Consider the following 56,436-nt stretch of genomic DNA (forward strand, 5'->3'; position numbering starts at 1 on the left):
ACCTCGCCGGTCGCGGCGTCGAAGTGGACGAAGTAGCCGCCCCCGCCGATGCCGGCGCTGTACGGCTCGGTGACGCCGAGCGCGGCGGCCGTCGCGACCGCCGCGTCCGCGGCGTTGCCGCCCCGCCGCAGCACATCGATGCCGACCTGGCTGGCCGAGGCATCCACCGAGGTCACGGCGCCGCCGGTGCCGACGGAGGTCGCCACCGGGGTCGCGTCGGGCCGCCCGCCGCCACCGCCTCGGCCGTGCCCCTCGCCGTCGGCGAAGGCCGGCGCGACCGGCGCGAGGAGCCCGACGGCGAGCGGTGCCGCGAGGGCGAGCACGGCGCGCCGGAGCGCGAGCCTGCGGGTGCGGTGCTGGACGACGTCGACCATGAGATCCCCCCGAACTGGGTACAACGTGCGGTGCCTGACACGGTAGACCCCGACGCGGCGGGCGGCAACGGGTGAGCGCCGAGACTCAGTGCAGGCCGGCCCGGTTCACGCTGGGCGGCAGCTTGCAGTAGTCGTAGAAGTACCGCGTCGGGGCGTCCTCGTCGGTCGCGTCGACGATGACGTTCGCGCCCGAGTCGGGCAGCTCGTCACCCGAGAGGACCCAAACCGAGAAGTGCCAGACGCCCCGGACGGCGTCGCCGAGCACGCCGTGCCCGTCGACGACGAGGATCACGTCGTCGCCGTCGGCGCCCGCGAGGGTGCCGGCGCGGAACGGCTCGACCGTGTCGCGGCGGAGCGTCGCCTCGTCGACGACGCCGACCGACCGGCGTACGACCGGCTGTTCCCGGGCGGTCAGCACGGTCGCGAGGTCGTCGGCGAACCGCGACGCCTGCTCGGCGGAGGCGGCGTCGACCGCGACGAGGCGCCGGCCGTGCCGGGCGTTGTGCAGGAACTCCGCGGCGATGCCGTCGATGAGGGTCCGGCGGGCGTCGGTCAGGTCGGCCATACGTCCACGCTACGCCTCGACGCTCGCGACCGCGACGAGCGGCCGCCCGGTGATCGGGTGCTCGATGACCTCGGCGCGGACGCCGTACACGGCGTGCACGAGCTCGGCCGTCAGCACCTCGCCGGGCGCACCGGCCGCGACCACCCGGCCTGCGGAGAGCACGACGACGTGGTCGGCGTACGCGGCCGCGAGGCTGAGGTCGTGCAGCGCGGCCACGACGGTCAGGCCGCCGCGCGCGAGCCCGGCGAGCAGGTCGAGCGCGACGAGCTGCGCCGAGAGGTCGAGGTGGTTCGTGGGCTCGTCGGCGAGCAGCAGCGAGGGCTCCTGCGCGATGGCACGGGCGAGCGTGGCGCGCTGGCGCTCGCCGCCGGAGAGCGAGCCGAGGGGGCGGCCGGCGAGCTCGGCGGCGCCGACCGCCTCCAGCGAGCGCCATGCGAGGTCGAGGTCGTGCGGTCCGGGCGCCGAGAACGCGCCGAGGTGCGGGGTGCGGCCGAGCAGCACGGATGCCTCGACCGTCAGCTGCGGGTCGACCTCGGCCTGCTGCTCGGCGAGGGCGACGACGCGGGCGCGCTCGCGCCGAGGCATCCGACCGAGCGACGTGCCGGCGAACGCGAGCTCCCCGTCGTCGGCGCGTTCGATCGCCGCGACGAGGTGCAGCAGGGTCGTCTTGCCGGCGCCGTTCGGTCCGACGAGGGCGGTGAGCGCGCCGGACGGCATCGTCGCGTCGACGCCGTCGATGATGGTGCGGCCGCCGCGGGTGAAGCGGACGCGGTCGAGGTCGAGGCCGGGCGTCATGCGAGACGCCTCGTGCGCAGCAGCAGCCAGGCGAAGACCGGTCCGCCGACGAGGGCCGTGATGATGCCGACAGGAAGCTCGCGGGGGTCGAACAGGGTGCGCGCCGCGGTGTCCGCCCAGACGAGGAAGACGGCGCCGGCCAGCGCCGACAGCGGCAGCAGCGCGCGGTGGCCGGGGCCGGTGACGAGCCGGACCGCGTGCGGCAGCACCAGCCCGACGAAGCCGATCGACCCGCTCACGGCGACGAGCGCGCCGGTGAGCAGCGCGGTGCCTGCGAGCAGCAGGGCGCGGGCACGTCCGACGTGCACGCCGAGGGCGGCCGCGCCGGTCTCGCCGACGGCGAAGGCGTCGAGGGTGCGCGCGCTCGCGAGCAGGGGAACGCCGATCACGACGAGCGCGCCGCCCGCGATCGCGACCGAGGTCCAGTCGGTGCCGGCGAGGGACCCGAGCAGCCAGTTCAGGATCTCGCGGTAGCTGTCGCCCGTCGCGCTCCAGAAGATGACGAGGCTCGTGACCGCGCCGAAGACGCTCGAGACCGCGACGCCCGCGAGCACGGTGGTCGTGGGGCTCAGGCGCCCCGCGCGCCCCACGCCTCCGGCGCTGCGACCGGCCGCGAGCGCCAGGCCGAGGGTCGCCGCGAGCGCCGCGAGCGCACCGGCGAACGCCGCGAGCGGCAGCACCACGGCGAGCCCGAGCACGATGACCACGACCGCGCCGACCGAGGCGCCGGAGGAGAGGCCGAGGAGGTACGGGTCGGCGAGCGGATTGCGGGTGACGGCCTGCATCACGGCGCCGCACAGCGCGAGCCCCGCGCCCACCGCCGCGGCCGCGAGCACCCGAGGCACCCGGAGCTCCCACACGATCGCGTCGCGGAGCGGCGGCAGCGACGACTCGCCGAGGCCGAGGTGGGCGGCGACGCTCGAGAGCACGTCGGCGGGCGTGAGCGCGGCCGGGCCGATGGTGATCGCGATCACGAGGGATGCCGCGAGCAGGACGAGCCCGAGGCCTCCGGCGAGCCAGGGCCACGCGCGGCGCGAGGCCCGCCGGGCCGGCGGGCGTCGGGCGGTCGGGCGGTCGGGGCCGCCCGGCCGCTCCGCCCCGATCGAGGCGACCGGTCGATCCGACGCGGTGGCGGAGCGGGTCATCCGGCCGCCAGGGCGTCGAGCTGTTCCACGATCGACGCGACCGCGTCGACGTTCCGCACCCCGGCCTCGGTCGCCGGGAAGTCGACGACCACGTAGCGCCGCTCCCGTACCGCGGGCAGTGCGGCCGTCGCGGGGTTCTGCTCGAGCAGGGCGATCTTCTGCTCGGCGGTGTTCCAGGCCGCGTCGACGAGCACGATGACGTCGGGCTCGGCGTCGACGATGGCCTCCCAGCTGAGCGAGGTCCACGTGTCGTGCACATCGGCCGCGACGTTGGCGAGCCCGGCGGCTTCCATGATCATCTGGGGTGCCCCGATGCCCGCTCCGACGTACGGCGTGTCGCTGCCGGAGGAGTACCAGAGCGCCGTGAGGCCTTCGGCGTTCGGCTCGATCGCGGCGAGGGCGTCGCGCTGGGCGGCGACGAGGTCGGCGGCGGCCTCCGGCACGCCGAAGATCGCGCCTGCCTCCTCGAACTCGCGGAACACCTCGTCGAAGTCGAGCGGGTCGGGCATGTACCCCTCGGCCTTGCAGGCGGCCGGGGCCACGTAGGTGCGCACGCCGAGCTCCTCGAGCGCGGCGCGATCGCCGACCCCCTCCGCCGAGAAGTTCGACTCCCACCCCGCGAAGACGAGGTCGGGCTCGAGGGCGAGCGTGGCCTCCTGCGAGGGCACCTTGTCGGAGGCGACCGGGAGACCGGATGCGTCGTCGGCGTACGCCTCCGGCACGGGACCGTCACTGAACGCGGTGCCGACGATCCGGTCGCCGAGCCCGAGTGCGAGCATGAGCTCGAGCGTGGAGCTCTTGACCGTGAGCACCCGCTCGGGCGGGGCTTCGAAGGTCACCTCGGTGCCGCAGTTGTCGACCGTGAGCGGGTAACCGGATGACCCGGTGTCGGCCTCCGCCGCCGGGTCGTGGTCGCCCGCGGCCGGTGCGGCGCAGCCGGCGAGGAGCGCGGTCGCGGAGAGCGCGACGAGGAGTGAGCGCCGACGGGGGCGGCGACGGACGGGGATCGGCATGCGGGACTCCGGGCAGGCGAGGAGACGGCTCGACGTGAACGAGGACTCGCGGCCCAATCCCGGGCGCACGGCACCGGTCAAACCCGACCGGTGGTCTGCCTCGATCCTAGTCCGCGGCGCCCGCCGCGAGGCCCGTGGCGAGATCGGCGGCGAGGTCGAGCGCGTCGCCCGCCAGACGGGCGGACGCATCCAAGTCGCGCATCCACAGCGGCACGGCGCGGGTCGCGAAGCCCGCTTCGGCGAGCGACGCCGCGGCCGGGGCATCCGTCTCGTCGACGAGCCACCCGTCGAGGATGCCGCCCCGGGCACGCGACCCGTAGTGACGGGCGACGGCGGCGGCATCGGTGTCGACGCCGATGGCGGTAAGGCACGCGTCGGCCATGCCGCGCACGACTCGGCCGCCGATGATTGGGGAGACGCCGACGACGGGCGCGTGCGTTTCGGCGAGCGTCTCGCGGATGCCCGGGATCGCGAGGATCGTGCCGATGGAGACGACCGGGTTCGAGGGGGCGAGGAGCACGGCGTCGGCACCGAGCAGCGCTTCCACGACGCCCGGCGCCGGCCGCGCGTGCTCGATATTCCGTTGACGGAATGCGAGCGCCGGGAGTGCGGCGCGGTACCGCGTCCACCACTCCTGGAAGTGCAGGCTGCGGACGCCGTCGAGCTCGTCGGGGTCGGCCACCTCGACGTGGGTGTCGACCTCCGTGTCCGTCGCCGGCCGCAGCCGCACCCCGAGTTCCCACCGGCGCTGCAGCCGCTCGCCGACCTCGGTCGGCGTGAGGCCCTCGCGGAGCCACGCGGTGCGCGCGAGGTGCGTGCCGAGATCGAGATCGCCGAGCGTGAACCAGGGCCAGCCGACGCCCCACTCGCGGAGCTCGGCGGCCACTCGCTCGGTCTCGCCGGCCCGGCCCCACCCGCGTTCGGTGTCGTTCACGCCCGCGAGCGCGTAGAGCAGCGAGTCGAAGTCGGGCATGAGCCGCACGCCCGCGAGCCAGAGGTCGTCGCCGGTGTTCACGACGACGTCGATCGAGGCCGGCTCGCCGCCCGCCTCCGCGCGGCGGCGCACCTCCTCCCGGAGGCCGCCCACGAACCGCGACCCGCCGACACCTCCCGCCAGCACCGTGATCCGCATCCCACCAGCCTACGAGCGGCGGCAGGCCCGAGGCGCCCGGTCAGTACCCGCCGGCGACCCGGTGCTGCGCGGCCGTGGCGAGCGCATCCGCGAGCGGGTCGGCGCCGTCGCGGACCATGCCGACGGTGACCCGCACGTAGTCGGGGGTGTCGCGCGAGCGCGGGGTGCCGCGACCGTGGGCGGCCGACTCCGCGCCGCCGTTCGCGGCCGCGAGGAACGGCGTGCCGCCCGCGACCCGGATGCCGGAGGCCGCGAGCTGCACGAGCGTCGAGCGTTCGCTGAGCACCGGCATCCAGAGGTTGATGCCGTCGGCGGGCGCGACCGCGACGTCGCGGGCCCTGAGCGCGTCGCCGAGCGCCCGCTGCCTGGCGGCGTAGGCGCGGCGCGCGTCGGCGACCGTCTCGATCGCCGACCGGTCGGTCAGCAGGTCGACGAGGATCGACTGCAGCATCCGGCTGGTCCAGCCGGGGCCGAGCATGCGCCGCGCGACGACGCGCTCGACGAGGTCGCGCGGTCCGCCGACGGCGGCGATGCGGAGGTCGGGCCCGTGCGACTTCGAGAAGCTGCGCACGTGCACGACGCGGTCGGGCAGGCTCGTCGCGAGCGTCGCATCGCCCTCGCTCGAGATGAGCCCCGAGTGGTCGTCCTCGATGATGACGAGCCCGGCCGCGTCGTCGCCCGCCGACCGGATGACCCGCGCCAGCTCGTCGGCACGGGCGGGCGTCATCGACGCCCCGGTCGGGTTCTGCGCGCGCGGCTGGAGGAGCAGCGCCGCGGGCTTCAGCGTCAGCGCCTCCGCCAGCGCGCCGGGCAGGACGCCGTGCTCGTCGAGCGCGACCGGCACGGCCTCGGCGCCCAGCACGTCGAGCAGGTCGAGGAAGGGCGGGAAGCCCGGATGCTCGACGACGACGCGGTCGCCGAAGCGCACGACCTGCTCGAGCGTGCGCGAGATCGCGTCGAGTGCGCCGTCGACCACGACGATCTGCTCGGCGTCGCCGGGCCACGAGTCGCGGAGGATCGCGGCGAGCGCCGGGATCACGGGTTCGGCCTGGTAGCTGCCGGTCGCCGCGTTCGCCGAGACGCGCGAGAGCGCCGGGCCGAGCGCCGGCAGGAGGAGCGGGTCGGGCGTGCCGCGGGAGAGGTCGAGGCGGACGGGATCGTCGGGGGCGGCCATGCCGCGCATGCGTGCGGCAGGGCCGCCGGGCCCCTGGCCCTGCACGAAGCTGCCGGCGCGGCCCCGGGAGGCGATGAGCCCCGCCCGCGCCAGCGCCTGCCAGGCCTGCGACACCGTGGCGGGGCTCACGTCGAGGGCGGCGCCGAGGTCGCGCACGGTCGGCAGCCGGTCACCGCGCCGCAGCTCGCCGGCGTTGATGAGCCGGGCGAGGTCTCCCGCAATGCCCTTCGGCGTCGGGTCGTCGAAGCCCGCGAGTGCGAGCAGCTCGGAGATGTCCACACGAATACCTGACATCACCATTGCCTCCGATCGCAGGGAGGGACAGGATGAGTAACCACAACGTCACACTGGGTAACAAAAGGGAAATGTTCAAGCCGAACAATAACAGAACGGGATCGCACGACCCGTTCGGCACCAGACTTCGGCACCACCTCTCGGCGTCACCCGACGCCCGGTAGGCACAGAGCACCACCGCCTGCCGGCGGACGGCAACGACGCCGACCGACCGGGAAGAGGCACCATGACGATCGTCCGCGCGGCCATCACGCAGACCACCTGGACCGGCGACAAGGACTCGATGCTCGACAAGCACGAGCAGTTCGCCCGCGACGCCAAGGCGCAGGGAGCCGAGGTCATCTGCTTCCAGGAGCTGTTCTACGGGCCGTACTTCGGCATCACGCAGGAGCAGAAGTACTACCGCTTCGCGGAACAGGCCGACGGGCCCATCGTGCAGCGCTTCGCCGCCCTCGCGAAGGAGCTCGGGATGGTCACCGTGCTGCCGATCTACGAGGAGGCCGAGACGGGCGTGTACTACAACACGTCGGTGCTCGTCGACGCCGACGGCACCATCCTCGGCAAGTACCGCAAGCACCACCTGCCCCACCTCGACCGGTTCTGGGAGAAGTTCTACTTCCGCCCCGGCAACCTCGGCTACCCGGTCTTCGACACCGCCGTCGGCCGGGTCGGCATGTACATCTGCTACGACCGCCACTTCCCCGAGGGCTGGCGCGAGCTCGGCCTGAACGACGCGCACCTGGTGTTCAACCCGAACGCCACCAAGCCCGGCCTCTCGAACCGGCTCTGGGAGGTCGAAGGCCCCGCCGCGGCCGTCGCGAACGGCTACTTCGTGCTGCAGCCCAACCGCGTCGGCCGCGAGGACAACGAGTACGGCGAGCTCGCCGTCGACTTCTACGGCACGAGCCAGGTCATCGACCCCCGCGGCAACTTCGTCGGCGAGCGCGGCTCGAGCGAGCACGAGGAGCTGCTCGTGCGCGACCTCGACCTCGACATGGTGCGCCAGATGCGCGACGACTGGCAGTTCTACCGCGACCGCCGGCCCGACTCCTACGCCCGGATCGCGAAGCCCTGACCCGCCGACGACCACAGAGGAGCCACGCATGACCACCACCCTCATCTCCGGCGGCACCGTCGTGAGCGCCACCGGCCGGACGGAGGCCGACGTCCTGGTCGACGGCGAGCGCATCGTCGCGCTGCTCGAGCCCGGGAGCCGGCTGCTGGGCACGGATGTCTCGGCCGGGGTCGACCGCGTCATCGACGCGACCGGCAAGTACGTCATCCCCGGCGGTATCGACGCCCACACGCACATGCAGCTGCCGTTCGGCGGGACCGAGGCATCCGACACCTTCGAGACGGGCACGCGCGCCGCCGCGCACGGCGGGACGACGTCGATCATCGACTTCGCGGTGCAGCGGTACGGCGAGCGCGTCCAGGACGGCCTCGCAGCCTGGCACGAGAAGGCCGCGGGCAACTGCGCGATCGACTACGGCTTCCACCAGATCATCGGCGGAGTCGACGCGGACTCCCTCGCCGCGATGCGCGCCCTGCCCGACGAGGGCATCACGAGCTTCAAGCTCTTCATGGCCTATCCGGGCGTCTTCTACTCCGACGACGCGCAGATCCTGAAGGCGATGCAGGTCTCGCGCGACACCGGCATGCTCACGATGATGCACGCCGAGAACGGCCCCGCGATCGACGTGCTCGCCGAGCAGCTCGCGGAGGCGGGCAAGACCGACCCGTACTACCACGGCATCGCGCGCGCCTGGGAGATGGAGGAGGAAGCGACCCACCGGGCGATCATGCTCGCGAAGCTCACGGGCGCTCCGCTCTACGTCGTCCACGTGTCGGCGAAGCAGGCCGTCGAGCAGCTCGCCTGGGCGCGCGACAAGGGACAGAACGTCTACGGCGAGACCTGTCCGCAGTACCTCTACCTCTCGCTCGAGGAACAGCTCGGGGCATCCAGCGACGAATGGGGTGCGTTCGAAGGGGCGAAATGGGTGTGCTCGACGCCGCTGCGCTCCCGCGAGGAACGCCACCAGGACGCGATGTGGCAGGCCCTCCGCACGAACGACCTGCAGATGGTCTCCACCGACCACTGCCCGTTCTGCATGAAGGACCAGAAGGAGCTCGGCCTCGGCGACTTCCGGAAGATCCCGAACGGCATCGGCTCGGTCGAGCACCGCATGGACCTCATGTACCAGGGCGTCGTGACCGGCGAGATCACCCTCGAGCGCTGGGTCGAGCTCACGAGTACGACCCCAGCGCGGATGTTCGGCCTCTACGGCCGCAAGGGGGTCATCCAGCCGGGCGCCGACGCCGACGTCGTCGTCTACGACCCGAACGGCCACACGTCGATCGGCGTCGGCAAGACCCACCACATGAACATGGACCACTCCGCGTGGGAGGGCTACGAGATCGACGGGCACGTCGACACCGTGCTCAGCCGCGGCAAGGTCATCGTCGACGGCGACCAGTACCTCGGCGCCAAGGGCGACGGCCGGTTCCTGAAGCGCGGCCTCTCGCAGTACCTCATCTGAACGCAGCCCCCAGCCGCAGCCACGAAGGAGCCCCATGGAATTCGGAGCGGTCCTGCAGACCAACCCCCCGGCGTCGCGCACCGTGCAGCTCGCCAAGCTCGCCGAGGTGCACGGCTTCAGCCACGTGTGGACGTTCGACTCGCACATCCTGTGGCAGGAGCCGTACGTCATCTACAGCCGCATCCTCGCCGAGACGCAGCGCATCAAGGTCGGCCCGTTCGTCACGAACCCGGCGACGCGCGACTGGACGGTCACGGCGTCGGTGTTCGCGACGCTCAACGAGATGTACGGCAACCGCACGGTGTGCGGCATCGGCCGCGGCGATTCGGCGGTGCGCGTGACCAACGGGAAGCCGACGACGATCGCCGAGCTGCGTGAGTCGATCCGGGTCATCCGCGAGCTCGGCAACTCGCGTGCGGTCGACTACCACGGCTCCACGATCCGCTTCCCGTGGAGCCGGGGATCCGAGCTCGAGGTGTGGGTCGCGGCCTACGGCCCGATGGCGCTGAAGCTCGCCGGCGAGGTGGGCGACGGGTTCATCCTGCAGCTCGCCGACCTCGACATCGCCGAGTGGATGATCCGCTCGGTGCGCGAGGCCGCCGAGGCGGCCGGACGCGACCCGGGGTCCGTGAAGTTCTGCGTCGCCGCGCCCATGTACATCGGCGACGACGTCGCCCACATGCGCGACCAGTGCCGCTGGTTCGGCGGCATGGTCGGCAATCACGTCGCCGACATCGTCGCGAAGTACGGCTCGCACGGCACCGTGCCCGATGCGCTCACCGACTACATCGCGGGCCGCGAGGGGTACGACTACAACGAGCACGGCCGCGCCGGCAACACGCACGCCGAGTTCGTGCCCGACGAGATCGTCGACCGCTTCTGCCTGATCGGCACCGCCGACGAGCACATCGAGAAGCTGCGCCGGCTCGCCGACCTCGGCGTCGACCAGTTCGCCGGCTACCTGCAGCACGACAACAAGGAGGAGACGCTCCGGGTGTACGGCGAGACCGTCATCCCGGCGCTCTCCGAGCACGTGACGGCGAAGGCATGACGCAGGTCGGCGAGCGCGAGACGCGGGCGGCGGATGCCCCGGCGGTGACGGATGCCGCGGCGACGGGCCGAGGCATCCGTACCGCCCGCCGGCCCGGCCGCGCACGCCGTGAGCTCGCGAGATGGGCGTGGGGGCTCGCCGGCCTCCTGGTGGTCGCGCTGATCTGGGAGGGCTACAAGCTGCTCGGCCCCGCCGACGGCGTCGTCATCGGAGACGCCCGCGTGCTGCCGCGCACCACGGACCTCGCGATGCCGCACGTGTGGGATATGTTCGGCCGGCTCGCCGAGCCGGTCACGCGCTCGCCGTCGGCGCAGCCGCTCTTGGCGGTGATCGCGCTCGCGGCGCTCACCACGCTCGGCATCGCGGCGGCGGGATGGCTCGTCGGCGTCGTCGTGGGCATCGGGCTCGCGCTGGTCATGCAGCGGTGGCGGCTGGCCGAGTGGGGGCTGCTGCCCTGGATCGTGATCAGCCAGACCGTGCCGCTCATCGCGTTCGCCCCCGTCGTGAAGAGCTGGGGGTCGCGGGTCGAGATCGGCTCGTTCGAGTGGCAGGACTGGATGTCGGTCGCGCTGATCGCGAGCTACCTCGCGTTCTTCCCGATCGCGATCGGGGCGCTGAAGGGCCTGCAGTCGCCCGACCGCATCCACGAGGAGCTCATGCAGACCTACGCGGCCGGCTACTGGCGGACCCTCGTGAAGCTCCGCTTCCCCGCGGCCGTGCCCTACCTGCTGCCGGCGCTCCGCCTCGGTGCCGCGAACGCCGTGGTCGGCGCGGTCGTCGCGGAGGTGTCGACCGGGCTGCAGGGCGGCATCGGCCGCATCCTCATCCAGTTCGCCGGCCAGGCCTCCGGCGACCCCGCGAAGGCCTGGGCCCCCATCTTCGGCGCCATCGTGCTCGGGCTCGTGGCCGCCGGGTCGATCGCCCTGCTCGGCGTGATCTTGAAGAACTACCGACGAACGGAGGAGGCCGCATGAGCGAGCCCCGAGACCCCATGCCGGGCACGGCGACCGCCGTCGAGGTGCGCGGCGTCGACAAGGTGTTCGACACCCGGAGCGGCCAGGTGCAGGCGCTCGACGCCATCGACCTCACCGTGGCCGCGGGCGAGTTCGTCTCGCTGATCGGGCCGAGCGGCTGCGGCAAATCGACGCTCATGCGCCTCATCGCCGACCTCGACGATCCGACCGGCGGCACCGTCTCGGTCTTCGGCAAGACGGCCCGGCAGGCCCGGCTCGACCAGGAGTACGGCATCGCGTTCCAGTCGGCGGGGCTGCTGCCCTGGCGAACGGTCGCCGCGAACGTCGCGCTGCCGCTCGAGCTGCACGGCGTCGGCTCCGCCGCCCGCGCCGCGCGGGTCGCCGAACTGCTCGACCTCGTGGGACTCGCCGAGTTCGCCGACCGCTACCCCGACCAGCTCTCCGGCGGCATGCAGCAGCGTGTCGCGATCGCACGCTCCCTCGCCGAGCAGCCGCGGCTGCTGCTCATGGACGAGCCGTTCGGTGCGCTCGACGAGATGACGCGGGAGAAGATGCAGACCGAGCTCGTGCGGATCTCCGCCGAGACCGGGGCCGCGGTCGTCTTCGTCACCCACTCCATCCCCGAGGCCGTGTTCCTCTCCGACCGCGTGGTGGTGATGTCGCCCCGCCCCGGACGCATCCGCGAGATCGTGACGATGCGGCTCGGTTCCGACGCGGCGCGAGCGGCCCGCACCGAGGAGCTGCGCGAGGAGCGCGCCTTCTTCGAGATGGTCACGGCGGTCCGCGAGGCGCTGCACGGCGGTGCACCCGTCGCGGCCGGGCCCCGCGGGGTGGAGACCCGCTGATGACCGCCACCGGAGCCTCCGCGGTCGGCACGCCGGCGGGCACGCCGATGCGCGGGACGAGGCGGCGGCGGGGCGCACGGGCCGAGACCACGCTGCGGATCGTCGCGCCCATCGCCGTCGGGCTCATCGTGCTCGGCGTCTGGCAATTCCTCGTCAGCGTCGTCGGCGTCTCCGACTACCTCCTGCCGAGCCCCGCCGCGATCGTCGAGGAGTTCGTCGCCTCCTGGCCGTCGATCGTGCAGGCCACCCTCATCACGGGCACCAACGCGCTGCTCGGGCTCATCGTCGGCTCCCTCCTCGGGATGCTCCTCGCCGCGCTCGCCGCGAGATGGCGGGCCATCGACCGGATGAGCGCCCCCGTCGTCGCCTCCCTCGCGGTCATCCCGATCGTGGCGCTCGCGCCCGTGCTGAACTCCATGTTCGGCGCCGACAGTCAGTTCGGCCGGCAGGCGATCGCGGCCCTGGCCTCCTTCGTGCCCGTCTTCCTCAACACCCTCCGCGGGTTCCGGCAGACCTCGCCGGTCCACCGCGACCTCATGCTCGCCTACGCTGCCAGCCCGGGGCAGGTGCTGCGGACGCTGACCCTGCCCACCGCGCGGCCATTCATCCTCACCGGCATCCGGATCGCGAGCTCCCTCGCGGTGATCTCCGCGCTCGTCGCCGAGTACTTCGGCGGCCCCCGAGGCGGGCTCGGCGGCCTCATCTCGACCTCGGCGGCGTCGAGTGCCTACGCACGCGCCTGGGCGTACGTGCTCGCCTCCATCGCGCTCGGGCTCCTCTTCTACCTCGCGACGCTCGCGCTCGAGCGACTCCTGCAACGCCAGACCCCGCAGGCGCGAGGACGCCCCTGACGACAGCCACCGCGGCCCGGCCACGGAGGAGGCACCACCCGCACCACGGCACCACCCGCACCACCCGCACCACCCGCACCACCCGCACCATCCGCACCATCCGCACCGAGGCAGTACCCAGGGAACCCCGAAAGGACTGACATGAACCACAGCAGACGTCGCCTCGCGACGATCGGCGGGCTCGCCCTCGCGGCGACGCTCGCCCTCACCGCATGCTCGGGATCCGGTGACGCGACGGAGGAGACCGGCGACGGCGGCGGCGGCGACCTCACGCCCGTGAAGCTGCAGCTGCAATGGCTGCCGCAGGGGCAGTTCGCCGGGTACTTCGCCGCCGTCGACCAGGGCTTCTTCGAGGAGGAGGGCCTGGAGGTCGAGATCATCCCCTCGGGCGGCGACATCGTGCCGCAGGACGCGCTCGCCAACGGCGACGTCGACTACGCGATCGCCTGGGTGCCGAAGGTGCTCGGCTCGATCGAGCAGGGCGCGAATCTCACCGACATCGCCCAGATCTTCCAGCGCTCCGGCACCCTCCAGGTGGCCTGGGCAGATTCCGGCATCGACTCCGTCGCCGACTTCGAGGGCAAGAAGATCGGCTCGTGGGGCTTCGGCAACGAGTGGGAGATCTTCGCGGCCATGGCCGCCGAGGGCCTCGACTCCACCACCGTCGAGATCATCACGCAGGACTTCAACATGAACGCGTTCCTGCAGGGCGACATCGACGCGGCGCAGGCGATGACCTACAACGAGTACGCGCAGCTGCTCGAGACCGTGAACCCCGACACCGGTGAGCTCTACCAGCCCGAGGACTTCACCGTCATCGACTACAACGACACCGAGGGCGCCATGCTGCAGGACGCGATCTGGGCCGACACCGAACGGCTCGAGAGCGATGAGGCGTACCAGGAGACGACGGTCGCGTTCCTGAAGGCCGTCATCAAGGGATGGGTCTACGCGGCGGAGAACCCGCAGGAGGCGTCGGAGATCACCCTCGCCGCCGGCTCCGGCTGGGGCCCCAGCCACGAGCTCTGGATGGTCAACGAGACGAACAAGCTCATCTGGCCCTCGCCGAACGGCATCGGGATCATCGACGAGGCCGCGTGGCAGCAGACCGTCGACGGCGCGCTCGCCGCGGTGAACGAATCGGGTGCCCGTCTCATCACCGAGGAGCCGCCCGCCACCGCGTACACGAACGACTGGATCCAGCAGGCGCTCGATGAGCTCGAGGGCGAGGGGCTCGACCTCACGGGCGAGAGCTTCGAGCCCATCGACGTCACCCTCGAAGAGGGCGGCAACTAGCGAGGATGCCGCGCCGCCGGTGCGTCCCGGCCGGCGGCGCGGCATCCCTCCCGACGAAAGGCAGACAGCAGCCATGACCGACCGATCGACCGACAGCACCGACGAGCTCGCGCGCGAGCTCGATCGCGCCCACGTGTTCCATTCCTGGTCGGCGCAGTCGCAGGCGTCCTCCCTCGTCATCGCGAGCGGCAAGGGATGCCGCGTGTGGGACCACGCCGGCACCGAGTACCTCGACTTCTCCAGCCAGCTCGTGAACGTCAACATCGGCCACCAGCACCCCGCCGTGGTCTCCGCGATCCGCGAGCAGGCGGAGCTGCTCACCACCATCGCCCCGGCGACCGTGAACCTCGCCCGGGGCGAGGCGGCCGCGCGCATCGTCTCGCACGCGCCCGACGGATTCCGACGGGTCTTCTTCACCAACGGCGGCGCCGATGCGAACGAGAACGCGATCCGGCTCGCGCGCCTCGCGACCGGGCGCGACAAGGTGCTCTCGACCTACCGCTCGTACCACGGCAACACCGGCGCCGCGATCGTCTCGACCGGCGACTGGCGCCGCATCCCGAACGAGTTCGCGCGCGGGCACGTCCACTTCTTCGGTCCTTACCTGTACCGTTCCGAGTTCTGGGCGACGACGCCCGAGGAGGAGGCCGAGCGAGCGCTTCGGCACCTGCGGCGGGTGATCGAATCGGAGGGCCCGTCGTCGATCGCGGCCGTGCTGCTCGAGACGGTGCCCGGCACTGCAGGCGTCCTCGTGCCGCCGCCCGGGTATCTCGCCGGCGTCCGCGAGCTCTGCGACCGGTACGGCATCCTGCTCATCCTCGACGAGGTGATGGCGGGGTTCGGCCGCACGGGCCGATGGTTCGCCTTCGACGGCTACGACGTCCGCCCCGATCTGATCACGTTCGCGAAGGGCGTGAACTCGGGGTACGTGCCTGCCGGCGGCGTCATCATCGACGAGCCGATCGCCGAGCTCTTCGACGAGCGGGTCTTCCCGGGCGGGCTCACGTACTCGGGGCATCCGCTGGCGATGGCCTCCATCGTCGCCACGCTCGACGCCATGGCGTCGGAGGGCATCGTCGAGCACGCGCGCGCCATCGGCGAGACGGCCATCGGTCCGGCGCTCGCCGACTTCGCCGAACGGCTGCCGGTCGTCGGCGAGGTCCGCGGCGAGGGCGTCTTCTGGGCGGTGGAGCTCGTCGCCGACCGGTCCACCCGGGAGCCGCTGCCGGCGCGGGCGATGGGCCGTATCAAGGCGAGGCTCGTCGAGCGCGGGCTGCTGCCGTTCATCCAGGACAATCGCATCCACGTGGTGCCGCCGTGCGTCGTCACGGAGGAGGAGGTCGCCGAGGCGATGTCCATCTACGACGACGTCCTGACCACCGCACTCGAAGGAGAGGGCTGACCATGAGCCAGACGCAGACGAACCAGGCCGACCGGGCCGCCGACGTCGCGACCATCGACCACTGGATCGGCGGGGCCGCCGTCGCCGGCGACGGCGACCGTACCGGGCCGGTCTACAACCCCGCCCTCGGCACCGTGTCGAAGCACGTGCGCTTCGCCGACGCGGCAGACGTCGACGCCGCCGTGCAGGCCGCCGCGCAGGCGTTCCCCGCCTGGCGCGACACCTCGATCGCGAAGCGCCAGCAGGTGATGTTCGCCTTCCGCGAGCTGCTGAACGCCCGCGCAGACGAGCTGGCGGCGATCCTCACCAGCGAGCACGGCAAGGTGCTGGCCGACGCGCACGGCGAGATCGCGCGCGGGCTCGAGGTGGTCGAGCTCGCGTGCGCGATGCCCGGCTACACGAAGGGCGAGTACTCCGAGAACGTCTCGACCGGGGTCGACGTCTACACCGTGCGGCAGCCGCTCGGGGTGGTCGGCATCATCTCCCCGTTCAACTTCCCGGCGATGGTGCCGCTGTGGTTCTTCCCCATCGCGATCGCGGCCGGCAACACGGTCGTGCTGAAGCCGAGCGAGAAGGACCCGAGCGCCTCGGTGTGGCTCGCCCGGCTCATGCAGGAGGCGGGGCTGCCCGACGGCGTGCTGAACGTCGTGCACGGCGACAAGGTCGCGGTCGATGCGCTGCTCGAGCACCCCACCGTGCGGGCGATCTCCTTCGTCGGCTCGACCCCGATCGCGAAATACATCTACGAGACCGCGTCGGCCAACGGCAAGCGGGTGCAGGCGCTCGGCGGCGCGAAGAACCACATGCTGGTGCTGCCCGACGCCGACCTCGACCTCGCCGCCGACGCCGCCGTCAACGCGGGCTTCGGCTCGGCGGGTGAGCGCTGCATGGCCGTCTCCGTCGTGCTCGCCACCGACTCGATCGCCGACGAGCTCGTGGCGAAGGTGCGCGAGCGCATGGCCGGGCTGAAGACCGGCGACGGCACGCGCGGCACCGACATGGGCCCGCTCATCACCCGCGAGCACCGCGACAAGGTCGCCGGCTACGTCGAGCTCGCAACGGCCGACGGGGCCTCGGTCGTCGTCGACGGGCGCGACCCCGAGGTCGACGGCGAGCCCGACGGGTTCTGGCTCGGGCCCACGCTGGTGGACCGGGTGCCGACGTCCTCGGCGGTCTACCGCGACGAGATCTTCGGCCCCGTGCTGTCGGTCGTGCGCGTCGAGGGGTACGAGGAGGGGCTCGGCATCATCAACGCCTCCCGCTACGGCAACGGCACCGCGATCTTCACGAACGACGGCGGCGCCGCCAGGCGCTTCCAGCGCGAGGTGACGGTCGGCATGGTCGGCATCAACGTGCCGATCCCGGTGCCCGTCGCGTACCACTCGTTCGGCGGCTGGAAGGACTCGCTGTTCGGGGCGTCGAAGTCGTACGGTCCGCACGGGTTCGAGTTCTACACGCAGGAGAAGGCGATCACGAGCCGGTGGCTCGACCCGAGCCACGGCGGCATCAACCTCGGCTTCCCGCGGCACGACTGAGCGCGGCGCGCGGCACCGAGCGCGGTGCGCGGCACCACCGAGCGCGAGCGGAGGCCTCGGCCGGCGGGTGAGCGGATGTCTCGCCGGCCGGGCTACCGGCTCGTGAACGCCGCGATGCGCGCCTGCGCCTCCGGCGTCTCGAACGATCGGCCGATCGTGACGGCCTCGTCGTCGAGCGAGACGGCGAAGGGCCGTTCACGGGCGGCGTGGACGAGGCGCTTGGCCTCGCCGAACGCGGCGGTCGCCCCATCGAGCCAGGTCCGCGCGAGCTCGTCGACGCGACCGGCGAGCGAGTCCGCCGGCACGACCTCGGTGACGAGGCCCCAGTCGAGCGCCTCGGCCGCCGTGAGCGTGCGCGGCGTGAGCACGAGCTCGAGCGCCCGGCGGGTGCCGACCGCCTCGGGCAGCAGCCAGCTCACCCCGCAGTCGGGCGTGAGACCGATGTCGCTGTAGCGGCTGGAGAACGTCGCCCGGTCGGAGGCGACGACGAGGTCGGCGACGAGCATGAAGCCGAGCCCGCCGCCGGCGACCGGCCCCTGCACGGCCGCCACGATCGGCTTCGCACTGTCGCGGAGCAGCAGATGGCCTTCGTGGATGACGTCGGCCAGTGCGGTGATGGTGCGGCCCGCGGCATCCGTCTGCCCGGCCAGCTCGTCCATCGCGCGCACATCACCGCCGGCGCAGAACGCCCGCCCCGCCGCGTCGAGGACGACCGCGCGGATGTCGTCGCGCGCGGCGACCTCGCGGGCGATGTCGCGCCAGCGTTCGATGGCGGCGGGATCGACCGCGTTCATCCGGTGCGGCCGGTTCAGCGTGATCCGGGCGAGCCCGTCGGACACGTGCAGGAGGATGGCGTCGTCGCTCACCCTGCGAGCCTAGATCAGGCGTCGGAGGGCGGCGAGGCCGCGCCCGGGCGCGGCCTGGCCTCGCCGCTCGCGTCGCTCAGGCGGCCGATGCTGCGTGCGCCCCGGACTGCGCGCCGGATGCCGCCGCCGGCGTGGCCGACCCTGACGAGCTCTGCTCGATCGTCGGCACGAGTCGCGACGGCCCGTCGCCATGGTGGCCGTCGTCCACCGCGCGCCGGAAGAGCCCTTCGATCGCGCCAGGGAGGCTCGTGTCGATCGAGGCGTCGCCGCTCGCGTGCAGGATGTGCGCCAGCGACGTGCGGGCCGAGGCGATGGTGGACACGTCGCCCGGGTACTCGCCGGCGGCGGCGTCGCGGGAGATCCCCGCGCCGACCTGGGCCGCGAGCTGCACGATCGCGGTGAGGCGCTCGGTGAGCACGCCCGGGTCGAGCCCTTCGGCGCGGCCGAGGGCGACGGCGTGGCTCCAGCCGGCGACCGTCGTCCAGAACGCGTCGAGGATCGCGAGGTCGAGCGCCGCGACGGCGCCAGGGTCGTCGCCGAACCGCGTGAGCTGCGGGGCGATGGTCTCGAGGATCGGGCGGGCCTGTTCGAAGACGTCGAGTGGGCCGCCGGCCACCGCGGTCGATCCCGGCTCGCCCACGAGCACCGACGGCGTGAGCATCGTCCCGCCGAGATACTCGGCGCCCTGCTCGGTCGCCCACGCGGCGAGGCGGCGCGCGGTCGCAGGGGTGTCGGAGCTGAGGTTCACGAGGAGGGGGCGGGCGGCTGCGAGGTCCGCCTGATCGAGGATGCCCCGCGCGACGTCGTTCCCGCGGACCGAGACCAGCACGATCCCGCCGCGCCGGATCGCCTCGTCCGGAGTTGCCGCGACGTGGGCCCCTCGGGCCGCGAGGTCGGCCGCCTTCGCGGGCGAGCGGTTCCAGACGGTCACGTCGTACCCGTCGGCGAGGAGGGTCCGGGCGATGGCGTGGCCCATGGGGCCGAGTCCGATCACGGTGGCGGGTGCAGCAGTCATGGCTCCAGCATCGGCTGGTGCGGTGGATCGGACAAGTACCCACTATTTCGTGCGGTAGCCACCAGTTGGTTAGTATTGCGCCATGTCGGATGCCCCGAAGCACCACCCCTTCGCCTGCGGGCTCGACGCCGCGGTCGCGGTCGTCGGCGGGAAGTGGAAGCCGCTGATCCTCTGGGCGCTGGCGGGCGAGGAGCCGCGCCGGTTCGGCGAGCTGCGGCGTAGCCTGCCCGGTGTGAGCGAGAAGATGCTCACCCAGCAGCTCCGCGAGCTCGAGCACGACGGCATCGTGCACCGGGAGGTGTACCGAGAAGTCCCGCCGCGGGTGGAGTACTCGCTCACCGCGCTCGGCCGCACCCTGAACGAGGCGCTCGCACCGCTCGGCGACTGGGGCGACGCGAACCTGGCGACCATCGCCCAGACGCGCGCGCGGCCCGCCGCCTCCTGACGACGGATCGGCCCGCCCCGGTCAGCCGCTCGGACCGGTCAGCTGCTCCTGCCGGCCTCGGCCGCGCTGTCGAGCGCGTCGAGCAGCAGGTCGAGCGCGGCGCCGACGGTGCGGTGCACCACCTCGGCCGGGCTGCCGTCGAACCGGTGCTCGGCCTGGAGGACCCGCCCGCCGGCCGTCGCGGCCACGAAGACCGTGCCCGCCGGCTCGCCGTCGGTCGGCCCCGGGCCTCCGACGCCGGTGACCGCGACCGAGGCATCCGCCCCGAGCACCCGGGTCACGCCCGACGCGAGCTGCCTCGCGCACTCCGCCGAGGTCACGTTCTCGGCTGTCACGCCGAGGAGCTCCCGCTTCACGGCTTCCGCATAGGCGACCACACCGCCGCGGAACCAGTCGGATGCCTCGGGCGCCGCGCCGAGCGCGACCGAGATGGCGCCCGCCGTCAGCGATTCGGCGCTCGCGATGCTGACGCCCAGCTCCCGGGCGCGGCGGGCGATCGCCTCGCCGGTGGCGGCGTACTCCTCGGCCGGATCCTGCATCCGACCATTCTGGGTGCCCGGCGGGCCGGTGTCATCCCCGTTGCGCGTGCGCGTCGGCGAGCCGGCTCGCGTGCGAGACGAGCACGTCGAGCACCGTGCGCACGGCGAGCCGCTCGGCGACGTCGGGACGCACGAGCGCCACGATCTGCCGGGCGGATGCCACGCCGCGCAGCGGCTTCAGCACCATGCCCGACGGCACGGCGCCCGAGGTGAACCGAGGCACGAACGCGACGCCGAGCCCGGCCTGGATGAACGCCTCGACGATGCGCATGTCGCTGAACCGCTGGGCGACGTGCACTCGCTTGTCCCCGAGCTGCTCGATCGCGTGCAGGATGCGTTCGAACGGGAACCCGGGCGGCACGCCGATCCAGGTCTCGTCGACGAGGTCCTCGGGGGTGAGATAGGCGCGACCTGCGAGGCGGTGATCGGCCGGCAGGCCGATGTCGAGCGGCTCGGTCACGAGCGGTACCACCCGCAGGCCGCGGCCGCCCCACGGCAGCACGCCGGGCATCGTGTGGGCGAGCACGATGTCGTGCTCGTTCGCGAGGTCGGCGAACTCGGCGAGCTCCGGATCGAGGTCGGTCGCGTGCACGACGAGGCCGGCGATGCTCGCGAGATCGGCGAGCACGGCGGGCAGGAGCGCGGCTCCGACAGTGGGGAAGGTGAGCAGCGTGACCTCGCCGCTCGGGTGGTTGCGGAACTCGTCCCACAGCGCCGTCGCCCGCTCGAGCGCGACCGCGACGTCGGCCGCGCTCCGCGCGAGCGCCTGGCCCGCGCTCGTCAGCTCGACGCCGCGGCCGCTGCGGCGCGTGAGCGGCATCCCGGCCTCGCGCTCGAGCACCTTGAGCTGCTGGGAGACGGCCGACGGCGTGCGGCCGGTGGCCTCGGCGACCGCCGTGACGCTCCCGCGCTCGGCGAGTTCTCGCAAGAGGTCGAGCCGGCGTACGTCCATGTAGCGATGCTACACAGTCCATGTAGAACTGTCAGATTGTGCTGCACGATGAATCGCGGTTCAATGGGAGGGTCGAACACGCGCAATGGGGCCTCCGTCGCTCGATCTCCAGTTCTCCGTCGAAAGGAACCGCCGTGTTCTCGTCCATCGTCCTCCTCGGCATTCTCGGCGTCGCCGCCGCCGGCTTCGTCGGCTCCATCGTGGTCGTCGCCCGCGACGGCTACCGCCGCATGCCCAAGGAGCAGTTCGCGCGCACGATCTAGTCGCGCGACCGGGGCTCGGTCGCCCCGTACCGGAAGGGCCGCCGCGCGGGGGAGGGACACCCCGCGGGGTGGCCCTTCCCTCATGTGTGCCGGCCGCGGCGCGCGGCCCGCGTATCGGGATGCTCCTGGGGGGATCGCGATGCGGGAGCGCTGCGCGTCGCGGCGGCGCGCCGTGCTCGACACCCGCTCGCCGCGGGCGCTAGCGTGTGGCCAGAGCGTCGGTCGGAGGGGATTCGATGGCACACGTCGTGGCTACGGGGGCGGGCAAGGCGATGATGGAGCGCCGGGCCGACCCGACGCACGAGTACATCCTGAAGCTCACCGGCAAGGAACGCCCGCGCGTGCTGTTCGTCGGCACCGCCACGGGCGACGATGCCGCGTACATCGTCAGCTTCTACACGACGTACGACTCCGACCGGTGCGCACCGCACCACCTCCCGCTCTTCCACCGGGCGGTCGACGACCTCGCGGGATTCGTCCGCGGCTTCGACGTGATCCACGTCGGCGGCGGCAACACCGCCAACATGCTCGACGTCTGGAAGCGGCAGGGACTCGACGAGATCCTCCGCGAGCTGTGGGAGGACCCCGCCTCGAACGTCGTGTTCACGGGCGGCAGCGCCGGCGGCATCTGCTGGTTCGAGGGCGGCACGACCGACAGCTACGGCCCCACGCTGCAGGTGCTGCCAGAGGGGCTCGGCTTCCTCGACGGCAGCTTCTGCCCGCACTACGACGCGGAGGACCAGCGGCGCCCGCTGTTCCATCAGGCGCTCATCGACGGCAGCCTCCCCGGCGGGTACGCGTGCGGTAACCTCCAGTCGCTGCACTTCGAGCACGGCGAGTTCGTCACCGCGATCAGCCCGGTGGAGGACGCCCTCGCGCTCCGGGTCGAGGCGGTGGATGGCGAGATCGTCGAGACGAAGCTCCCGGTGGAGGTGCTCGCGAGTACCGGCCCGATCGTGAAGGGACCGAGCTCGTGAACGACAACGTCTGGCTCCTCGTCGCGGAGCTGCTCGTCGTCGTCCTCGCCATCTACATGGGCACCCGCACGAGCGGGATCGGCCTCGGCGTGTGGGGGCTCGTCGGCGTCGCCGTGCTCGTGTTCGGGTTCGGCGTCGAACCCGGCAACGCGCCCGTCGACGCCGTCTTCATCGTCATCACCGTCATCACCGCCGCGTCGGTCATGCAGGCCGCGGGCGGCATCGACTGGATGGTGAAGGTCGCCTCGAAGGTGATCAGGTCGCGGCCGAAGTCCGTGGTGTTCCTCGCCCCGGCGATGTCGTTCCTCTTCACCGTGGGCGCGGGCACGGGCAACATCTACTACCCGCTGCTGCCCGTCATCTACGACGTGGCGTACCAGCAGAAGATCCGGCCCGAGCGGCCGCTGGCGATCTCGGCGGTCGCGAGCCAGGTCGGCATCCTCTGCTCGCCGGTCTCCGCGGCGACGGCCTCGATGGTCGTCCTCCTCGCGCCCGAGGGCGTCGACCTCGGCAAGCTCCTGCTGATCATGTGGCCGGCCTCCATCGCGGGTCTCTTCGTCGCCGCCCTCTTCATGGTGCGGAAGGGCAAGGACCTCGATGACGATCCCGAGTACCAGCGGCGCCTCCAGGAGGGGCTCATCAAGCCCCCGGTGGTCGACGCGCACGCGCAGCAGCTGCCGCGCACCGCGGTGCTGTCGGCGTCGATCTTCCTCATCGGCGTCGGGATCATCGTGCTCTTCGGCCTCTTCGAGGGCCTCCGCCCCGTGGTCGGCACGAACGAGGACGGCGACCCTGTGCGGGTGAGCGTCACCGTCATCATCGAGGTGATCATGGGCGTCATCGCGGCGATCATCTTCCTCACCTGCAAGGTGAAGGCGGCGGATGTCCCGAAGCAGTCGACGTTCCCCGCGGGCATCGTCGGCGCCATCGCCCTGTTCGGCATCGCCTGGCTGGCGAACACGTTCGTCGCCGAGAACAACCAGCTCATCGTCGACGGGCTGGGCGCCGTGGTCTCCGGCTCGACCGCGTTCCTCGGCGCGCTGCTGTTCGCGCTGGCGCTGTTCGTCGTGGCGATGCTGACGACGAGCCAGTCGAGCGCCACGAACGCGATCGTGCCGATCGGCATCACGATCGGCCTGCCGCCGGCGCTCATCGCGGGACTCTGGCCCTCGGCGATGGGCATGTACACGCTGCCCGCCAACGGCAGCCAGGTCGCCACCGCCGCGTTCGACCAGACCGGGACGACCAAGCTCGGCAAGTTCGTCTTCGACCACTCGTTCCAGCTGCCGAACCTGATCTACGTGGTCGTCGCGATCGCGGTCGGCGTGCTGCTCTCGTTCGTCATCGTCTGATGCGGCGCCGGGTCGGCTGATGGTGGTGGCAGCGGGCGACGCCGTCCTCCGGCGGTTCCTGCTCGGGCTGGCGGAGGGCATGAACGCCGCCCAGGAGTCGGTCGACCGCATCCGCGACACCATGAACCAGGTCGCCCGGGCCTACGGCCGCGCCGACACCGACTTCGTCGTGCTGCCCACCGTGATCATTGTGGAGACCGGCAGCGGCGAGGAGGGCCGGGTCGCCCTCCGCTCGGCGATCAACCCGTCGTTCCGGTTCGATCAGATCGCGGCGCTGTACGAGCTGGTCGCGCGTGCGCACACCGCGTCGATCGAGCCCGAGGAGGGCATCCGTCGGCTGAACGAGATCGGCGCGATGCGTCCGCGGCATCCGTGGCCGGTGCGCGTGTTCGGTCACGCCGTCCTCACCACCGGTCTCGCGCTGCTGCTGACGCCGACGTGGGAGGGCGCGCTCGTCGCGTTCGGGCTCGGAGCGCTCCTCGGGCTCGGCAAGCTCATCCGCTCGCCGACGCTCCAGCTGGTGTTCCCGGTCGTCGCGGCGTTCGTCAGCGCGATGGCCGTGTTCCTGCTGGCCCAGGTCATCCCGATCGGCGATCCCATCAGGCTGCTCATCGCCCCACTGGTCACGTTCCTGCCGGGCGGCGTGCTCACGACCGCGACCATGGAGCTCGCCGCGGGGCAGATGATCGCCGGCGCCTCGCGGCTCGTCACGGGCCTCGTGCAGCTCGCCCTGCTGTCCTTCGGCATCCTCGCGGCGGGCACGGTGGCCGGCGTGGGGGCATCCGGATATGTGCCGCTCGAGGCGGTGGGCCAGTTCCCGTGGTGGACGGCGGCGGGTGGCGTGCTGCTCATCGCGATCGGCGACCTGCTGCACTTCTCAGCCCCCGGTCGCACGTTCGGGTGGGTGCTGCTCGCGCTCTCCGTCGCGTACGCGGGTCAGGCGCTCGGCACCCTCGTCGCCGGCGCGACGGTGAGCGGGTTCGTCGGTGCGCTCGCGATGACACCCCTCGTGCTCTGGATCGCCACGCTCAAGCGCGGCGTGCCCACGCAGCTCACCTTCCTCCCGGCGTTCTGGCTGCTCGTGCCGGGCGCGGCGGGCCTCGTCGGCCTCACCGAGGCGATCGGCACGACGCGCGGGCTCGAGGACTTCGCCGAGGCGCTGACCTCGGTGATGTCGATCGCCCTCGGGGTGCTCATGGGCACCGCGCTGTACCGGTTCGTGCACCACGGCGCGGAGGAGCTCTCCAACTTCCACGTCGACCTGCCCGCGGCGCTGCAGGAGACGGAGGAGCCGCCGTTCTGGGCCCGGCTGCTGCCCGGCACGCCCCGCACGTTCTGGCGGCGGCCGCGCCGCGGCCCGGCGGGCAGGCGGGAAGCGTCCCGCGACTCGACGGTCGCAGACGACGCCCGTGAGGGATGATGCGTCGGACCCGGCATCCGCCCGGCGATGTGGCATCCCCACCTGGGCGTCCGCCCCTTCCCGTGAGAGCGCCACCACGTAAACTCGACGCGTGACCCAGCGAGACCCCCGGGGCGACGCCGCCGACGTGCGCCGACAGCTCATCGACCACATCGCCGCGGAGGCGGTGTTCCACGGCGACTTCACGCTCACGAGCGGCAAGAAGGCGTCCTACTACGTCGACCTCCGCAAGGTGAGCCTCGACCACCGGGTGGCCCCCCTCATCGGGCAGGTCATGCTCGACCTCATCGCCGACGTGCCCGACGTCGCCGCCGTCGGCGGCATGACGATGGGCGCCGACCCCATCGCCGCCGCGATCCTGCACCAGGGCGCCGCGCGCGGGCTCGCGTACGACGCGTTCGTCGTGCGCAAGGAGCCGAAAGACCACGGTCGCGGCAAGCAGGTCGAGGGGCCGGATGTCGCGGGCAAGCGCGTCATCGTGCTCGAAGACACCTCCACCACGGGCGGATCGCCGCTGAAGGCGATCGAGGCGCTCCGCAAGGTCGGCGCCGAGGTCGTGGCGGTCGCGGTCGTCGTCGACCGGGCGACCGGTGCGCGCGAGGTGATCGAGGCCGAGGGCGTTCCCTACCTGTACGCCATCGGGCTGGAAGACCTGGGACTGGCCTGATGCGCACGGGCGACAGGCGAGACGCGGGGTTCGACGAGGACGGAGCCGACTGGCTGCTGGGCGAGCTGGCCCGCGGCGGGGCATCCGCATCGCCGACCTCGCCGACGCCCGTCGCCGATCCCGGGTTCGCGCAGCCGCCGGCCGCGTTCCCCGCCTCGCCGGGGCCCTACCCGGTGCCGCCGCAGTCCGCGCCGTCGGCGCCGCGTGCTGAGCGATCGGTCGAGCCGGCGCCCCGGCACGAAGAGGTCCTCGACTGGTTCTCGCTCGCCGAGGCCGTCGTCACCCAGCCGCCGGCAGTCGAGGAGGCAGGGCCGGCGACCCGCGCGATGCCGGTCATCGGCGGTCCGATGCTCACGCCGGCCGCGGATGAGCTGCAGCGGGTCGACCAGCCGTTCGAGCAGCTTCAGCAGTTCGCCCGGCCGACGGCCGTGCCGCCGCCCGCGGAAGCACCGGCTCCGGCCGCTCCCGCTGCCGAGGCCTGGGCACCGCCGCCCTCGGGGATGCCGCCCGCCGCGATGCCGCCCGCTGTCCCGCCCGCCGGACTCGTCCCGGGCGCCGGCGCGTTCACGGCCGGCGCGGGCGCACCCGTGCCTCCCGTGCCTCCGCCCGGGCCGGTCACGCCCACGGCCCCGTTCGCGCTCACGTGGGGCGACTCCGCGCTCGACTCCGAGCAGGCGCTCCGCGCCGCATTCGCGCAGCTCTCGCAGCCGTCGGCCCCGGCGCCGCAGACGCCGGACCAGGTGGCGCAGCCGTGGGAGCAGGTGTCGCAGCCGTCGGGTCACGTCGAGCCGCCTGCGCCTGCGCCTGCGCCCGAGTTCCCCGCCGAGCCCGCCGCATTCGCACCCGCACCGCAGCTGCCGCCCGAGCCCGAGCCAGACGTCTCGCCGTTCGCGGGATTCACCCCGCCGCCGGTCGCACGCCAGTCGTTCACTCCGCTTCCGGCGGAGCCCGCGGGTCGCCCACCCGTGGTCGACGACTACGGTGCCGAGCTCTGGTCGGCGCTCGTCGAGTCCGAGCCCGCGCCGCCCGCGGCCACGCCGCAGGCCTACCCCGCTCCCGCGTCATTCGATCCTGAGGTGCGGCCCGCCGAGGCGCCGCAGTACGCGGAGCCCCCGCAGTACGCGGAGCCCCAGCAGTACGCCGAGCCGCAGCAGTACGAGCCCGCGTCCGAGTACCCGCAGCAGTACGCCGAGCCGCAGCAGCATGAGCCCGCGCACCAATACCCGCAGCAGTACGCCGAGCCGCAGGCCTACGAGCAGCCGCAGGCGTACGAACCCGCGTACGAGTACCCGCAACAGCACGTGGAACCGCAGCGATACGACGACCCGTTCGCGTACGGCTCGCCGCAGATCGCCGAGCCGGCGTCGTACGCCGAAGCCCAGCAGGTCGAGCAGTCGCACACCGAGCCGCCGCACGTCGCGCGCCGCGAGACGGAGGGACTCCGTTCCGACTACGACGAGGTCGACCCGTCCTTCCCGTTCCTCGAGGTTCGGGGGCCCGGGGGCGAGGCCCGTGCGCACGCCATGGCCGACGGGCTCCCGCCGGCGGGCTTCATCCCGCCCGGGGCGCCTGGCGCGTCGGCTCCCGAGGCGGAAGCGCCGCGGCCGCGCGCGCCGTTCCCCGCCTTCGCCTCGGTCCGCTGGGACGAGCCCGAGGACGAGGCATCCGACCCCGAGCGCGAGGCGCCCGTCGACGACCTGCTCGCCGCGCTCGGCGGGCGGCAGGGCGCAGCGGTCGACCCCGGTGCGCCGGTGCCGCCGCCCGCCGAGCCGCCGTCGAATGCCGATTTCACGGCCCTCGGCTTCGTCGACGAGCTCGGTTTCGACCAGCAAACCGATGGCGACGACTCCGACGAGGATGAGCCGGAGCGCGGCATCCGGGGCCGCTTCTTCGGCCGCGGGCGTGCGGCCGAGGACGAGCTCGCCGAGCCCGACTTCGACGCCGACGACGAGCTCGCCGAGCCCGGGTACGTGTGGAACATCACACCGAACCCGCTCGCGCCCGACCCCAAGGCCGAGCTCGACGACGATGCCGACGACGCGTCCGCCGGGTCTGACGCGCCCGCCGCGCGGCGGAGCTGGCTCGCGTCGGCCGAGGAACCCGGCTTCGCGCCCGAGACGCGGACGAGTGCCGACGACTGGCAGATCTCGACGCCGACCGCGCCGTTCGACCGGGTCGACGAGCCCGGTGCCGACGCCGACCAGTTCGCCTCGCTGTTCGGCGGGGCGGCGGTGGTTGCGGCCGCGGACGGCGGCCGCTCGGCGACGCCGCGCGCACAGGCCGCTCCCGCGGGGCGGCCCGGCTCCGCCGGGTACGCCGACGGTGGACGACCGGGAGGCTCGGGTGGATCCGGCGGCTCAGGGCGCCAGGGCGGCTCGGCGGGCTCCGGCGGTTCGGGTCGCCCTCCGGGCGGCGGTGGCTCCGGCTCCGGACGCTCATCGGGCGACCGCGTCGTGAAGACGCTCGCCTGGGTGGCCGGCGGCCTGGTCGCGGTGCTCGTGGTCGTTGGGCTCTTCTTCTTCGGCACGCAGCTCGCGGGCGGCGGGGAGGCCGGCACGCCGTCGGCATCGCGCTCCGAGACGCCGAGCGACACCCCGGTGCCGGTGCCCACGGCCATGCAGCCGCCCGGCGTGCACGCGTGGGACACGCTCTTCGGCGGCGAGTGCATCGACGGGTACGTCGACCCGTGGCAGGAGGAGTTCACGGTCGTCGACTGCGCAGCACCGCACGCGGCGCAGCTCGTCTACCGCGGGACGTTCGCCGCCGACGCCGCAGCGGCGTTCCCCGGCGAGGCCGAGCTCGGCGCGCAGACCAACGCGAACTGCACCGCGGCCGGCGTGATCGACGTCACCGCCGCGGCCGGCGCGAACGACCTGCAGGTGCAGGGCTCGTTCCCGGTCGAGCCGCAGTGGGCCGCGGGTTCGCGCACGTACTACTGCTTCGTGAACCGGGCGGGCGGCGAACCGCTCACCGGCTCGCTGCAGGGCCCCGGCCCGGCGGCATGAGCGGGCGCGTCGTCGTCATCGGCTCGCTGAACGTCGATGCGACCGCGTACGTCGCCGACTTCGCGGCGCCGGGGGAGACCATCACCGCCCACGGGTTCCAGCTCGCGCTCGGCGGCAAGGGAGCCAATCAGGCGGTGGCCGCACATGCGGCGGGCGGCCGCGTCGAGCTGATCGCCAGGGTCGGCGACGACGCGAACGGGGCACTGGCACTCACCACGCTCGGGCGGCTCGGCCTCGAGACGGCCGGCGTGCAGCGAGCGACGGATGCCGCGACCGGCGTCGCCCTCATCACGGTCGCCGCGTCCGGCGAGAACACCGTGGTCGTCGCGGGCGGGGCGAACCTCGACTGGACGGCGGCGGAGCTCGATGCGCTGGCCGAGCGGATCGGCGCCGCCGATGCGGTGCTCACGCAGGGCGAGCTGCCGGTGCCGGCGATCGACCGCATCGCGGAACTGGCCGCCGCCGCGGGCACTCGCTTCGTGCTGAATCTGGCGCCGCCGGTCGCCGTCGCCTCGGCGACGCTCGCCATCGCAGACCCGCTGATCGTGAACGAGCACGAGGCGCGTACGGTCGGCATCGCCGCCGGCGACTCACCTGGGCTCGACGCCTGGCTCCACGCCGCCGAGCTCGCCGTCTCGCGGGGGCTCGCGAGGTCGATCGTCGTGACCCTCGGCGCCGCCGGCGCGATCGCCGTGTCCGGCGCCGACGGCCGCGCCGGCGACGTGCGGCTCGCGGTCGCCGCCCCGACCGTCGTCGCGGTCGACACGACGGGTGCGGGCGACGGGTTCACCGGAACGCTCACCGCGTTCCTCGCCGAGGGGCGCGGTCTCCCCGACGCGGTGCGCCACGCCGTCGCCGCGGCATCCCTCGCCGTGCAGGCGCGGGGCACGGTCGACTCCTACGCGCCGAGGGAACGCGTGATCGACGCAGCCGCGACGCTCCAGGCCGTCGAGTCGCCCGCCGGTGAGGAGACCGCATGACCCTGCCCGTCATCATCGACTGCGACCCCGGGCACGACGACGTCTTCGCCCTCTGGCTGGCTGCGGGGCATCCGGCACTCGATCTCCTGGCGGTGACGACCGTCGGCGGCAACGTGCCGCTCGAGCACACCAGCCGGAACGCGCGCATCGCCCTCACGGTCGCGGGCGCGACGGGCGTCCCGGTCGCCGCCGGTGCCGCCGGTCCGATGACCCGTGAGCTGTCGACCGCGGAGTGGATCCACGGGGAGAACGGCCTCGGCGGGCCCGAGCTGCCCGAGCCCGCGTTCCCGCTCGACCCACGGGGTGCGACCGAGCTGATGGCCGACGTCATCGCCGAGGCATCCGAACCCGTCGCCGTCATCGCGACGGGCCCGATCACGAACGTCGCGATCCTGCTGCGCGACCGGCCCGACGTCGCGGGGCGCATCCACGAGATCGTGTGGATGGGCGGCTCGACGGAGCGCGGCAACGTCACCCCGTACGCGGAGTTCAACGCGTGGGTAGACCCCGAGGCGCTCGATCTCGTGCTGCGCAGCGGCGTGCCCTTCACGATGGTCGGGCTGAACGTGACGCATCGGGCGCTCGTGACGGCGGAGGTGCGCGAGCGCCTCGCCGCACCGGCGACGCGCACCGCGGCATTCGGCGACGAGCTGCTGGAGTTCTTCTGCCGAACGAACGACGAGGTGTTCGGCCTGCCCGACGGGCCGCTGCACGATCCGGTCGCGGTCGCCGTGCTGGCCGACCCCGGCTGCGTCGAGGTCGTGCGGACCCGGCTCGACGTCGAGCTCGTCGGCACCGAGACGGTCGGCGCCACCGTCGTCGATCTCGACGGCATGCTCGCCCGCGAGCCGAACGCCCACGTCGCGGTCGGCCTCGACGTCGACCGGTTCTGGCGCCTCGTCGAGACCGCGCTGGCGCGCCTGGCCTGACCGGCCCGAGGCCGCCGATTCCCCGCGACGGCGTAGCCTCGAAGCGTGGGAGACCGGACGATCGGCGCCGCCACGACGGCGAGACGACAGCTCGAGGCCCTCGTGAGCCGCACCGGCGTGTTCGACGAGTGGGCGCCGGGCGGCGGGCCCGGCGAGCCCGACGCACGTCCCGCCGCGGTGCTGCTGCTCTTCGGGGTCCTCGACCGGTTGCCGAGCGACCACGCGGCGCAGTCGCGGGCGGTGTCGCGCGACCTCGACGTGCTGCTGCTCGCCCGCGCGGCGACGCTCCGCGCCCACGCGGGTCAGGTCGCCTTCCCCGGCGGCCGCATCGACCCGGGCGATGACGGCCCCATCGGCGCGGCGCTGCGCGAGGCCGAGGAGGAGACCGGGCTCGACCCCGCCGGCGTCGACGTGCTCGGCACGCTCGACGAGCTGCCGCTGCCGTACTCCCAGCACCTGGTCACGCCGGTCATCGGCTGGTGGCGGCAGCCGTCGCCCGTCAGGGTCGTGGATGTCGCGGAGTCCGCCGACGTCTTCCGCACCCCGGTCGCCGACCTCCTCGACCCGCGGAACCGGCGCACCACGGTCCTCCGCCGAGACGGGCAGGAGTGGCGCGGACCCGGATTCCTCGTGCGCGGCCCCGCGGGGGAGCACCTCGTATGGGGGTTCACGGCGATGGTGCTCGACGTGCTCTTCGACCGGCTCGGCTGGACCGAGCCGTGGGACGACTCGCGCGAACTCGACCTCGCGCCGTGAGCGGCGGCCGTCGCGGCTAGAGCTCGGTCTCGGCCGGCTCCGCGGCCACCAGCTCGAAGACGCCCTTCAGTACCTCGTCGGGGCGGAAGGGGTAGCGCTGGATCTCGCGCTCGTCGCTGATGCCCGAGAGCACCAGCACGGTGTGCAGTCCCGCCTCGATGCCCGCGACGATGTCGGTGTCCATGCGGTCGCCGATCATCGCCGTGTTCTCGGAGTGCGCCCCGATCTTGTTCAGCGCCGAGCGGAACATCATCGGGTTCGGCTTGCCGACGACGTAGGGCTCCTTGCCGGTGGCCTTGGTGATGAGCGCGGCGATCGCGCCGGTCGCCGGCAGCGGTCCGTCGGCGCTCGGGCCCGTGGCATCCGGATTCGTGACGATGAATCGCGCGCCGGCGTCGATCAGGCGGATCGCCTTCGTGATCGCCTCGAACGAGTAGTTGCGGGTCTCGCCGACGACCACGAAGTCGGGGTTCGTCTCGGTCATGATGTACCCGGCCTCGTGCAGGGCGGTGAGGATGCCCGCCTCGCCGATCACGAACGCCGAGCCGCCCGGCACCTGCTGCTTCAGGAAGTCCGCGGTCGCGAGCGCCGACGTCCAGATGCGGTCCTCGGGCACGTGCAGACCCGAGGCGCGCAGCCGCGCCGACAGATCGCGCGCCGTGAAGATCGAGTTGTTCGTGAGCACGAGGTAGGGCGTGCCGGCGTCCTCCCACTGCTGGAGCAGTTCGGATGCCCCGGGCAGCGCATGGTTCTCATGGACGAGCACGCCGTCCATGTCGGTCAGCCAGCACTCGACCTCGTCACGTCGTCCCATGCCCTCCAGCGTAGAGGCGGTCGGCGGCGTGCGACGTCCGGTCATCCGCTCGGCCATCCGCTCACCCCTGCTCGGCGAGGGACCGCTGCTCGGCCGCCTCCGACGGTCGGCCGAGGATGTCGAGCGAGTCCGCGAGCGTCATCCTGGCGACCGCGAGCGCCCCCTCGGCTCCCGTCTCGCCGGTGAACCGCTCGGTCGCCTGACCCAACAGGACGGCGGCCTCGTCGTGGCGCGACGCGCTCTGCAGCACGCGGCCGGCGAAGAGCATCGAGCCGCCGGCGGGTCCGGCCGCACCGGCCTGCTCGAACCGCTCGGCCGCGACGAGCGCCGCGGCGACCGCCTCGTCGAGTCGGCCGAGGCTCGCCAGCGCACGCGCGCGCGAGTCGGTGATGTCGGCGGCGAGCCAGTCGGCGTCGTGCTCCTCGGCGAGGGCGGCCACCTCGTCGAGCGTGGCCAGCGAGTCCTCGCGGCCCGCCTCGCCCTGGGCACGGCCGAGCAGGTGCAGCGCGTCGGCGAGGGAGCCGACCGCCTCGGGCGCGCGGCGCGCGTCGGCGACGGCGCGTTCGAACAGCTCGACCGCCTCGTCGACGTACTCGAGTTCGAGGTGGAGTCGGCCGAGGTCCACGAGCACCGCGACGGCTCCCGGCCACGCCTCGCCCTCCTCGAACAGGTCGGCGGCGGTGTACCAGGCGCCGGCGGCGGAGCCCGCTTCGCCCGTCGCGCGGAACGCGTTGCCGAGCAGGTGCAGCGTCTCGCCGCGTGCGGCCGGGTGGGCGCCCGCGGCCTCCTCCTGCTCGTACACCGACTGCAGGATCTCGATCGCCTCGTCGGCGCGTCCGGCCCGGCCCAGCTGCCGGGCGACGCCGTAGCGCAGCCCGAGCAGCTGCAGCGACTCGGCGAGCTCGGCGTGGTGGACGGCGAGGCGAAGGCGCGCGATGGCGTCGTCGTGGCGGCCCAGATCGTCGAGGATGGCGGCCGAGAGCTGGCAGGCGCCGATCACGCGGTCGCGCTCGCCCAGGGCGAGCTCGAGCTCGATGGCCCGCTCGGCGTCGGCGTGCGCGGACTCGAACTCGCCGGAACCGGCGAGCAGGCGTGCACGCAGGCGCAGTGCGTCGGCCTGGCGCACCCGGTTCGGCGACGGCGCATCGAGGATCGCGTCGAGCAGCGGACCCGCCGTCGCGGGCTCCTCACCCTCCGCACGCAGCATCGCCGCGACGTACCGGGTCGCCTCGGCGAGGTCGTCGTCGTCGATGCCGTCGAGCATCGCGACCGCCGCCTCCGCGGCGGCGGTGGCGTCGGCGAGCTCGCGGTCCTTCACGTGGACCATCGCGGTGGTGTGCGCGAGGTCGACCGCGGTGCGCGCGGCATCCGGGCCAGCGGCACCGGACGTCGCGGCGGCGAGGACGCGTGCACGGGCCGCATCGAGGGCGGGCAGGTCGTCGGCCGTCGCGATGCCGTGCAGCTGGAGTCCGAGCGTCTCCTCGACGTCGGCCTGCAGGCTCCGGCCCGCGGCACGGAGCGCCTCGATCCGCTCGGGCAGCGCGGCGGCGGCCTCCTCGACCGCACCCCCGGCGACGAGCGCGACGAGGCGCAGCGAGCCGAGGTCGAGCGCCGTCCGGGTGTCGCCCTCCTCGATCAGCGCGAGCCCTCGGGCGACCGCGGCGAGGGCGCCGTCGTGGTCGCCGAGATCGATCCGCTCGCGGGCGGCCGCGACCCAGCCCTCCGCGGTCGTGGGCTCGACGGGCGCCTCGGAGACGGGCCGCGGCGCGAAGCCCTCTGCGGCGAGCGGCACGTCGTAGTGCTCCTCGGCCAGTCGCCGGGTCGCCTCGATCCGCTCGGCGATGTACCGGTTGCCGTTGCGGGCGTCGAACGCCGCGCCGATGCGCTCCGCGGCCGCCCACACGACCGGTGCGAGCTCAGCGGCCGTCCACGGGCCGTCGTGCTCGCCGAGGAAGGCGACCAGTTCGGAGGCATCCGCCCCGCGCACCAGGGTGTCGCCGTGACCCGCACGCACGACCTGGTCGAGCAGCAGCCCCGCCGCCGCGAGGGCCGAGACGTGGCCGCGCTGGTTCAGCGGGTCGTGTGCCAGCCACCCGAGGTGGCGCTCGAGCAGCGCGAGTCCGCGGGCCTCGTTGCGGGTGATCGCGCAGAACTCGAGGTGGTTCGCGATGATGCCGAGGTTGTCGGCGTTGCCGCGGGCGTCGCGGTAGCTCCGCAGGTGGAACGCGCGCGCCTCGTCGAGACGGCCCGCCCGCAGGTAGGGCAGGAGGGCGTCGCTGAGCGCCCGCTCGGGCTCCTCGCCGCAGGTGAACCCGCCCTCCACGAGCTCCTCGACCATGGCGATCGCCTCATCCGTCCGGCCGATCTCGGCGAGGTACTCCGCGCTCGCGCTCCGCACGCAGGCGTCGCAGTGGCTGTACTCGTCGCGCTCCGTTGCGGCCAGCACCCGGTAGGCCTCGGCCGCCTCGTCGAGCCATCCGTTCGCGTGCGCGGTGTTGAAGCGGGCCATCCACACGCCGCTGAGGCCCACGCCCGCCCGCTCGTACCGCGCCTGCATGTCCTCGAGGACCGCGCGGATCTGCTCGGCGGGGAACAGGGGACTGGCCGACAGGGTGCCGGCCATCCACTTGTACTGCCAGAGCAGGTCGGCGCCCGTGCCGTCGTCGGGCGAGATCGGGAACCGCGCCGGGTCCTCGTCGTGCTTGCCGACGCACCAGGCGAACGAGCTGAGCAGGGCGTCGGTGTCGCCCGTCATGTTGGCCGAGTTCGTCAGGCGCATGCGCGCCCGATACTCGCGCACCTCGTCGCCCGACTCGGCCGCGAGCGCGACCGCCTCGTCGAGGAGCGCCCGCTCCTCCGGGCCGAAGGGGAGTTCGTCGGCGCGGTCGAGCAGGTCGTCGATGCGGGATGCCTCGGTCACAGGGGTCCTCTCGTCGGGCGTTTCGGGCGGGGCCGGGTCAGCGGGGCGGGCTCAGCGAGCCAGGCTCAGCTGGACGAGGTCGGTCAGGGCGTCGGTGAGCATCGCGCGCTCGGCATGCCGGAGGGGCCTTCGGCCGCCGAGCAGCGCCTGCACGTAGAGCAGCCGCACCGTGCGGTCGAAGACGGCCTCGTCGGTCGCGGCCGCGAGGGTGCGCACGAGCGGGCTCGCCCAGTTCAGGCACAGCTTGGGCCGCTGCGGCGGCGCCTCGGACTCGCCCGAGCGGTCGGCGATGGCCTGATCGATACGGCCGAGGACGCCGCTCCACAGCGCTCCGGCGACCTCTCGGGCGGTGCCCCGCGCGATGGAGCGGAGCACGTCGGCATCGGCGAGGTAGAGGCTCGCGAGGTCGTCGGGCCGGAAGCTGCGCACGGCCACCTCGCACCCGACGTCGGCGAGCACCGCGTTCGCCCGTGACTCCAGCGCGATGGCGTCGTCGCGCTCGGCGAGCGGCGGGGCGTCGAGCGAATCGAGCTCGCCCGACACGGTCACGCGCTCGACCCGGACGCCCTCGTGGAGCAGCGGCAGCCGGCGCAGCAGGTCGGCCTCGTGGACGTAGCCGCCGTTCACGATGGGGCGGTCGGATGCCGCGATGGCCGCGATCTGACGGAACTCGTCGACCGTCTCGGTGTAGCGCACCAGCGGGTGCCGCCGGACGAGCTCGTCGATCGTCATGGTGCCGGCGGAGGTCTCGACGGTGAGCCACCGGGTGATGATCGAGGCGAGCTCGTCGTCGTGCACGGCGAGCGCCTTCAGGCCGAGGTGATGGATCGCCACGAACTCGGCGAGCCGTGCCGGCTGTTCGAGGCCGAGCCGCATGACCCACGCGCGCACGGAGGCGCCGAGCTCGGCGCGGGTCTGCTCGAGCGCGTCGTCCTCGACGAGGTGCTCGCGGCTCGCGGTCGGCCGGAGGCCCGACGAGTCGACGACGGCGCGCACGAAGAACGCCCAGTCGGGCAGCAGCTCGTCGGCGCGTTCGCTCACGAGCATGCCGCCGAGGTAGGCGCGGTTCGCCTGGCGCGCGCCCGGCGCCGGCGCGTACGGGAGGACGAACGCGGTGCCTCGGGTCGCCGTCGACGGCGCGTGCAGCTCGATCGCATCGAACGGGGTCTGACCCACGACCGCTCGGCCGAGCACGTCGAGGTCGTCGCGCACGGCCCGGCGGTCATCGCCGGTCAGGGCGAAGACCGGGCGCCGGTCGATGCGCTCGAAGTCGCCGCGACCGGTCGCCACGAGGATCGGCACGGGGAGGTACCCGGCGTAGCGCCGGGCGAGGTCGAGCACGGTCGCCGCGCTCGTGAGCTCGGCGTCGTCGGCCCGCGGCCGGAGGATCACCGTGGTGCCGACGGGAAGCTCGGCCTCCGCACCGCTCAGCACCCGCACCCGGAACGTGCCCTCGGCGTCGCCGACCCACTCCACCGGGTCGCCGCCCCGCGCCGAACGCGACCGGATCTCGATGCGGTCGGCGATCATGAACGAGCTCAGCAGGCCGATGCCGAATTGGCCGAGGAATCCCTCGCGCGGCAGGTCGAAGAGGTCGCGCTTCGAGCTGCGGCCGACGGTCGCGAGCAGCTCGCCGACCTCGTCGGCGGTGAGCCCCACGCCGTCGTCCTCGAACCGGAACGCGGGATCCCCGGGCGTCGGCGGGATCACGCGGATGCCCCAGGCCGGATCCTGCCGGCCCTCGAGCTCGGCGCGGGCGGCGATCGCGTCGCGCCCGTTCTGCAGCAGCTCGCGGAGGTAGACCTGCGGGCCGGAGTAGATGTGGCGGCTCAGCAGGTCGACCACGCCGCGCAGGTCGACGAGGAACGGGCGGGTCTCAGGGGTCTGATCGAGTGAGGTCATTCGCTTCTCGGTGCGGGTCGGGAACGGCGCGCCGGGTCTCATCCTGTCACGCCGCGTGCGGCCGTCGAGGTTCAGGCGGTCACCCAGATGGCGGCCGCCGCCGCCGGCGAGACGGCGACGGTTGCGCCGGCCCGGTCGCCGACCGTGATCGAGACGGCGTCGGGCGAGACATCCGTGACGTGCACCTCGCTGCCGGGCCCGATCGCCGCGCGCTCGAGATCGCGGAGGATCTCGGGATCGCGGTCGGAGATGCGGATGACCCGCCCGGCGTGACCCGTCGGCGCCTCGGCGAGCAGCAGGAAGGGCTCGCTCGCGATGCTGCCGTCGGCGGCGGGGATCGCGTCGCCGTGTGGGTCGCGCGCCGGCCGGCCGAGGCGGTCGTCGATGGCCTCGAGCAAGCGGTCGCTCACGGCGTGCTCGAGCACCTCAGCCTCGTCGTGCACCTCGTCCCAGCCGTAGCCCATCTCGCGCACGAGCCAGGTCTCGATGAGGCGGTGCCGCCGGACCACGGCGAGCGCGCGTTCTCGCCCGGCGTCGGTGAGGCGGACGGCGCCGTAGGGCACGTGCTGCACGAGCCCCTGGGCGGCCATCTTCTTCACCATCTCGGTGACGCTCGAGGGCGCCACCCCGAGCTTGCCGGCGAGGACGGAGGGCGTGATCGGGTCGGACTGCCACTCGGTGTGCGCGTACACCGTCTTCAGGTAGTCCTCGATCGCGGGGCTGGGTGCGGCTGGCATCGGCCTCAGGATATCGGGCGGCCGGCGAAGTGAAACGTTGCAGCGGGCTCTTGACCGGCCCTCGAACGGGGGCTAGCGTCGTGCCTGCACGGAAAGCGCTATCCCACGTCCGTACCGACCAGTGAGGATTCGACGATGAATCTCCGATCCCGCCCGTTCCGCGCGCTCCTGACCGCCACCGCGGCCGGCTGCCTCCTCGCGGGCACGGCCCAGCCGGCGCTCGCCGCACCGCCCGACCCCGAGCAGGTCCTGCCCGCAGGCACCCCGCAGCTCGAACGCCTCGACCGCGGCCTCGTCGCCGTCTCGACGACCGAGGGCGTCTTCCTCAGCTGGCGGCTGCTCGCCTCCGAGGTCACCGGCACGACCGCCACCGGCGTCGCCGGTCCGGCCTTCGTCGTCGCCCGCGACGGCGAGGAGATCGCGACCGTCAGCGACCGCACGAGCTTCGCCGACCCCGACGGCACCGCCGCGTCGAGCTACACCGTGACGCCCGTCGTGCACGGCATCCCCGGTGCCGCCTCGGCCGCCGCCACGCCGACGGCCGGCACCGGCTTCCTCGACATCCCGCTCACGCGGCCCGCCGACGGCGTCACCCCGAAGGGCGAGGCGTACACGTACGCCGCGAACGACGCCTCAGTGGCCGACGTCGACGGCGACGGCGCGTACGAGCTCATCGTCAAGTGGGACCCGTCGAACTCGAAGGACGTCTCCCAGGTCGGCTACACCGGCGAGGTCTTCCTCGACACCTACGAGTTCGACGGCACGCTGCTGAACCGCATCTCGCTCGGCGTCAACATCCGCGCCGGCGCGCACTACACCCAGTTCCTCGCCTACGACTTCGACGGCGACGGGCGCAGCGAGCTCATGCTGAAGACCGCGCCCGGCACGAAGTCGACGACGTACGCGGCCGACGGCGGCGTGGAATCCGAGCAATACGTGACGCTGCCGCAGCGCGACGTCGACGCCGGCGTGACGCACGCCGACGACTACCGGCTGAGCAACGCCGACTTCCGGGCGCACCTCGCCGACGTGTTCGAGGGCTGGAGCAGCCGGCCCGAGGTCGTTTCGGGCGAATGGCCCGCGACGCTCGAAGAGGCGTGGGGGATGCCCGTCGCGCACGAGTACCCGCTCTCGCGCGAGAGCGCGGAGGAGCTCGTCACCACCTTCATCGACGTGTACGCCCCGAGCCGGAGCGCGCGCAACGTGCTCGGTGCCTTCGAGGGCTTCATCGTCGACGGTCCCGAGTACCTCACGGTGTTCGACGGCCTGACCGGGCGCGAGCTCGAGACCGTCGACTATCAGCCGGGCCGCGGCGACGACGGCCTGCTCTGGGGCGACTACGCGATGAGCCGCATCGAGCCGGGCAACCGCGTCGACCGCTTCCTCTCGGGAGTGGCCTACCTCGACGGCGAGCACCCGTCGGCGGTCTTCGCCCGCGGCTACTACACGCGCTCGACGATCGCCGCCTACGACTGGGACGGCGAGCACCTCACGACGCGCTGGTTCGTCGACTCCGGCCACGTGCCGCTGACGAACCCCTTCAACGACGGCCCGCACGGCCGCGACGGCACCGACCCCGAGTTCGGCAGCATCACGACGCAGGGCTTCCACTCGCTGAGCGCGGCCGACGTCGACGGCGACGGCCGTCACGAGATCGTCTACGGCGCGGCCACGATCGACGACGACGGGTCGCTGAAGTACAGCTCGTTCGACACCCTGCCGCCGCAGAGCCCCGGTGCCGGCACCGAGGCGCGCCTCGGCCACGGCGACGCCATGCATGTGACCGACATCGACCCGGCGCGACCCGGTCTCGAGATCTTCACCGTGCACGAGGGAGCGGCCGGGGCACCGTACGGAACGGCGCTGCGGGATGCCGCGACGGGCGAGGTGCTCTTCGGCGCCTACTCCGGGCGTGACACCGGCCGTGGCATGATCGGCGACGTGCGTGCCGACGTGCCCGGCGTCGAGGTGTGGTCGAGCATGCCGGGCGGCACGGAGGCATCCGGCCTGCTGTCGGCGCAGGGCGACGTGCTGTCGGCCGCGACGCCCGGCACGAACATGTCGATCCGCTGGGCGGGCGACCTCACCACACAGCTCGTCAACGGCTCGGGCACGCAGACGCCGACCATCGACGACTGGACGCGCGGCACGGTGCTGACCGCGGCCGGCACCCTCACGAACAACGGCACGAAGGGCAACCCGTCGCTCGTGGCCGACGTGCTCGGCGACTGGCGCGAAGAGCTCCTCGTGCGGACCGCCGACTCCAGCGCGATGCGTGTGTACGTCTCGACCGAGCCCACCTCGCATCTGCTGCCCACGCTCATGCACGACGTGCAGTACCGGGCCGAGACGGCCAGGCAGCAGACGACGTACAACCAGCCCGCGTACCCGTCGTACTACTTGGCGAGCGACACCGACTTCGCGAACGTGCCCGTGCTCACGGCCGAGGTCGCGCCCGGCGAGCCGCGGTTCAAAGACCGGCCCGGCTCGGCGCACGACGAGGTGCAGCTCCCGCGCACCGAGGGCGTCGACTGGTACGTCGACGGCGAGCTCGTGACGAGCGCGAACGCGAAGGTGCGCGTCACCGGCGAGACGACCGTCGTCGCGGTGCCGGAGGCGTGGCACCGGTTCCCGGCCGGCGCGACGTGGCGGTGGACCACCGTGTTCGCCGACTAGACCGTCGGGCCGGCTGAGGTCGGCCCGGCCGAGACGACCGCCCCGGTCGCCCTTCCGTGCGGGCGACCGGGGCGGTCCGCGTTCGAGCGGACGGGCGCCGCGGCGAGCCGGTCACGCCCCGGTGAACACCAGCCAGAGCAGCATCCCGTTCAACGCGATGAGGAAGACGGATGCCGCGACGCCGGCGCTCGTCGTCGCCCAGTGGTTGCGCCACCGGCCGAGCAGCCCCCGCTTCGCGGTGAGCCACACGAGGGGCACGAGCGCGAACGGGATGCCGAACGAGAGCACCACCTGGCTCAGCACGAGCGAGAGCGTCGGGTCGAAGCCGAGCGCGAGGATCGCGAGCGCCGGCACCAGGGTGACCAGCCGGCGGAGGAGCAGCGGGATCCGCACGCGCAGCAGGCCGTGCATGATCTCGGCGCCGGCGTACGCGCCGACCGAGGTCGAGGCGAGCCCCGAGGCGAGCAGCCCCACCGCGAACATGGTCGCGATCGCCGGGCCGAGCGCCTCGCCGAGCGCCGCATACGCACCCTCGAGGCTGTCGGTGCCGGCCACGCCCGAGAGGTTCACCGCGGCGAGCAGCAGGATGCAGAGGTTCACGGTGCCGGCGATGGCCATCGCGATGGAGACGTCCCAGCGCGTCGCCCGCACGAGCGCGTCGGTCGGCAGGTCGGTCGCGGTGCCGGGCAGCAGCTCCACCGCGTCGCTGCCCCGGGTCACGCGGAACCAGGAGCGGATGCCCCGGGGCGCGGCATCCGCCGTGCCGTCGGCACCGCCCGCCTGGATGCCGCGCCCGGCGAACCGGTCGCGGGCGAGGGCGGAGTGCGCGTAGATCGCGTGCGGCATGATCGTGGCGCCGAGGATGGACGCCGCGAGCAGCACCGAGTTCGTGTCCGCGAAGCGGGGCACGAGCCCGGCGAGGAGGCCGGCCGGATCGGGCGGCGCCACGAACACGCCCACCGTGAATCCGATCGCGATGACGGCGAGCAGTCCGACGATGACGAACTCGAAGGTGCGCGGGCCGCGCCGCGACTGCAGCACGAGCAGGCCGATCGACACGGCGCCCGTGATGAGCCCGCCCCAGATCAGCGGCACGCCGAACAGGAGGTTGAGCGCGACCGCGCCGCCGATGACCTCGGCGAGGTCGGTGGCCATCGCGACGAGCTCGGCCTGCAGCCAGTACGCGCGGCGGCCCCACCGGTTGCGCAGCCGGCCGCCGAGCACCTCGGGGAGGCTCCGGCCCGTGACGATGCCGAGCTTCGCCGACAGGTACTGGATGAGCCACGCCATGACGTTGCCGAGCACCACGACCCACACGAGCAGGTAGCCGTACTGCGCGCCGGCCGTCATGTTGCTCGCGACGTTGCCGGGGTCGAGGTACGCGACGCCCGCGACGAGCGCCGGGCCGATCAGCCAGGCGACCCGCGGGATGGTCGGGGCCGGGGCATCCTCGCGTGTCTGCGCGGCCGGTGCCTTCGCGGCCTGCGTCTCGTCCTCGTCATCGAGCGTTTTCGGCATACCGAAATCGTACACATTTTTCGGCATACGAAACCTTGGATCGGAGGCCTCGCCCGCGATCTCGCCCGTCCGACGCGACCGGGCGCCTGCCGGCGCCGCGGCCCGCCCATCGGCGTCCGATGGGTCACCGGCGCCGCCGCTACCGTGGATGCGTGGACGAGCGAGGAGCTGGCGAGCACGACAGGGCGGATGCCTCGCCGCACGAGCCGACCGACGGCCGCGAGCCCGAGCACGAGCCCGAGCTGCCGGTCCACGGCGTCGGGCCGTGGCCCGGCGGGCCCGACGCGTGGCCGGACGACCCGCACCTCGACCCCGAGTTGCTCGCCCACGGGGACCGGCGGAACGTGGTCGACCGATACCGCTATTGGCGCATGGACGCGATCGTCGCCGACCTCGACCGGACGCGGCATCCGTTCCACGTCGCGATCGAGAACTGGCAGCACGACCTGAACATCGGTTCCATCGTCCGCAGCGCCAACGCGTTCGCCGCCGACACCGTGCACATCATCGGCCGGCGCCGCTGGAACAAACGCGGCGCGATGGTCACCGATCGCTACCAGCACCTCGAGTACCACGACGACGTGGCCGACTTCGCGGCCTGGGCGCACGAGGCATCCCTGCCGATCATCGCCGTCGACAACGTGCCCGGCGCCGTGCCGATCGAGGCGTTCGCGTGGCCCGAGCGCTGCGTGCTGCTGTTCGGCCAAGAAGGCCCCGGCCTCTCGCCGGAGGCGCAGCAGGCGGCCGACGCCGTGGTCGAGATCACCCAGTTCGGCTCCACGCGCTCCCTCAACGCGAGCGCCGCAGCCGCCGTCGCGATGCACTCCTGGGTGCTGAGCCACGCCGACCTGCCGAAGTGACCGGCCTTCCGGCGCCTGCCCGCGCGCCCGGACCGCCGCGGCCGCCCGCACGCGCGAGACTGGACCCGATGACCGTCGTCGACAATGCGATCTACCGCGACGGGGTGCGCGTCGCGACGCCCGCCTCGCTCGAGGAGACCTTCGAGACCCGTGAACAGCACGGCGGGTTCGCGTGGATCGGGCTGTACCGCCCGACCGACGCCGAGCTCGACGCCGTGGCCGCCGAGTTCGGGTTGCACGCGCTCGCCGTGGAGGATGCCCGGAAGGGCCATCAGCGCGCGAAGCTCGAGCGGTACGGCGACACGCTGTTCGTCGTGCTGCGGCCGGCGCGGTACCTCGACGAGAGCGAGCAGGTGGAGTTCGGCGAGGTGCACCTGTTCATCGGGACGGACTTCGCCGTGTCGATCCGTCATGCCGAGTCGCCCGACCTCGGGCGCGTCCGGCGCCGGCTCGAGGCGAGCCCCGACCTGCTGCAGCGAGGCACCGAAGCGGTGCTCTACGCCGTGCTCGACGAGGTCGTCGACGAGTACGCGCCCGTCGTCGGCGGCCTCGAGAACGACATCGACGAGATCGAGGACCAGCTCTTCTCCGGCGACCCCGCCGTGACGCGGCGCATCTACGACCTCGCGAGCGAGGTGATGGAGTTCCAGCGGGCGACCCGGCCGATCGTCGACATGATCGGCACCCTCGAGCGCGGCTTCGACAAGTACGGCGTCGACCTCGAGCTGCAGCGGTATCTGCGCGACGTGAAAGACCATTCCATCCGCATCGTCGAGCGCGGCGAGGGGTTCCGGCAGCTGCTGCAGAACGCCCTCACCGTGCACGCGACGCTCGTCACCCAGCGGCAGAACGACGAGATCGGGCGGATGACGCAGCTCGGGCTCGCACAGAGCGAACAGACGAAGAAGATCTCGAGCTGGGCGGCCATCATCTTCGCCCCGAGCCTCATCGCCGGCGTCTACGGCATGAACTTCGTCTTCATGCCCGAGCTCGACGAGCCATGGGGCTACCCGTTCGCGATCGCACTCATGCTCGGGTTCGCGGCGGCGCTGTACGTGATCTTCAAGGGGAGGAAGTGGCTGTGAGGATGCCCCGCCCGAGGCATCCGCTCGCTCACGCGGGCGTCTGCTGGTGCGCCGCCACCCGCCAGGCGCCGTCGTCGTACAGGTACGTCGTCGACATGCGCAGGTTCACGGTGTCGTCGCCACGGGTCGCGACCGCACGGTAGACGAGGATTCCCGCGCGCTCGCCGACTCGGATGACGGCGGGCTCGTGCAGTTCGTACGTGTCCCAGGGCGGCGCGCTCCGGAACGCGGCGATCATGTCGTCTCGACCGAGCACAGCACCCTCGATGATCATGAGCGCGTCGCGGGTCATGGCTCTGGCGTAGTGCTCGCCGCCGCGGCCCTCGAGGATGGCGCGCCAGCCGGCGTGCTCCTCGTGGAGGAGCCGGGCGGGCAGATCGTCGGTGATCTCCGTCATGCGTCCACGGTAGCCGGGCGACCCGCCGGCGTCACGCACTGCCGGGCCGGACCCCTAGCCGATCAGGCTCGGCTGCAGGTCGCGGAGCGTCCGGTAGTGGGTCATCCGCGTCACGCCGATCGCGGCGATCACCAGCGCGCTGACGAGCCAGATCGCGAGGACGCCCGCGTCGCCGGCGGCCCTCGACAGGTCGCCGCCGTACATGAACTGCCGCATCATGTCGACGACGTAGCCCATCGGGAGCACCTGGTGCAGCGCCGCGAGGGGCGCGGGCAGCGTCTGCCACGGGAACGTGCCGCCGGCGGTGACCAGCTGGAGCACCATGAGCACGAGGCCGAGGAACTGGCCGACCGAACCGAGCCACACGTTGAGCGCGAGGATGATCGCGGCGTACGTCGCCGAGGCCAGCACCATGGTGCCGACCACGCCGGCGGGATGCTGCATCTGGAAGCCGAGGGTCACGGCGAGCACCACGTACAGGGCGATCATCTGCACCGCGCCGAGGAGCCCGGGCGTCAGCCAGCCGGCGAGGGTCACGCGGATCGGAGAGTGCAGCGCGGTGACCGCTCGGCGGGAGATGGGCTTCACGATGAGGAAGAGGGCGTAGATGCCGATCCAGCCGGCGAGGGCGGCGAAGAAGGGCGCCAGTCCGGCGCCGTAGTTCGCGGCCTGCGCGATCGAGCTGGTCTCGAGGGCGATCGGGTCGGCGATCGTCGACGCCTGCGCGGCGCGGACGTCGTCGGGCGAGTCCGGCAGCTGGGCGGCCCCGTCGGCGAGGCCGTCGCGGAGCGTGCCGGCACCGCTCTGAAGCTCGCCGAGGCCCGTCTCGAGGGTGCCGATGCCGTCGCTGAGGCGGGCGGCGCCGTCGGCGGCCTGTGCGGCGCCGTCGGCCGCGGTGCGGGACCCGGCCGCGAGCTGCGACGCGCCGTCGGCGACCTGCCGGCTGCCGGCCGCGAGCTGGTCGATCTGGCCGACGGCCTCCTGCACCTGCTCGTTGCCGCTGGTGATCGCGCCGCCGAGCGTGTCGAGGCGGGCGAGGACGGCGTCGATGCTCGCCTGGTCGAGCCCGCGCGCGGCCAGCTCGGCCTGGATGTCGGCGCGGGCCTGCGGCACCGCGGCGGCGGCATCGCCGACGGCGGCGCCGACCCGGTCGGCGGTGGCCGCGAGCTGGGCGTTGCCGTCGGCGACTTGTGCGGCACCGTCGGCCAGGCTCGCACTGCCGTCGGCGAGCTGGGCCGTACCGTCGCGGAGCTGCGCCGTCCCGTCGGCGAGCTGACCGGCGCCGTCGCCGAGCCGGGTCGCGCCCTCGACGGCGCTGGCGGCGCCGTCGGTGAGCTGCGACGCGCCGTCGGCCGCCTCGACGAGGCTGCCGCGGATGGTGTGGATCGCGTCGAGCAGCGTGGATGCCGCCTCCTCGCCGACCTTCTCGGCGACGGTGGCGCGGATCCGCTCGACGGCCTGCGAGCCGATCGTGCCGGCCAGGTAGCTGTTGGCGTCGTTGGTGGAGAGGACGATCTCCGCCTGGCGGGGGGCATCCGTCGCGACGGAGGCGAGGGCCGCGGAGAAGTCGGCGGGGAATGTGACGGCGAAGTCGTATCGCGACTCGTCGAGGCCGGCGACGGCGTCCTCGGCGGAGACGCGGTGCCAGTCGAAGGCGCCGTCGGCGACGAGCTCGTCGGCGACCTCGTCGCCGATGTTGCGTGCCGGCTCGTCGGCGGTCGCGGGGCTGCCCGCGTCTTCGACGACCACGGCGACCGGCACGTCGGGGAACTTCGCGTACGGGTCCTGGTTGGCCCACAGGTAGAGGCCGCCGTACAGCACGGGGACCGCCACGAGGGCGAGCAGGGCGAGCACCGACATCTTCGTGGACGTGAGCCGGCGGAACTCGGCCGCGATCATCTGCGGGATCTTCACGCGAGGCCTCCTTCCGCGAGCGGCATCTCCGCGTCGGGCAGGTCGTCGAGGTCGTCGCCCTGCATCCTGGCGAGGATCGCCGTCGCGCCGATGGCGGCGGCGGAGGCGTCGCCCGCGATGACGAGCACGGCGAAGCCGCGGTCCGCGAGCCGCTTCGCGAGCTCCCACCAGGCAGACGGGTCGCCGCCGTGCCGGTCGGGGGCGACGATCACGAGCCCCTCGACCCCCTCGCGGAGGATCGCGAGCTCGGTGAGCAGCCGCAGTCGGTCGAGCGGATCGACGTTCGCGATCGGCACCCGCGCGACGTGCGCGAGGTCGAGGTCGCCGAGCCAGCGCGTCACGGAGACGGGATTCGACGGGATGCCGGCGAACATGAGCTCTTCGGCCGCGACGCCCGCGACGGTCACGTTCGGGGCGGGGTCGGAGACGTCGGGGGCGTCGACGAGGGCGATGCGACGACGGATGCCTCGCGCGTCGGCCCGCCCGTCGAGGGTGACGGTGCCGGCGTCGGGGCGCATGCGGCCCGACGCGATCAGGCCGAGCACGGTCGGTCGCTGCTCGGTCTCGGCGCGGGCGAGGGTGGCCCGCCCGGACTCGAAGCCCAGCGTGACGGTGGGCAGCGCCTGGCCGTCGCGGCACTTGCGGACCCGGTGCAGATCGACCCTCATGCGAGGAGCTCCTCGATGCGGTCGACGAGGTCGCCGGCCTCGCGCCACGACAGGCCGGCCGTGCCCAGGACGCTGAGCATCACGACGCGCCGGCCGTCGAAGCGGTCGGGCGTCGAGGGAGCGGGGGATGCCTCGGCCCCGGCCTCCGCCCCGGCCTCTGCCCCGGCCTCTGCGAGGACGGCGAGCGCCGACTGTTCGATCAGGCGGGCGAGCAGGGGAGTCGGAAGGTCGTCGCGCAGGGTGCCGTCGCGGGCCCCGCGGTCCACGATCGCGCGAAGGCGAGTGCGAACGGGCTCGAGCGCGGCGGCGACTCGGTGCACGTAGGGGTCGCGGACGGCCATGGCGGCGAGGAGGCGCACGTGGTCGATGGCGTGCCAGAGTCGGGCGCCGAGGAGCGCGAGGGCTGCGGCGGCGTCGGGGTGGTCGACGGCCGCGGCCGTCTGGTTGAGGCGGGCGGTGCCGCGCTCGATGAGGGCGAGGACGAGATCGTCGCGGTTGGCGAAGTGGCCGTAGACCGCGCGCCGGCTGAGGCCCGCGGCTTGGGCGATCGCCTCGAGCGAGGCGTCGGAGGACTCGGCGAGCGTCGCCGCGGCGGCGGTGAGCAGGGATTCGCGGTTCTCCGCCGCGTCTCGTCGTGGGGCTCGGCGGCCCGCTTCGACGGAGGTCGGCATGTGAACGAGTCTATTATCTTGCACACGAGTGTGCAAGTTTGCGCAGGGTTCGCTCAACGGCGGGTCACGGCGCGCGGCTGCCCCGCCCTGGACGCGGAAGAGGCCCTCCGCGAATGCGACGGGCCTCTTCCGGCACTGAAACGGCTGCCGTGCCGACCGTGTGCCGGCGTCGCCGTCAGTCGGTGCCGAGGTCGAACGCGGCGGCCTCGAGCGCGGCATCCGTCGCAGCCTCGAGGTCCGTCTCGGCCGGGCCTGCGGCGATCGCCGCGGACTGGCCCTCGGTGAGGTCGCCGACGAGCGCAGCAGTGGCGCCGCCGACGATGCCGAGGTGCGCGTATTGCTCGAGGCGGGCGCGGGAGTCCGCGATGTCGAGGTTGCGCATGGTGAGCTGACCGATGCGGTCTTCGGGACCGAATGCGGCGTCGCCGACGCGCTCCATCGAGAGCTTCTCGGGCTGGTAGCTGAACGCGGGGCCCTCGGTGTTGAGGATCGTGTAGTCGTCGCCGCGGCGCAGGCGCAGCGTGACCTCGCCGGTGACGGCCGAGCCGACCCAGCGCTGGATGGACTCACGCAGCATGAGCGACTGCGGGTCGAGCCAGCGGCCCTCGTACATGAGGCGGCCGAGGCGGCGGCCCTCCTGGTGGTAGTTGGCGATCGTGTCCTCGTTGTGGATCGCGTTGAGCAGTCGCTCGTAGGTGATGTGCAGCAGCGCCATGCCGGGGGCCTCGTAGATACCGCGCGATTTCGCCTCGATGATGCGGTTCTCGATCTGGTCGCTCATGCCGAGGCCGTGGCGGCCGCCGATGCGGTTGGCCTCGAGCACCAGCTCGACCGCGTCGTCGTACTCGACGCCGTTGAGCGCCACGGGGCGGCCCTGCTCGAACCGCACCGAGACGTCTTCGGCGGCGATCTCGACGTCGTCGCGCCAGAAGGCCACGCCCATGATCGGCTCGACGGTGGTGATGCCGGCGTGCAGCTCCTCGAGGACCTTCGCCTCGTGGGTCGCGCCCCAGATATTCGCGTCGGTGGAGTACGCCTTCTCGGCGGACGCGCGGTAGGGCAGGTCGCGCTGCTGCAGCCACTCGCTCATCTCCTGCCGGCCGCCCAGCTCGGTGACGAAGTCCTGGTCGAGCCAGGGCTTGTAGATGCGCAGCCGCGGGTTCGCCATGAGGCCGTAGCGGTAGAACCGTTCGATGTCGTTGCCCTTGTAGGTCGACCCGTCGCCCCAGATGTCGACGCCGTCGTCCATCATGGCGCGTACCAGCAGCGTGCCGGTCACCGCGCGGCCGAGGGGCGTGGTGTTGAAGTACGTCTTGCCGCCCGAGCGGATGTGGAAGGCGCCGCATTGCAGCGCGACGAGGCCTTCCTCGACGAGCGCGGCGCGGCAGTCGACGAGGCGCGACAGCTCGGCGCCGTACTCGAGGGCGCGGCCGGGCACGGCCTCCACGTCGGGCTCGTCGGGCTGGCCGAGGTCGGCGGTGTAGGTGCAGGGCACGGCGCCCTTCTCACGCATCCACGCGACGGCGACGGAGGTGTCGAGACCCCCGGAGAAGGCGATGCCGACGCGCTCGCCGACGGGGAGTGACGTGAGGACCTTCGACATGGGCTCCAGCCTACTTGGCGGGCGCGCGGCCGGCGTTCGGATGACGGCCGCGACGGAGGCGGGGCCGGGGGGGGGGGGGGGGGGGGGGGGGGGGGGGGGGGGGGGGGGGGGGGGCGGTGCGTCCGCCCGTCCGGCCCCGGATGCCTCGGTCAGGAGGGCATCCGCTCCTCGTCGCCGACCCGCTCGCCGGCCGGGTCCGTGGCTGCGGACTGCCGGCGGCGGACGAGGGCGAGCGCCGCGACGGCGCCGACGAGTGCGACGACGGCCGCGCCGGCGAAGGCCGCCGTGTACCCGGAGGTGAGCACGGATGCCTCGGGGCCGGTCGATCCGGCGGCCGCGCCGGCGGAGACCGCGGTGAGCACGGCGAGCCCGACCGCGGAGCCCACCTGGTAGCTCGTGTTGACGAGCCCGGATGCGACTCCCGCTTCGGCGGGCGGAGCCGCGGAGATCGCGGTGCCGAGGGAGGGCACGAATGCGAGCGCCATGCCGGCCGCGGCGACGAGCGATGCCGGCAGTACGTCGGCGAGATAGGTGCCGTCGGGTCGGGCGAGCGCGAGCCAGCCGAGCCCCGCGGCGAGCAGCACGAACCCGGTGACGACGAGCGGCGCCGTGCCGAATCGCGCGAGCAGGCGTGGTGCGACGAGCGTCATGCCGAGCACGATGAGTGCGGTCATGGGTAGCAGCGCCGCGCCGGCGGCGAAGGCGCCCGCCCCCAGCACGTGCTGGAGGTAGAGGTTCAGGAAGAACCACATCGGCACCCAGGCGGCACCGAGCAGCAGCTGCGCGAGGTTCGCGGCTCCGAGGGAGGGGGCGCGGAACAGGCCGAGTCGCAGCAGCGGCTGGCGCGACCGTGCCTGGATCAGCAGGAACGCGGCGAGCAGTACGGCGCCGACCGCGATGCCGCCGATGGTCTCCGCGGAGCCCCAGCCGACCTCGGGTGCGCGCACGATGCCCCAGACGAGCAGGCCGAGCCCCGCAGTCGCGGTGAGGGCGCCGCCGAGATCGAGGCGGCCGCGCGAGCCGGCGAGCCGTGGGAGGGCGGCGGGGGTGAGCGCGAGCACGAGGGCGGCGATGGGGATGGTGACGTAGAACACCCACGGCCAGCTGGCCGCCTCGGTGAGCACGCCGCCGAGGAACACGCCGACGGTGCCGCCGATGGGTGCCGCCGCACCGTAGACGGCGAAGGCCTTCGGCAGTTCGGGTGTTCCGCCGAACAGCGCCATGAGCAGCGAGAGCGCGGCGGGCGCGATGAGCGCGGCGCCCGCGCCCTGTACGGCGCGGCCGAGGATCTCGGCCCAGGCGTCGCCGGCCGCTCCGGCGAGCAGGGAGCCGGCTCCGAGCACCACCCAGCCGGCGGTGAAGACCCGGCGTGCGCCGAGCAGGTCGGCGAGGCGGCCGCCGAGCAGGAGCAGCCCGCCGAAGGCGATGACGTAGGCGTTGAAGACCCACGACAGCGACTCGGGCGTGAAGCCGAGGTCGCGGGCGATGTCGGGCAGGGCCACGCCGATGATCGACGTGTCCATGATCACGACGAACTGGGCTGCGGCGATGAGGGCGAGTCCGAGGCCTCGTCTGGGTGGTGCCGTTGTCGACATGGTGCTTCCTCTCGTGTGCGATGTCCTGGTGAGCGTATACCCCCCGGGGGTATTAACTCCACTCGAGATCCGCTATTCCCGGGCCCCGAAACGGCCGCGCGATATGGTGGAGTGTGACTCCTGACGAATCAGCAGCCGAGACCGAGGCGTCACTCGCTGACGAGCCCGAGGTCCGCCAGGCCATCGCCGAAGGCGATCGCGGCGACATGCGCGCCGTCGTGACGGAGCATCCCTCCTCACCGCTCGCGTGGACCGAGCTCGCGGATTCGGCCGACTCGGCCGGGCGCGCACTCGAGGCCTACGCCTTCTCGACCGTCGCCGCCGAGCTCGCCCGCGAGCAGCTCGCCGCGGCCGGCTGGCAGCCCGGCTCGCCCGTGCCGTGGGCCGACGAGCCGAACCGCGCCTATCTCCGCGCGCTCGACGCGCAACGGCGATCCGCCGAGGCGCTCGGCCTGCCCGACCGCGCCGCGCGGGCGGCCGACGAGCTCGCCGCCGCCGACTCCGAGGCGCCCGCCCGCATCGCGAGCGAGTTCACGCCGACGCAGATCCTGTCCCTCGCCGACCTCGAGGCCGCCGCAGGCCGCAGCGGCGAGACATCCGCCATCACCGGCGACCCGATCGCCGCACCCGACACGGCGGACGCCGCCGGAGAGGACTGACATGCCCGGAGTCGTACTGGTCGGAGCGCAGTGGGGAGACGAGGGCAAGGGCAAGGCGACCGACCTGCTCGGGTCGCGCCTCGACTACGTGGTGAAGTTCAACGGCGGCAACAACGCCGGCCACACCGTCGTCGTCGGCGATGAGAAGTACGCGCTGCACCTGCTGCCGTCCGGCATCCTGACCCCCGGGGTCACGCCGGTCATCGCCAACGGTGTGGTCGTCGACATCGAGGTGCTCTTCGAGGAGCTCGAGGGCCTCGAAGCGCGCGGCGTGGATGTCTCCAAGCTCAAGGTCTCGGCCAACGCCCACGTCATCACCCAGTACCACCGCACGCTCGACAAGGTGACCGAGCGCTTCCTCGGCAAGCGCCAGATCGGCACGACCGGCCGCGGCATCGGCCCGACCTACGCCGACAAGATCAACCGCGTCGGCATCCGCATGCAAGACCTGTTCGACGAGAACATCCTGCGCCAGAAGGTCGAGGGCGCCCTCGACCAGAAGAACCACCTGCTGGTGAAGGTCTACAACCGCCGGGCGATCGGCGTCGACGAGATCGTCGACGACCTGCTGTCCTACGTCGACCGGCTGCGGCCCATGGTCGACGACACCTCGCTCCTGCTCCACCAGGCGCTCGACCGCGGCGAGACCGTGCTGTTCGAGGGCGGCCAGGCCACCATGCTCGACGTCGACCACGGCACCTACCCGTTCGTGACCTCGTCGAACGCGACCTCGGGCGGGGCGATCACCGGGTCGGGCGTCGCGCCGAACCGCATCGACCGCGTCATCGCCGTCGTGAAGGCGTACACGACCCGGGTCGGCGCGGGGCCGTTCCCGACCGAGCTGTTCGACCAGTGGGGCGACTTCCTCACCGAGCAGGGGCACGAGTTCGGCACCACGACCGGTCGCCGTCGTCGCACCGGCTGGTACGACGCGCCCATCGCCCGGTACGCAAGCCGCATCAACGGCGTCACCGACTTCGTGCTCACCAAGCTCGACGTGCTGACCGGCATCGACCGCATCCCCGTCTGCGTCGCCTACGACGTCGACGGCCGGATCATGGAGGAGGTCCCGGTCTCGCAGTCCGACTTCCACCACGCGAAGCCCGTCTACGAGGAGTTCCCGGGCTGGACCGAGGACATCTCAGGGGCCCGCTCCTTCGAAGACCTGCCGGCGAACGCGCAGAGCTACGTGCGCGAGCTCGAGGCGATGTCGGGGTCGCGCATCTCCGCGATCGGCGTCGGCCCCGAGCGCGACGCCATCGTGCAGCTGCACGACCTGCTCGACTGAGGCCCGTCGACACGTACGAGGGGGCGGATGCCCATGCATCCGCCCCCTCGTCGCGTCAGTGCGTCACTGGTTGCCGATCGACTTGTCGATGTTCGCCTTGATGTCGTCGACCTTCGCGTCGTGCTCGTCCGGCAGCACCTTCTTCGCCGCCTCGGCGACGCCGTCGAGGAGCTTGTCGCTGATGTCCTCGGCCTGCTCGCTCTTCAGCACGTCGTCGATCTTGTCCTTGTTGTCCTCGATGAAGTCCTGAGCCTTCTTGGTGAGGTCGTCGAGAGAACCCATGCCCCCAGCCTTTCGTCGATGGTGCGCAGCGGACGCTGCCGCCGCCATCGTATGGCGGTGCGGCGCGCGGGGGAAGGGTGGGGCGGATGCCGCGCACGGGCCGGTCGTCGACGCGTGGCAGACTCGATCGGTGACCGCCACCCTCCCCGAGACCGACGTGCTCGTCGGCCGCCACCTCCGCCTCACTCCCCTCACCCCGGCCGACTTCGCCGAGCTGCACGCCGCGATCGGCCGGCCCGAGGTCTTCGCCGGTGGATATGGCGGTGGACCTGCCGGACTGCCGGCCGATCTCGAGGGCTTCGAACGCTTCGCCGCCAGGTACTACCGCTTCGGCGACGACGCCCGGCCGTGGGCCATCCGGCTCGCGACCGGCCCGGATGCCGGGCGGCTCGTCGGCACGAGCACCCTCGGCGACCTCGATCTGCCGAACGAGGGCGCGCACCTCGGCTGGACGGCGTACGACCCGCGCGTCTGGGGCACCGTGGTGAACGCGGAGGCGAAGCGGCTGCTGCTCGGGCTCGCCTTCGACCACGGCTTCGAACGCGTGCGGATCCAGGCCGACGCCGTCAACGCCCGGTCGCGTGCCGCGATCGCCAAGCTCGGCGCCGTGTTCGAGGGCGTGCTGCGTCATCATCTGCGCCGCGCCGACGGCAGCTGGCGCGACACCGCGATGTACTCGATCCTCGCGGCGGAGTGGCCGGGCGTCCGCGACGGCCTCGATGCGCGCATCGCGGCGTGGGGCGACCGGGAAGTGCGCCTCGAGGCGTAGCCGCCCGCCGTCGGTCAGGCGGCCGTCAGCTCCATCGCGCCGTCGATGAGGGCGGCGGCCCCGCCGAGATAGGCGATGGTGATGACCGCGACCCTGGCTGCGCGGTGCGGCACCCTGGGGGCGAGGAGCTCCCCGATGAGGAGCCCAGTGACGAGCGCGGCGAGCAGCCATGGCCACGCGCCGGGATCGAGGGCGGGCGGGGCCCAGCCGGTCGCGGCGAACTTCCCGACCAGCGCGGCCGTGCCGATGGCCACGAAGTACGGCTGTGCCGTCGCCGCGAAGCCGGTCTGCCACCACCGGCTCGCGACCGCGTAGACGCTGAGCGCCGGCCCGCCGACCCCGGCGGTCGCGTTCATCAGACCGGATGCCGCGCCCGCGACGATCGCCGGGGCCGGGCCGGTCGCGGGGGTCGACGTGCGGGAGATCGCGAGCGTGACGGTGAGCGCGACGAGCACGAGCGCGCCGACGCCGACCTGGAGCGCCGGGCCGGGAAGGCGGGCTGCGACGATCACACCGGCCGTGCTGCCGACGAGGGCGGGCACGACGAGCCAGACGAAGCGCCGCCACTCCACGTCGCGCCGGACCCGCGGGAGGATGAGGAGCGAGGACAGCACCGCGCAGAGGTTCACCACGATGACGCCGTCGAACGGGCCGAGCAGCACGACGAGGATCGGCGAGGCGATGAGTGCGAACCCCATGCCGGTGATCCGCTGCGCGAACGCGCCGGTGAGCACCGAGGCGGCCACGGCGATGAGCATCAGGGGAGTCTATCGGCGGACGCCCGCCGCCTCGCCGTCGCGCTCGGCGCCCGCGATCAGCGCGCGTCCTCGGGCACGTGCAGGCGGCGGAGGAAGGCGTCGGTTCCGCGCGGCACCGCTCGGTGGTCGCCGCGTGAGACGAGCACCGTCACGGCGACGGCGAGCGGGACGGTCCACGCCGCGGGCTGCTCCAGGAACGGGCGCACGGCGGGCAGCCAGGCGCCGATGACCGGCCCGCCGAGGATCGCGGCGCCTGAGAGCACGGCGCCCGTGAGCATGCCGGAGATCGCACCGCGTGCGGTGAGTCCGCGCCACCAGATGCCGAGCAGCAGCACCGGGCAGAGCGTGGAAGCGGTGAACGCGAACACGAGGCCGACGCTGCCGGCGAGACCCGACGACTCGGTCGCGAGCGCCACCGCGAGTGGCACGAGGGAGGACACGAGGGCCGCCACCCGGAAGCCGCGGACGCTGCCGCCCAGCAGATCCTGGCTGATGACGCCCGCGAGCGAGACGACGAGGCCCGACGACGTCGAGAGGAACGCCGCGAAGGCCCCCGCGATGACGAGGGCGGTGAGCACCTGGCCGAGCGGGCCGGGGACGAGCCGGTCGGGCAGCACCAGGATCAGCGCGTCGGCCTCGCCCGGAACCGCGAGGTCGGGCGCGAACGCGCGACCGAGCAGGCCGAAGGCCGTGGGGAAGAGGTAGAAGACCGACAGCAGGCCGAGCACGATCACGGTCGTCCGCCGCGCCGCCGGGCCGTCGGGGTTCGTGTAGAAGCGGACCAGCACGTGCGGCAGGCCGAGGGTGCCGAGCAGCAGCGCGACCATGAGCGACACCGTGCGGTACCAGTCGAGCCCGCCGGGCCCCGCGGACGGCGGGAAGGCCTCGGCCGGGCTGAGCGCCGCCTCCGTGGTGCCGCCGCCGAGCACGAGCAGCACGGCCACGACGGGCACCGCGAGCGCGGTGAGCTTCAGCCAGAACTGGAAGGCCTGCACGAAGGTGATCGAGCGCATGCCGCCTGCGGCCACGACCGCCGCCACGAGCACCGCGACCGCGACCGAGCCGGCCCACGAGGGCAGCCCCGTCGTGATGCGCACGGTGAGGGCCGCGCCCTGCAGCTGGGGCACGATGTAGAACCAGCCGACGATGATGACGAGCAGGCTCGTCACCCGCCGCACCGCGACCGAGTCGAGACGCGCCTCGGTGAAGTCGGGGATCGTGTACGCGCCGGAGCGGCGGAGCGGAGCTGCCACGAACAGCAGCAGCATGAGGTACCCGGCGGTGTACCCGATGGGGAACCAGACGCCGCCCGTGCCGGTCAGCAGGATGAGTCCCGCGACGCCGAGGAAGGAGGCCGCGGAGAGGTACTCGCCGCCGATGGCCGAGGCGTTCCACCACGGCCGCACGGTGCGGCTCGCGACGTAGAAGTCGCTCGTCGTGCGTGAGACGCGCAGGCCGTAGAAGCCGATGAGGGCGGATGCCACGGCCACGGCGATGATCGCGGCGTAGCCGATCGCGGCGTTCACGAGCCGGCCTCCGGCCGGGCGGCATCCGGGCTCACGAGTCCTCCACGAGGGAGCGGTACCGCGCCTCGTTGCGCGAGGCGGCGCGCACGTACAGGCCGCCGATGGTCAGGGCGAGCGGGTACACGCCGAACCCGAGCAGCAGCCACGACACCGGCACGCCGGCGACGAACGCCTCGTCGAGCGCCGGGGTCAGGACGATCGCGAGCACGAAGAGCACGGTCGCGACCGCGAATGCGGCCGCGCAGACCAGCGCGAGCCGCAGCTGCGAGCGGATGAGGGAGCGCACGTAGACGCCCTGCACGTCGGTCGCCGCCCGGCGGGCGACGGGGCCGGGGGTCGGGCCCGTGGCGGCGGATGCCGGCGCGCCGGGGCGCGGAGCGGTGACCCGGACGCGCTGAGGCGGGTGCCCCCCGGGCCCCTCCGTCACGGCCGCACCCGCAGCGTCGTCGACTCGAGTCGTTCGCGGAGTCCGGGCAGCAGCCGGCGGCTCACGGGCAGCTCCGCGCCGCCGACCGTGACGCTCGCATGGTCGCCGCCGAGGCGGACGCGGCTGACGTGCCCGAGTGCGATGAGGTATGAGCGGTGGATGCGCACGAACCCGGCGTCGGCCCATTGCCGCTCGAGGTCGGCCATCGGCACCCG

The 56,436-nt window shown here is 73.1% G+C and carries 52 protein-coding genes (2 of these 52 running past the window's edge); 25 read left to right on the forward strand and 27 right to left on the reverse strand.

Going from position 1 to position 56,436, the window contains the following annotated elements:
* The 7 genes from ggt to ABIQ69_RS01400 form a co-directional block, all read right to left on the reverse strand.
* Positions 1–374, reverse strand: the 5' portion of a protein-coding gene (ggt, locus tag ABIQ69_RS01370; protein ID WP_350348606.1) for a gamma-glutamyltransferase. 1,498 nt of this gene lie to the left of the window's left edge; 374 of the gene's 1,872 nt are visible here — the first part of the coding sequence; it begins with the start codon at positions 372–374; its stop codon lies beyond the left edge, outside the window.
* 85 nt (positions 375–459) lie between these two features.
* Complete coding sequence (locus ABIQ69_RS01375) at positions 460–939, reverse strand: hypothetical protein (RefSeq protein ID WP_350348607.1); 480 nt, start codon at positions 937–939, stop codon at positions 460–462.
* Between the two features lie 9 nt (positions 940–948).
* Positions 949–1,734, reverse strand: coding sequence for an ABC transporter ATP-binding protein (locus ABIQ69_RS01380; protein WP_350348608.1), 786 nt, complete (start codon positions 1,732–1,734; stop codon positions 949–951).
* Complete coding sequence (locus ABIQ69_RS01385) at positions 1,731–2,879, reverse strand: putative F420-0 ABC transporter permease subunit (RefSeq protein ID WP_350348609.1); 1,149 nt, start codon at positions 2,877–2,879, stop codon at positions 1,731–1,733. The genes ABIQ69_RS01380 and ABIQ69_RS01385 overlap by 4 nt, the downstream gene beginning before the upstream one ends.
* On the reverse strand, positions 2,876–3,892 hold the full coding sequence (locus tag ABIQ69_RS01390; protein ID WP_350348610.1) for a putative F420-0 ABC transporter substrate-binding protein: 1,017 nt from the start codon (positions 3,890–3,892) through the stop codon (positions 2,876–2,878). The genes ABIQ69_RS01385 and ABIQ69_RS01390 overlap by 4 nt, the downstream gene beginning before the upstream one ends.
* Before the next feature lie 106 nt (positions 3,893–3,998).
* On the reverse strand, positions 3,999–5,024 hold the full coding sequence (gene cofD / locus ABIQ69_RS01395; RefSeq protein WP_350348611.1) for a 2-phospho-L-lactate transferase: 1,026 nt from the start codon (positions 5,022–5,024) through the stop codon (positions 3,999–4,001).
* A 40-nt stretch (positions 5,025–5,064) separates the two neighbouring features.
* Positions 5,065–6,492, reverse strand: a complete 1,428-nt coding sequence (locus ABIQ69_RS01400) for a PLP-dependent aminotransferase family protein (RefSeq protein ID WP_350348612.1) — start codon at positions 6,490–6,492, stop codon at positions 5,065–5,067.
* Between the two features lie 226 nt (positions 6,493–6,718).
* On the opposite strand from ABIQ69_RS01400, the gene ABIQ69_RS01405 reads away from it, so the two are divergent.
* The 9 genes from ABIQ69_RS01405 (at position 6,719) to ABIQ69_RS01445 (ending at position 16,986) form a co-directional block, all read left to right on the forward strand.
* Positions 6,719–7,567, forward strand: a complete 849-nt coding sequence (locus tag ABIQ69_RS01405; RefSeq protein ID WP_350348613.1) for a nitrilase-related carbon-nitrogen hydrolase — start codon at positions 6,719–6,721, stop codon at positions 7,565–7,567.
* A 28-nt stretch (positions 7,568–7,595) separates the two neighbouring features.
* Positions 7,596–9,032: a dihydropyrimidinase gene (gene hydA, locus ABIQ69_RS01410; RefSeq protein ID WP_350348614.1), complete on the forward strand. Its 1,437-nt coding sequence runs from the start codon at positions 7,596–7,598 to the stop codon at positions 9,030–9,032.
* Positions 9,033–9,066: 34 nt separating this feature from the next.
* Positions 9,067–10,083, forward strand: a complete 1,017-nt coding sequence (locus ABIQ69_RS01415; protein WP_350348615.1) for a TIGR03842 family LLM class F420-dependent oxidoreductase — start codon at positions 9,067–9,069, stop codon at positions 10,081–10,083.
* Positions 10,080–11,057 (forward strand): ABC transporter permease subunit, encoded by a 978-nt coding sequence (locus ABIQ69_RS01420; protein ID WP_350348616.1) that lies wholly within the window; start codon positions 10,080–10,082, stop codon positions 11,055–11,057. Before ABIQ69_RS01415 ends, ABIQ69_RS01420 begins: the two co-directional genes overlap by 4 nt.
* A complete protein-coding gene (locus tag ABIQ69_RS01425) occupies positions 11,054–11,902 on the forward strand; it encodes an ABC transporter ATP-binding protein (protein ID WP_350348617.1) in 849 nt (282 codons plus the stop codon). Before ABIQ69_RS01420 ends, ABIQ69_RS01425 begins: the two co-directional genes overlap by 4 nt.
* On the forward strand, positions 11,902–12,753 hold the full coding sequence (locus tag ABIQ69_RS01430; protein ID WP_350348618.1) for an ABC transporter permease subunit: 852 nt from the start codon (positions 11,902–11,904) through the stop codon (positions 12,751–12,753). Before ABIQ69_RS01425 ends, ABIQ69_RS01430 begins: the two co-directional genes overlap by 1 nt.
* A gap of 141 nt (positions 12,754–12,894) precedes the next feature.
* Positions 12,895–14,049, forward strand: a complete 1,155-nt coding sequence (locus tag ABIQ69_RS01435; RefSeq protein WP_350348619.1) for an ABC transporter substrate-binding protein — start codon at positions 12,895–12,897, stop codon at positions 14,047–14,049.
* Positions 14,050–14,122: 73 nt separating this feature from the next.
* Complete coding sequence (locus ABIQ69_RS01440; RefSeq protein ID WP_350348620.1) at positions 14,123–15,451, forward strand: aspartate aminotransferase family protein; 1,329 nt, start codon at positions 14,123–14,125, stop codon at positions 15,449–15,451.
* A gap of 2 nt (positions 15,452–15,453) precedes the next feature.
* Positions 15,454–16,986 (forward strand): CoA-acylating methylmalonate-semialdehyde dehydrogenase, encoded by a 1,533-nt coding sequence (locus ABIQ69_RS01445; protein ID WP_350348621.1) that lies wholly within the window; start codon positions 15,454–15,456, stop codon positions 16,984–16,986.
* Positions 16,987–17,078: 92 nt separating this feature from the next.
* Here the strand turns inward: ABIQ69_RS01445 and ABIQ69_RS01450 are convergent, their stop codons facing one another.
* Together ABIQ69_RS01450 and ABIQ69_RS01455 are read right to left on the reverse strand one after the other, a co-directional pair.
* On the reverse strand, positions 17,079–17,852 hold the full coding sequence (locus ABIQ69_RS01450; RefSeq protein ID WP_350348622.1) for an enoyl-CoA hydratase/isomerase family protein: 774 nt from the start codon (positions 17,850–17,852) through the stop codon (positions 17,079–17,081).
* A gap of 76 nt (positions 17,853–17,928) precedes the next feature.
* Positions 17,929–18,867: an NAD(P)-binding domain-containing protein gene (locus ABIQ69_RS01455; protein ID WP_350348623.1), complete on the reverse strand. Its 939-nt coding sequence runs from the start codon at positions 18,865–18,867 to the stop codon at positions 17,929–17,931.
* An 82-nt stretch (positions 18,868–18,949) separates the two neighbouring features.
* Between ABIQ69_RS01455 and ABIQ69_RS01460 the strand changes: the two genes are divergently transcribed.
* On the forward strand, positions 18,950–19,312 hold the full coding sequence (locus tag ABIQ69_RS01460; protein ID WP_350348624.1) for a helix-turn-helix domain-containing protein: 363 nt from the start codon (positions 18,950–18,952) through the stop codon (positions 19,310–19,312).
* A gap of 38 nt (positions 19,313–19,350) precedes the next feature.
* Here the strand turns inward: ABIQ69_RS01460 and ABIQ69_RS01465 are convergent, their stop codons facing one another.
* A complete protein-coding gene (locus ABIQ69_RS01465) occupies positions 19,351–19,851 on the reverse strand; it encodes a CinA family protein (protein ID WP_350348625.1) in 501 nt (166 codons plus the stop codon).
* 31 nt (positions 19,852–19,882) lie between these two features.
* A complete protein-coding gene (locus tag ABIQ69_RS01470) occupies positions 19,883–20,803 on the reverse strand; it encodes a LysR family transcriptional regulator (protein ID WP_350348626.1) in 921 nt (306 codons plus the stop codon).
* A gap of 134 nt (positions 20,804–20,937) precedes the next feature.
* Between ABIQ69_RS01470 and ABIQ69_RS01475 the strand changes: the two genes are divergently transcribed.
* The 9 genes from ABIQ69_RS01475 to ABIQ69_RS01515 all read left to right on the forward strand — a co-directional run bounded on the left by ABIQ69_RS01475 (position 20,938) and on the right by ABIQ69_RS01515 (position 31,152).
* Complete coding sequence (locus ABIQ69_RS01475; RefSeq protein WP_350348627.1) at positions 20,938–21,066, forward strand: hypothetical protein; 129 nt, start codon at positions 20,938–20,940, stop codon at positions 21,064–21,066.
* A 236-nt stretch (positions 21,067–21,302) separates the two neighbouring features.
* Positions 21,303–22,043 (forward strand): peptidase E, encoded by a 741-nt coding sequence (locus ABIQ69_RS01480; protein WP_350348628.1) that lies wholly within the window; start codon positions 21,303–21,305, stop codon positions 22,041–22,043.
* Complete coding sequence (locus ABIQ69_RS01485) at positions 22,040–23,395, forward strand: anaerobic C4-dicarboxylate transporter family protein (RefSeq protein WP_350348629.1); 1,356 nt, start codon at positions 22,040–22,042, stop codon at positions 23,393–23,395. Before ABIQ69_RS01480 ends, ABIQ69_RS01485 begins: the two co-directional genes overlap by 4 nt.
* 25 nt (positions 23,396–23,420) lie before the next feature.
* Positions 23,421–24,815 (forward strand): threonine/serine exporter family protein, encoded by a 1,395-nt coding sequence (locus ABIQ69_RS01490; RefSeq protein ID WP_350348630.1) that lies wholly within the window; start codon positions 23,421–23,423, stop codon positions 24,813–24,815.
* Positions 24,816–24,906: 91 nt separating this feature from the next.
* A complete protein-coding gene (pyrE, locus tag ABIQ69_RS01495) occupies positions 24,907–25,482 on the forward strand; it encodes an orotate phosphoribosyltransferase (protein WP_350348631.1) in 576 nt (191 codons plus the stop codon).
* Positions 25,482–28,487 (forward strand): septum formation family protein, encoded by a 3,006-nt coding sequence (locus ABIQ69_RS01500; RefSeq protein ID WP_350348632.1) that lies wholly within the window; start codon positions 25,482–25,484, stop codon positions 28,485–28,487. Before pyrE ends, ABIQ69_RS01500 begins: the two co-directional genes overlap by 1 nt.
* Positions 28,484–29,467 carry a ribokinase gene (locus tag ABIQ69_RS01505; protein ID WP_350348633.1) on the forward strand — a complete coding sequence of 328 codons (984 nt, stop codon included), beginning with the start codon at positions 28,484–28,486 and terminating at the stop codon, positions 29,465–29,467. The genes ABIQ69_RS01500 and ABIQ69_RS01505 overlap by 4 nt, the downstream gene beginning before the upstream one ends.
* Complete coding sequence (locus tag ABIQ69_RS01510) at positions 29,464–30,396, forward strand: nucleoside hydrolase (protein WP_350348634.1); 933 nt, start codon at positions 29,464–29,466, stop codon at positions 30,394–30,396. The genes ABIQ69_RS01505 and ABIQ69_RS01510 overlap by 4 nt, the downstream gene beginning before the upstream one ends.
* 117 nt (positions 30,397–30,513) lie before the next feature.
* Complete coding sequence (locus ABIQ69_RS01515) at positions 30,514–31,152, forward strand: CoA pyrophosphatase (RefSeq protein WP_350350055.1); 639 nt, start codon at positions 30,514–30,516, stop codon at positions 31,150–31,152.
* Between the two features lie 16 nt (positions 31,153–31,168).
* Here ABIQ69_RS01515 and ABIQ69_RS01520 read toward each other — a convergent pair whose 3' ends face one another.
* From ABIQ69_RS01520 to ABIQ69_RS01535, 4 genes are all read right to left on the reverse strand, one after another.
* On the reverse strand, positions 31,169–31,966 hold the full coding sequence (locus ABIQ69_RS01520) for an HAD-IIA family hydrolase (protein ID WP_350348635.1): 798 nt from the start codon (positions 31,964–31,966) through the stop codon (positions 31,169–31,171).
* A 61-nt stretch (positions 31,967–32,027) separates the two neighbouring features.
* Positions 32,028–34,886 (reverse strand): hypothetical protein, encoded by a 2,859-nt coding sequence (locus tag ABIQ69_RS01525; RefSeq protein ID WP_350348636.1) that lies wholly within the window; start codon positions 34,884–34,886, stop codon positions 32,028–32,030.
* A gap of 51 nt (positions 34,887–34,937) precedes the next feature.
* Positions 34,938–36,788, reverse strand: coding sequence for an HSP90 family protein (locus ABIQ69_RS01530; RefSeq protein ID WP_350348637.1), 1,851 nt, complete (start codon positions 36,786–36,788; stop codon positions 34,938–34,940).
* 71 nt (positions 36,789–36,859) lie between these two features.
* Entirely contained in the window at positions 36,860–37,525 is a 666-nt protein-coding gene (locus tag ABIQ69_RS01535; RefSeq protein ID WP_350348638.1) for a metal-dependent transcriptional regulator, read from the reverse strand.
* A 135-nt stretch (positions 37,526–37,660) separates the two neighbouring features.
* On the opposite strand from ABIQ69_RS01535, the gene ABIQ69_RS01540 reads away from it, so the two are divergent.
* A complete protein-coding gene (locus tag ABIQ69_RS01540; protein ID WP_350348639.1) occupies positions 37,661–40,201 on the forward strand; it encodes a rhamnogalacturonan lyase in 2,541 nt (846 codons plus the stop codon).
* A 111-nt stretch (positions 40,202–40,312) separates the two neighbouring features.
* Here the strand turns inward: ABIQ69_RS01540 and ABIQ69_RS01545 are convergent, their stop codons facing one another.
* Positions 40,313–41,719: an Nramp family divalent metal transporter gene (locus tag ABIQ69_RS01545; RefSeq protein ID WP_350348640.1), complete on the reverse strand. Its 1,407-nt coding sequence runs from the start codon at positions 41,717–41,719 to the stop codon at positions 40,313–40,315.
* Between the two features lie 242 nt (positions 41,720–41,961).
* On the opposite strand from ABIQ69_RS01545, the gene ABIQ69_RS01550 reads away from it, so the two are divergent.
* Positions 41,962–42,579, forward strand: a complete 618-nt coding sequence (locus tag ABIQ69_RS01550; RefSeq protein ID WP_350350056.1) for a TrmH family RNA methyltransferase — start codon at positions 41,962–41,964, stop codon at positions 42,577–42,579.
* A 68-nt stretch (positions 42,580–42,647) separates the two neighbouring features.
* Entirely contained in the window at positions 42,648–43,664 is a 1,017-nt protein-coding gene (locus ABIQ69_RS01555) for a magnesium and cobalt transport protein CorA (protein WP_350348641.1), read from the forward strand.
* Positions 43,665–43,692: 28 nt separating this feature from the next.
* On the opposite strand, the gene ABIQ69_RS01560 is transcribed toward ABIQ69_RS01555, so the two are convergent.
* The 6 genes from ABIQ69_RS01560 to ABIQ69_RS01585 all read right to left on the reverse strand — a co-directional run bounded on the left by ABIQ69_RS01560 (position 43,693) and on the right by ABIQ69_RS01585 (position 50,512).
* Positions 43,693–44,061: a nuclear transport factor 2 family protein gene (locus ABIQ69_RS01560; protein WP_350348642.1), complete on the reverse strand. Its 369-nt coding sequence runs from the start codon at positions 44,059–44,061 to the stop codon at positions 43,693–43,695.
* Between the two features lie 54 nt (positions 44,062–44,115).
* Complete coding sequence (locus ABIQ69_RS01565) at positions 44,116–45,975, reverse strand: YhgE/Pip domain-containing protein (protein ID WP_350348643.1); 1,860 nt, start codon at positions 45,973–45,975, stop codon at positions 44,116–44,118.
* Positions 45,972–46,643 carry a hypothetical protein gene (locus ABIQ69_RS01570; protein ID WP_350348644.1) on the reverse strand — a complete coding sequence of 224 codons (672 nt, stop codon included), beginning with the start codon at positions 46,641–46,643 and terminating at the stop codon, positions 45,972–45,974. The genes ABIQ69_RS01565 and ABIQ69_RS01570 overlap by 4 nt, the downstream gene beginning before the upstream one ends.
* Positions 46,640–47,314, reverse strand: coding sequence for a helix-turn-helix domain-containing protein (locus ABIQ69_RS01575; RefSeq protein WP_350348645.1), 675 nt, complete (start codon positions 47,312–47,314; stop codon positions 46,640–46,642). The genes ABIQ69_RS01570 and ABIQ69_RS01575 overlap by 4 nt, the downstream gene beginning before the upstream one ends.
* Positions 47,315–47,489: 175 nt before the next feature.
* Positions 47,490–48,917 (reverse strand): argininosuccinate synthase, encoded by a 1,428-nt coding sequence (gene argG / locus ABIQ69_RS01580; protein ID WP_350348646.1) that lies wholly within the window; start codon positions 48,915–48,917, stop codon positions 47,490–47,492.
* Positions 48,918–49,066: 149 nt separating this feature from the next.
* Positions 49,067–50,512, reverse strand: a complete 1,446-nt coding sequence (locus tag ABIQ69_RS01585) for an MFS transporter (protein WP_350348647.1) — start codon at positions 50,510–50,512, stop codon at positions 49,067–49,069.
* Between the two features lie 113 nt (positions 50,513–50,625).
* Between ABIQ69_RS01585 and ABIQ69_RS01590 the strand changes: the two genes are divergently transcribed.
* Together ABIQ69_RS01590 and ABIQ69_RS01595 are read left to right on the forward strand one after the other, a co-directional pair.
* The gene (locus ABIQ69_RS01590; RefSeq protein WP_350348648.1) at positions 50,626–51,171 is read left to right on the forward strand and encodes a DUF3151 family protein; all 546 of its coding nucleotides are present in this window, start codon (positions 50,626–50,628) and stop codon (positions 51,169–51,171) included.
* 1 nt (position 51,172) lies between these two features.
* Complete coding sequence (locus tag ABIQ69_RS01595; RefSeq protein WP_350348649.1) at positions 51,173–52,459, forward strand: adenylosuccinate synthase; 1,287 nt, start codon at positions 51,173–51,175, stop codon at positions 52,457–52,459.
* 63 nt (positions 52,460–52,522) lie between these two features.
* Here the strand turns inward: ABIQ69_RS01595 and ABIQ69_RS01600 are convergent, their stop codons facing one another.
* Positions 52,523–52,741: a hypothetical protein gene (locus ABIQ69_RS01600; protein WP_350348650.1), complete on the reverse strand. Its 219-nt coding sequence runs from the start codon at positions 52,739–52,741 to the stop codon at positions 52,523–52,525.
* Between the two features lie 130 nt (positions 52,742–52,871).
* Between ABIQ69_RS01600 and ABIQ69_RS01605 the strand changes: the two genes are divergently transcribed.
* Positions 52,872–53,510, forward strand: a complete 639-nt coding sequence (locus ABIQ69_RS01605) for a GNAT family protein (RefSeq protein ID WP_350348651.1) — start codon at positions 52,872–52,874, stop codon at positions 53,508–53,510.
* Positions 53,511–53,524: 14 nt separating this feature from the next.
* On the opposite strand, the gene ABIQ69_RS01610 is transcribed toward ABIQ69_RS01605, so the two are convergent.
* The 4 genes in view from ABIQ69_RS01610 to ABIQ69_RS01625 are tightly spaced (at most 56 nt apart) and all read right to left on the reverse strand, a layout consistent with a single transcriptional unit that may run on beyond the window.
* Entirely contained in the window at positions 53,525–54,268 is a 744-nt protein-coding gene (locus ABIQ69_RS01610; protein WP_350348652.1) for a sulfite exporter TauE/SafE family protein, read from the reverse strand.
* Positions 54,269–54,324: 56 nt separating this feature from the next.
* Positions 54,325–55,794, reverse strand: coding sequence for a cation acetate symporter (locus ABIQ69_RS01615; RefSeq protein ID WP_350348653.1), 1,470 nt, complete (start codon positions 55,792–55,794; stop codon positions 54,325–54,327).
* 31 nt (positions 55,795–55,825) lie between these two features.
* The gene (locus ABIQ69_RS01620) at positions 55,826–56,221 is read right to left on the reverse strand and encodes a DUF485 domain-containing protein (protein WP_350348654.1); all 396 of its coding nucleotides are present in this window, start codon (positions 56,219–56,221) and stop codon (positions 55,826–55,828) included.
* Positions 56,218–56,436: the end of a LytTR family DNA-binding domain-containing protein gene (locus tag ABIQ69_RS01625; protein WP_350348655.1), read on the reverse strand. 522 nt of this gene lie beyond the right edge of the window; only the last 219 of its 741 coding nucleotides appear in the window; its start codon lies off the right edge, out of view; it ends in the stop codon at positions 56,218–56,220. The genes ABIQ69_RS01620 and ABIQ69_RS01625 overlap by 4 nt, the downstream gene beginning before the upstream one ends.

This window comes from Agromyces sp. G08B096, assembly GCF_040267705.1.
Taxonomy (GTDB): Bacteria; Actinomycetota; Actinomycetes; order Actinomycetales; family Microbacteriaceae; genus Agromyces.

Bases quoted from the DNA above. Each gene is read 5' to 3' on its own strand.
- ABIQ69_RS01375 (WP_350348607.1), bottom strand. From the start codon at position 939: ATGGCCGACCTGACCGACGCCCGCCGGACCCTCATCGACGGCATCGCC.
- ABIQ69_RS01380 (WP_350348608.1), bottom strand. From the start codon at position 1,734: ATGACGCCCGGCCTCGACCTCGACCGCGTCCGCTTCACCCGCGGCGGC.
- ABIQ69_RS01385 (WP_350348609.1), bottom strand. From the start codon at position 2,879: ATGACCCGCTCCGCCACCGCGTCGGATCGACCGGTCGCCTCGATCGGG.
- ABIQ69_RS01390 (WP_350348610.1), bottom strand. From the start codon at position 3,892: ATGCCGATCCCCGTCCGTCGCCGCCCCCGTCGGCGCTCACTCCTCGTC.
- cofD (WP_350348611.1), bottom strand. From the start codon at position 5,024: ATGCGGATCACGGTGCTGGCGGGAGGTGTCGGCGGGTCGCGGTTCGTG.
- ABIQ69_RS01400 (WP_350348612.1), bottom strand. From the start codon at position 6,492: ATGTCAGGTATTCGTGTGGACATCTCCGAGCTGCTCGCACTCGCGGGC.
- ABIQ69_RS01405 (WP_350348613.1), top strand. From the start codon at position 6,719: ATGACGATCGTCCGCGCGGCCATCACGCAGACCACCTGGACCGGCGAC.
- hydA (WP_350348614.1), top strand. From the start codon at position 7,596: ATGACCACCACCCTCATCTCCGGCGGCACCGTCGTGAGCGCCACCGGC.
- ABIQ69_RS01415 (WP_350348615.1), top strand. From the start codon at position 9,067: ATGGAATTCGGAGCGGTCCTGCAGACCAACCCCCCGGCGTCGCGCACC.
- ABIQ69_RS01420 (WP_350348616.1), top strand. From the start codon at position 10,080: ATGACGCAGGTCGGCGAGCGCGAGACGCGGGCGGCGGATGCCCCGGCG.
- ABIQ69_RS01425 (WP_350348617.1), top strand. From the start codon at position 11,054: ATGAGCGAGCCCCGAGACCCCATGCCGGGCACGGCGACCGCCGTCGAG.
- ABIQ69_RS01430 (WP_350348618.1), top strand. From the start codon at position 11,902: ATGACCGCCACCGGAGCCTCCGCGGTCGGCACGCCGGCGGGCACGCCG.
- ABIQ69_RS01435 (WP_350348619.1), top strand. From the start codon at position 12,895: ATGAACCACAGCAGACGTCGCCTCGCGACGATCGGCGGGCTCGCCCTC.
- ABIQ69_RS01440 (WP_350348620.1), top strand. From the start codon at position 14,123: ATGACCGACCGATCGACCGACAGCACCGACGAGCTCGCGCGCGAGCTC.
- ABIQ69_RS01445 (WP_350348621.1), top strand. From the start codon at position 15,454: ATGAGCCAGACGCAGACGAACCAGGCCGACCGGGCCGCCGACGTCGCG.
- ABIQ69_RS01455 (WP_350348623.1), bottom strand. From the start codon at position 18,867: ATGACTGCTGCACCCGCCACCGTGATCGGACTCGGCCCCATGGGCCAC.
- ABIQ69_RS01460 (WP_350348624.1), top strand. From the start codon at position 18,950: ATGTCGGATGCCCCGAAGCACCACCCCTTCGCCTGCGGGCTCGACGCC.
- ABIQ69_RS01465 (WP_350348625.1), bottom strand. From the start codon at position 19,851: ATGCAGGATCCGGCCGAGGAGTACGCCGCCACCGGCGAGGCGATCGCC.
- ABIQ69_RS01470 (WP_350348626.1), bottom strand. From the start codon at position 20,803: ATGGACGTACGCCGGCTCGACCTCTTGCGAGAACTCGCCGAGCGCGGG.
- ABIQ69_RS01480 (WP_350348628.1), top strand. From the start codon at position 21,303: ATGGCACACGTCGTGGCTACGGGGGCGGGCAAGGCGATGATGGAGCGC.
- ABIQ69_RS01500 (WP_350348632.1), top strand. From the start codon at position 25,482: ATGCGCACGGGCGACAGGCGAGACGCGGGGTTCGACGAGGACGGAGCC.
- ABIQ69_RS01505 (WP_350348633.1), top strand. From the start codon at position 28,484: ATGAGCGGGCGCGTCGTCGTCATCGGCTCGCTGAACGTCGATGCGACC.
- ABIQ69_RS01510 (WP_350348634.1), top strand. From the start codon at position 29,464: ATGACCCTGCCCGTCATCATCGACTGCGACCCCGGGCACGACGACGTC.
- ABIQ69_RS01520 (WP_350348635.1), bottom strand. From the start codon at position 31,966: ATGGGACGACGTGACGAGGTCGAGTGCTGGCTGACCGACATGGACGGC.
- ABIQ69_RS01530 (WP_350348637.1), bottom strand. From the start codon at position 36,788: ATGACCTCACTCGATCAGACCCCTGAGACCCGCCCGTTCCTCGTCGAC.
- ABIQ69_RS01535 (WP_350348638.1), bottom strand. From the start codon at position 37,525: ATGCCAGCCGCACCCAGCCCCGCGATCGAGGACTACCTGAAGACGGTG.
- ABIQ69_RS01540 (WP_350348639.1), top strand. From the start codon at position 37,661: ATGAATCTCCGATCCCGCCCGTTCCGCGCGCTCCTGACCGCCACCGCG.
- ABIQ69_RS01545 (WP_350348640.1), bottom strand. From the start codon at position 41,719: ATGCCGAAAACGCTCGATGACGAGGACGAGACGCAGGCCGCGAAGGCA.
- ABIQ69_RS01555 (WP_350348641.1), top strand. From the start codon at position 42,648: ATGACCGTCGTCGACAATGCGATCTACCGCGACGGGGTGCGCGTCGCG.
- ABIQ69_RS01560 (WP_350348642.1), bottom strand. From the start codon at position 44,061: ATGACGGAGATCACCGACGATCTGCCCGCCCGGCTCCTCCACGAGGAG.
- ABIQ69_RS01570 (WP_350348644.1), bottom strand. From the start codon at position 46,643: ATGAGGGTCGATCTGCACCGGGTCCGCAAGTGCCGCGACGGCCAGGCG.
- ABIQ69_RS01575 (WP_350348645.1), bottom strand. From the start codon at position 47,314: ATGCCGACCTCCGTCGAAGCGGGCCGCCGAGCCCCACGACGAGACGCG.
- argG (WP_350348646.1), bottom strand. From the start codon at position 48,917: ATGTCGAAGGTCCTCACGTCACTCCCCGTCGGCGAGCGCGTCGGCATC.
- ABIQ69_RS01585 (WP_350348647.1), bottom strand. From the start codon at position 50,512: ATGTCGACAACGGCACCACCCAGACGAGGCCTCGGACTCGCCCTCATC.
- ABIQ69_RS01595 (WP_350348649.1), top strand. From the start codon at position 51,173: ATGCCCGGAGTCGTACTGGTCGGAGCGCAGTGGGGAGACGAGGGCAAG.
- ABIQ69_RS01600 (WP_350348650.1), bottom strand. From the start codon at position 52,741: ATGGGTTCTCTCGACGACCTCACCAAGAAGGCTCAGGACTTCATCGAG.
- ABIQ69_RS01610 (WP_350348652.1), bottom strand. From the start codon at position 54,268: ATGCTCATCGCCGTGGCCGCCTCGGTGCTCACCGGCGCGTTCGCGCAG.